Consider the following 56145-nt stretch of genomic DNA (forward strand, 5'->3'; position numbering starts at 1 on the left):
GGCCTGGGCGTCGGCACAGATCGACCCGAATTCCGGCATCCGGTTCGGTTTCAGCCAACCGCTGCCTTCGCGGGTCGAGGCGATCGCGGCGCGCGTGCACCGCTGGCAGCGGCTGCAGCGCAAAGCCAACGAAGACAAGCGCGTCGCCATCATCTACTACAACCACCCACCGGGCCGGCACAATATCGGCGCCGACAACCTCGACGTACCGCAGTCGCTATTCGCCATTCTGAATCGCCTCAAGGCCGAGGGCTACCAGACGGGCGAGCTGCCAGACTCGCCCCAGGCGTTGCTCGCCATGCTGCAGGCGCGCGGCGTGAACCTGCCAGAACAGGGCGACGCCCTCGCAGAGATGGCTGGCAAGGTAGAGGGCCTGGAACGTGACGCCTACCTGCGCTGGTTCCGAGGTCTGCCGGCGGCGCTCCAGGCGGAAATGGTGCAAGGACCGCTGGGTTACTGGAACGCGCAGATGCGGCGCGCACTGCAGGCTTCGCAGTTGGATATCGCCAGTCAGACGCTGCGCAGCGGGTCGAGCGAGCTGCACCATGTGCTCGACGGTATCGATCATCCCAACCGGGCGCGCGCACTGGACCTCTTGTCGCAGCTTGAAGGGTTTTACGAGCGCGCCATGGCTCAACCCGGGCTAGCCAATTGGACCGAGGCCGAGGAGCTGATCGAGGCCTTGGCGGCGACTGGTATCGAAGGGCTGCGCGGATGGGGCGACGCACCGGGCCAGGTCATGGTGCAGGGCGACCGGATGATCTTCCCCGGCTTGCGTCTGGGCAACATCTTCATCGGTCCGCAGCCGCCGAGGGGGTGGGAGGTCGACGAAGAGTTGCTGCACGCCAATCTGGTCTTTCCTCCGCCTCATCAGTACCTGGGTTTCTACCACTGGCTACGCGACGAGTTTCGTGCCGACGCGCTGGTGCATCTGGGCCGGCACTCGACCTACGAGTTCCTGCCGCGCCGCCGGGCGGGACTGAGCGCGGAGGATTATCCGATGCAAATTGTCGGTGACCTGCCGAGCATTTACCCCTACATCGTCGATGGCGTGGGCGAGGGGATCCAGGCCAAGCGCCGGGGGCTGGCGGTGATGGTCGACCATCTGACGCCGCCGCTGGTCGCGACGCCGCTGTATGACGACCTGCTCAAGCTGCGCCAGCTCATCGAGAGTTTCGAGGCCGGCACCGGCAGCAGCGAGGGGCCGGCCCGGCGCGCGACCATTGCCGAGATCAAGGCGTTGGTGAGCCGATCGGGCCTGGAGCCTGAGCTGCGTGAGTCGATGGCCGATCCGCTGGCGGCGCGCGGTATAGATTTCGAACAGGTCGACGACGAGTTGCTGGTCCATGAGGTTGGCCATTACCTGACGAACATCCAGGAGCGCTTCATGCCGCTCGGGCTGCATGTCTTTGGCAAACCGTGGTCCGAGGAAGCGGTGGATACCCTGATGGCGTCGATGGGCACCGGCAACGCACATCACCGCCAAGCGCTGATCGATTCGCCTGCGGCCGAAATGCAGGCACTGGTGCAGGCGCTCGAAGGGGGCTTCGTCGCGCCGGGCAAGGGCAACGACCCCATTCGCACCCCCGAGGCGCTGCCGACGGGGCGCAATTTCCATGCGCTGGACAGCAGCCTGCTGCCGAGCCGAATCGGCTGGGGCATCGGTCGGGAAATGGCCGATCAGGCCCGTGAGCGGCCGATGCAGGAGGGCGGCCGCGAAGCCGTCATCCTATGGGCGTCTGACACGGTGCGGGACGAGGGGGCGATGGTCGCCTTTGGCCTTTCGCTGCTGGGTGTCGAGCCGGTCTGGAACAGCCGCGGCATCGTCGAGGGAATCCAGCGAGTGCCGCTGGCAGCGGATGAGCAGCGGCGCGACCTGATGTTCACCACGTCAGGATTGTTTCGCGATCTGTACGCCGATCAACTCGCATTGCTGGAGCAGGGCGTGCTCCTCGCGCTCGATGGTGCCAGCGAGACCATTCGCAAGGATTACCCGGCGTTACGCACGGCGCTCGACGCTGCGCTGCAGCCGCTTGGTGAGCGTGCCAACGGCGGAGACGAGCCGCTCGAGCGAAACCTGGTTGCCGCGCACTGGGTCGTCGATGCGGCGCGGCGGCTCGACGCTGGCGCCGATGCGACAGAGGCGGGGCGGAATTCGGCCCTGCGTCTTTTCGGTGTGGCGCCCGGCACCTATGGCGCGGGCGTCAATACCCTGGTCGAACGCTCCGGCAGCTGGGAGGCGCGTAGCGAACTGGTGCAGAGCTATGTGAGCCGCATGGGCCATGCTTACGGTATGCAGTATGCCGGCGAGCCCGTGCAGGACGTGTTCGCGGACAGCCTCAAGCAGGTCACCCGAACCTACCTCGGGCGCTCGAGCAACCTCTACGGACTCATGGATAACAACGACGCCTTCGACTATCTGGGCGGGCTGAGCATGGCCGTGGAGCAGCTGGCCGGCAAAGCGCCGGAGAACATCGTCAGCTGGCACAACGACCCGACCAGGGTTCGGCTCGAGCCCCTGCAGCAGGCACTGCTGGCCGAGCTGCGGGGTCGCTTCCTCAATCCGGCCTGGATCAAGGCACTGATGCAGCACGACTATGCCGGTGCGCGCACCATGGGCAGCGAGTTTCTCGAGTACCTGTGGGGCTGGCAGGTGACCAATCCCGAGATCATCCAGGACAGTGCCTGGGAGGAGGTCAAGGCCGTATACCTAGACGACCGCCATGGCCTCGGTCTCGACACCTTTCTCGAAGAAGGCGCCAACGTGCACGTGAAAACCAACATGCTGGCGATCATGCTGGTGGCGATCCACAAGGGGTTCTGGGAGGCTGACGAGCCGACGCGCCGGGCACTGGGCGACGCGTTCGCCAGACTGGTCGGCGAGCACGGGTTACCCGGAGGTGGCCACACCCGTCCCGATCACCCGATGCTCGACTGGCTGTTGCCGCAGCTTGACCCGGCGCTGCGTGAGCCCTTGCAGGTGCGTCTGGAGGCGGCTCGACGGCAACAGGAAACGAGCGCGGCACCGCGCAGCATCGCCGAGATCCAGCCCGAGTCCAGCGAGCGACCTTCGGAGGCTGAACAGGCGGCGGAGGGGGGCGACAGCAGTGCCAGCCAGTACCTATGGATCGTCGCGGCGATCTTCCTGTCCCTGCTGGCCACGGGCGTATGGCGTGGTCGCGGAGCCTCGCTGCGGAGGAACGCCTGATGCTCGATCATCACCTGTTCAGCTGGCTGCATCTGCTGGTCGGCTGGCTGTTGCAGCCGGTGACCTGGGCGCTGTTCGGTCTGTTGGCACTGGCCATTTGCGACGCCGGTGTGGCTGGCGGCGAGCGGCTGGGCGGGCTGCGTCGCTGGCGGCGGTTGGCCTCCGCCGAGATAGTCCGTCGCGCCCGTCGTCGCCTCGATCGTGCGGACCTGATCGCCCGCGTCGGTCCCATGCTCGGCCTCATGGGCACGCTCATACCGCTGGGCCCGGGTCTTGCCGCGCTGGGCGATGGCAATGTTCAGATTCTCAGCGTGGCGATGCGCGTCGCGTTCGACACGACAGTGCTGGGCTTGTTGATCGGCATGTTCGGGTTCGCGCTGGGCCGTTTGCGCCGGCGCTGGTACGACGAACTGCTCGATGAGGTCGAAGCGGCCGAGGTCCGTGCGGATGAGTAGACGTTGGCGCTCCAGCCGGTTCGCAGCCGGTGATGATGACCCTCTCGGCCCATTGGCCAATATGGTCGACGTGGTGCTGGTCTTCGCCTGCGGCTTGATCGCAGCGCTGGTCGCGCAGACCGATCTGCTCGAACAGCTTCGCGCCGCTCGGCAGCCTGTGGCGGTCGAGCGGGGCCGCGAATTGCCACGGCTGCCGGACAGCCTGGACGGCGAGGCCGGGCAGGGACTGGAGAGCGTCGGGCAGGTCTATCGCGACCCGGCGACCGGCAAACTGATCCTGATCGGAGAATGACGCGCCGAACTAGCGTCCGCCCTTGAACCAGTCCCATAGCCCCAGCGAGTAGTTCGGCAGCAGATTGATGCCGAGTGCGGACTTGATCAGATAAAGCGCCACCAGCCCCACCAGCATCGAAAAGAACAGGAACAGCGTGATCATTCCCGCCTTGGCGGCGAGTGAAAGATTGCGTTGTGCCCGGGACAGGTTGCGTTTGTTGCGACCGCCGACCAGTACGAAGTAGTACTGGTTGCTCCAGAGGCTGAACGTGCCGCGCAGATCAATCTTGTGGCGGCCCCAGGAGCGCGTCGCAAAGGCACTGCGCAGGCCTTCGAGCTGGTCATCGGAGAAGCTTTCCCGCAGATGTTCGGGCAGTCGCTGCTTGAGGCCCATGATGAACGGGTCTCGCGTCAGTGCGCCGTCGTCCGGTGCGGTGTAGGGCGTGCTCGGAGGGGTGTCGGAATGGGACATGGTGTCAGGAAGCCGTCGGAACCGTGGAAGTCGGTCCCTGCATGCAACTACCTGGCCGCTTTGCTGTTCGGGTCATGCAATTGCCTCGATTGACCGGTGCAGCTCGGCGAAATCAGGTCGATCGGCGGGGCGCGCGAGCAGGCATCGGGCCTTCAGTTCGGCCAGGCAGCGCAGGCGTGGGTCCTGGTCGGCCGCGTCGCAGCGTTCGAGCAGCTCCTCCAGCAGACAGCCGAAGGCTCGCGCCTCGATCCGCTGCAAGGCTGAGCCTTGTCGACTGTGGGGGTCATGGAAGGACGCCGCGCCAAAATCGCTGAGAAGGGTCTGCCCGCCTGGGGCGACCAGCAGGTTATGCGCATAGAGATCGCCGTGCAGGATGCCGAGGCTGTGCAGATGGCGCACCACATCAGCCACGCTGGTGGCGATGCGCAGGACCTCGTCGAGGCTGAAACGACGCTCAGGCGCATAGCAATCGCGCGTGCAGCTGGCCAGCGAAGGCGGTCCGGCGAGCACGGCGAAGGCGGGGTCGATGAGCGCCATCAGCAACCCGGGCCTTTCATCGGCGCTCACGGCCAGCGGACCGGCGATCGGGATCAGGTTCGGATGCGCGCCGGCTGCGATGCTGGCCGCCATCTCGCTGTGCGGCAGGCCGTCGCTTGTCACGCTGCCCTTGAACAGCTTGACTGCCATCGCGCGCGGCCCGGCGGATTGCGCCCAGCGGGCGCGATGCACCACGCCCGAAGCACCCTGGCCGAGCACCTCGCCCAGCTCGACTTGGCTTCGGTCGATCGGCGGCAGGGGATGCTGCGCCAGGATGGCGTCTTCCATCGCGTCGCTGAAGGCGTTGCCGGCGAACGCCAGCCAGGCCAGCCTCGGCATCGCGAGCAGCCAGTCCGGCAATTCGTTGAGGCGGTTCGCCGCGATCCGCAGCAGTTCCAGGTGTTCGCACCGGGAGAGCGTCTCGGGTAGCGCACTCAGGCGGTTGCCGGCCAGCATCAGTTTCTGCAGGCGGCTGCATTGGCCAATCTCGGCTGGCAGGGCTTCGAGCTCGTTGTCGGTAAGGATCAACCAGCGCAGCGACAGCGGCAGCGCTTCGGCCGGCAGGACGCGAATCCGGTTGGCCTTGAACCCGATCATTTCCAGCCGGGGGCACTGGCCAAGCACCGACGGCACTTCGGTAAAGGCATTGTTCGAGCAGAACAGGATGCGCAACCGGTGCAGGCGAGGCAGGTCGTCGGGCAGGCGGCTGAGGCGGTTGCCGGACAGGTTGAGCACCTCCAGCGTGTCGGCGAGGTCGAACACTTCCCGCGGCAGGCTTTCCAGATCTTCGGACAGGTCCAGTCGGGTGATGCCGGCCAGTTCGCCGCGCTTGAGTTGGGCCAAGGTATGCATGCTGTTCTCACGCCCGAAACGGGCAAGGGGCGGGCACCGGGAGCGGCGCCGTGCGATGAAAGACCGATGCGCTAGGACAGCGAAGAACGGCAGGTGTTCAGCGCAGCGGCTCGGGGTTGGGCGCTTGCATGCGTTGTCGACGTGCCTGAACGATGCCCTCGGCACGGGCGCGCAACTGGCCGCAGCCGCCATCGATGTCCTGGCCGGCGGAGTTGCGCACCTTGGTCAGCACGCCGTTGGCATGCAGGTAGCGCATGATCTGGTGAATGCGCTCGGTGTCGGGACGCTGGTAATCGTCGTGTTCATGACTGTTGTAGGGGATCACATTCATGATCGCGAACTTGCCGCGCAGTAAACGAATGATGCCGTCCATTTCTTCGGGGCTGTCGTTGATGCCTTTGAGCAGCGTCCACTGGTACTGGATCGGGTAGTCCACCTGGCGTGCATAGCGCTCGCCCAGTTCGACGAGTTCGGCGGGCTCGAACACCGGTGCGCGGGGTAGCAGGGCCTGGCGCAACCGGGTATCGGTGCTATGCAGCGACAGGGCCAGCGCCGGCTTGACGGCCTGCCGTGGCAAGCGCTCGAAGACACGCCGGTCGCCTACCGTCGAAAACACAAGGTTTTTGTGGCCGATGCCCCCATCGGTGCCCAGAACGTCTATCGCCTCGAGCACGTTGTCCAGGTTGTGCGCCGGCTCGCCCATCCCCATGAAGACCACTTTCTTCACTGTCCGGACGCGCCGCGCCAGTGCGACCTGGGCGACGATTTCCGCACTGCCGAGTTGGCGCAGCAGCCCGCTCTTGCCGGTCATGCAAAAGACACAGCCAACCGCACATCCAACCTGGCTCGAAACGCACAGTCCATCGCGCGGCAGCAGGACGCTCTCCACCATCTGCCCGTCGGCCAGGGTGACGAGCAGCCGCGCCGAGCCATCCGCGGCGGGGTGCTCCGAACTCACCCGCGCGAGGCGATCCAGCGCCTCCTTGACCCCAGGCAGGCCATTACGGACCGACAGCGGCAGGAAATCTTCACTGCGTTGATGGCGTGTGCCGGCATCCAGCGCCTGCCCGTTGAGCCAGGCACGGGTCAACCGTCCGATATGGACAGGCTTGGCGCCGAGTTCGGCAAGTTGTTGGTGGATATCGTGGATGCGCATAGGGCGCGCATTCTAGCCAAACGACCCGGCCGGGTCTGTAGCATGCTGGCGGTTAATCGGTGAAACGGCGACAGCCCAGACACAGGCCGAGCAGTAGGGCGGCGAGCAGGGCGAAAGCGAGCGTCAGCGAGGCATGGTGCGCAATCACTCCAATGACCGCCGGACCGGCCAGGACACCGGCGAATCCGATGGTGGTCGCCGCGGTGATCGCTTGATTGACCGGCATTGCCTGCTGGCGGCTGAGTGAAGAAATGAGCACCGGCGAAACGTTCGCGCATCCCAGGCCGCAGAGACCGTATCCGAGCAGCGCCAAGCCCCACTGATCGGTAACCAGCGTCAGGACGATACCGGCGGCGGCAAGCACTCCACCGAACCCGATCACACGCGCCGTGCCCAGGCTGCTGACGACCGGCGCACCGAGAAAGCGCCCAAGCGTGACCATCAGAGCGAAGCTGGCGTAGCCGAGCCCGCCTTTCGCCACCTCGAGTGCCTTGGTCTCGGTAAGGTACAGCGCGCTCCAGTCCAGTACCGCGCCTTCCGCCAGGTAGACGATGAAGCACAGGCTGCCCACCAGAAGCACCGGGCCAGAGGGGCGCCTGAAAGCCACGCCGCCGGCCGGGGCTCGTTCGCGCAGCAGGCCGGGGGATACGGCGAGGTTGGCCAGTACGATCAGGCCGATCATGAGCAGCGTCCCGGTAGCCGGGGCCAAGCCGAGTGTGAGGGCGCTGGTCAGGGACAGCGCGCCACAGATCGAGCCGAGACTGAACATGCCGTGGAAATTGGACATGTAGCGCTTGCCCGTATCACGCTCGACCATCACGCCCTGGATGTTGAACGCTACGTCGATCACGCCAAGGCTGCCGCCAAAGCAGAACAGCGCCACGGCGAGAATGGCAATCGAGTGAGTCAGTGCCATTGCAGCCAGTGCGAGCGCAAGCAGGGCGACGCTACCCAGGATCACCGGACGGATGCCCTGGCGGGCGACGAGCATGCCGGAGAGCGGCATCCAGGTCAGCGACCCGATACCGACGCACAGGAGCAACATGCCAAACAGCGCATCGCTCATCTCGATGCGGGCGCGGACGAAGGGGACCAACGGCGCCCAGACGGAGAGTCCGAAGCCAGCCATGAAGAAGCCGACGCGGGTCGCGCGCCGGACCGATGGCGAGGCGGCGGGTGCCTGATTCGCCGGGACCATAAGCCGTACTCTCCTGGAAAAAAAATTCCGCCAGCGATCGTGGCGCGCGGCATTGTGTCAGAAGATCATCGACCCGCCGAGCCGTACCGGCCTGCCGGAGTGGCTATGGTAATCTGCGCGCTTTGCCAGATTGCGGCCCGGAGCGGTACATGAAGTTCATCCACCAGCGCGAACACCTCAATGAAGACGATTTCGTGATCATCGAATGCTCGCAGCCTTGCAACATCCGCCTGATGAACGACAAGAACTTCCGAAGCTTCCGCAACGGCGGGCGCCACACCTACCACGGCGGCGCGTTCGACAAGTTTCCCGCACGCATCAAGGTGCCGAGCACCGGCTTCTGGAACATCACCCTCGACACCGTCTCGCGGCGAGCCATCAGCGTCACGCGCAAGCCGACGCTGACCCACAAGATCAGGATCGTGCGCAACTCGCCCTCCGAGCTCAGGTAGTGGCCGGTCCCGTCGACCTGCAAGCCATCGGCGCGGTCCTGTGTGGAGCCGGTCGATGATCGATCGCCGTCGTACTGTTTCGCTGGCTCACCTGGGCATGCTGCTCTGGGCACTGCTGGTGGGGTTGTCGTTTCCCGCCGTCGGCTTGATGAGCGAGGGTCTGCCGCCGCTCTTGCTCACCTCGATTCGCTTCTTCATCGCCGCGCTCGCGCTGTCCCCCTTGCTCTGGCGCCACGCTGGCGGCTGGCCGGAACGCTGCGCGCTAGGGCTCTATGCGCTCATGGGGCTGAGCCTGGCCTGCTTCTTCGGCGCCATGTTCTGGGCCGCGCATCGAGTCAGTGCGTTGTCCATGGCGACACTGTTCGTCAGCGTGCCGTTGCTCGCTTACTGCATCGGACGTGGGCTACGGGTCGAGCAACCGGCCGGGCGGCTGTTGGCGATCCTGGCGTTGGGTGCCGTTGGCGCGCTCGGTCTGGCCTGGGCCGAGAACGGGGGGGACTTCGCGGGGCTGAGTCTGGGTGTGGGCGAGCTGGTGTTCTTTGGCGGCTGCGTCGCCTCGGCGTTGTATCCCGTGTTGAGCAAGTGGGGGCTTCAGCGCGGTTGGCTTGCCAGGCAGGCCGGGCTTAGAACCTTCTGGAGTCTGCTGATCGGTGCGTTGTTGATCGGTACCTTCGGCCTGTTCGTCGAGGAGCGAGGGGGACTCCTGCGGATGACCCTGAGCGACGCCGCGCTGGTGGCGTATCTCGGCGTGTTCTCCAGCGGCGTGACCTTCTTTTTGCAGCAACGCGCCACAGCCGTGCTCACGCCAGGCGCGGTGACCGCGTACAGCTATCTGGTGCCTTTCGTATCGATGCTGCTGCTGTTTTTTGCTCAGCCCCAGCGGATTGGATGGCATTGGCTGCCGGGCAGCATGCTGGTTCTGGTGGCGATCGGATTGCTGCTGCGCCAGGGTGCCGGGACGCCTGAGTCGCTGCATGACTGAACGACCCGGCGCGACGCCTGTCAGCAGACACAAGGTGTCGAACGGAGGCGACCGCAGGTGAAGGCTTAGGAGCCAGGAGGGCGTCCGCAGCCATCCGAGGTCCACCGGAGGTAGATTCGTCATCCATGTCTGAGCCAGACAATCAGCAGGGCAAGAATCGCAACATCCAGTTTTTGAGAGGGCTGGCCATTATCCTGGTGCTGTTCGCGCATGGCTCGGTGATGCTGGTGGGTGAGGAAGCGGTCTACTGGGATTCGGTGCTTCAGCACATCCTTCCCGGCGTTGGCGTCGACCTGTTCTTCCTCATCTCCGGCTACCTCATGGGCGTTACCTTTCTGCGCAAGCAGAGGCAATTCGACCTGATTGCAGTCTACGGCTTCTACAAGAAACGCATTCGTCGAGTGCTGATACCAACCTGGTTCTGGGCGGCTGCAGTGGTGCTCCTGGGGCTGCTGGACCTGATCGACGGCTCACCCGCGTACGGCATGCAGGCCATTGTCGGTATCGCCAGCAGCGCGGCGTTCTTTCTGGCGAACGTCTACAACGCCCTGCACGAAACCGACTTCGGCTACTTCTGGTCGATCGCGCTGGAGGTCCAGTTCTACCTGTTCTTTCCGCTGCTGCTGTTGGTTGGGCGCTATTTCTGGTGGGCGGTGATCGCAATCCTGCTCTGGTTGAGCTTCGCCAGCCCGTTCAGCCCGGAATGGCTGTTCCGGGCCAATGCGCTGTTTGCAGGCTTGCTGATCTGGAAGCTTTCCACGCTGGAACCCTTCCGGCTGGCGGAGCAGGAGATCAACCAGCTGAGCGTACCGAGCAGGGCGTTCATCTCAGTCGCTGCAGTGCTATGTGCGGCGGTCGTTGCCAGTACCCTGGCGGACCTGGCGTCGTTTCGCTGGACGGCCGCCACGCTCATCCTGGCGGTGTGCTTCGTCCTCAACGCCTTTTCCAATGACGTGGTGTTCGGTGCGCTGTCGCGTCCGGTCGAGGCGATTGGCAACCTGTCTTTCTCGCTGTACCTGTGCCACATCCCAGCGTGGCTCTTTACGATGCACTGGCTGGCGGACATCCCGCTGGTACCCCGCGTTCTGACCTGTGTGACGGTGTCGCTGATCGTCGCCTTTCTCAGCTATCGGTATCTCGAGCAAGCGCTGACATCCGCACCCAAGGGGCGCGGGGAACAGGCAGCACAGCCCGTACCGGTTCGTGAGCGGTGACGCAACGTGCGCTCAGTCAGGCTCGCCAACGGCGAGCGCGCCGAGGCAGCGCAACCGGTGCTTGCCATCGCCGAGCGACCAGCTGTCATCCTCCGCACGGTATTCGGCTTCCATGACCTGGTTGTAGCTGAAGCGCCACGCCCGCCGCTCGCGCCCGTCGATGCATTCGATCGTCAGCACGACATCCTCACTGGCGAAAGGCTGGTCCGCCTCGGCCGCCATGTCGGCATCGTCGAGCAATGGCTCGTTAAGGACAAACGAGCCGGCGTGTAGCCCGTCGATTTCCAGCATGTCGGCTGCTTCAAGCTGATCGAGCAGGTAGGGCGCATCGGTTGGCATGGTGCGTCTTCCAGAAGGGCGCCGGGCGCTGGCCCGGCGCGGGGGTTAGGCGTCGTAGCCCAGGTTGGGCATCAGCCAGCGTTCAGTGATGCTCAGGTCCTGGCCTTTACGTTCGCTGTAGCGCTCGGCCTGGTCCTTGTCGATCTTGCCAACCGCAAAGTACTGCGCCTGCGGGTGGGCGAAGTACCAACCGCTAACCGCCGCGGTCGGGAACATCGCGTAATGCTCGGTCAGCGTTACCTGACTTACGCCGTCAGCATCGAGCAGACGGAACAGAGTGCCTTTTTCGGTATGGTCCGGGCAGGCCGGGTAACCGGGGGCAGGGCGGATGCCCTTGTACTGTTCGCGGATCAGCTCGTCGTTGCTCAGTTGCTCGTCCGGCGCATAGCCCCAGTACTGTTTGCGGACCTGCTCGTGCAGCCATTCGGCGCAGGCCTCGGCGAGGCGGTCGGCAAGCGCCTTGACCATGATCGAGTTGTAGTCGTCGCCGGCGTTCTGGTACGCCTTGGCGACTTCTTCGGCACCGATGCCGGCTGTGGTGATGAAGCCACCAACGTAGTCGGTCAGGCCCGTGTCGCGAGGCGCGACGAAGTCGGCCAGGGAAAAGTTCGGCTTGCCGTCGGTCTTCACCGTCTGCTGGCGCAGGTGGTGCAGGGTGGCGAGGGGTTCGCCGTTATCGCCGTAAACCTGGATGTCATCTTCGTCGACCTGATTGGCCGGCCAGAAGCCGAACACCGCACGGGCCTTGATCAGCTTGCCGTCGATGAGCTTGTTCAGCATCGCCTGGGCATCGCTGAACAGCGCCGTAGCGGCCTCCCCGACGACCTCGTCCTCCAGGATGCGCGGGTACTTGCCGGCCAGGTCCCAGGAAATGAAGAAAGGCGTCCAGTCGATGTAGTCGACGAGCGTGCGCAGGTCGATATCCTCCAGCACCCTGCGCCCGGTGAAGGTCGGCTTGACTGGCGAGTATCCGGCCCAGTCGAACTTGGGCTTGACGGCGATGGCTTCGGCGTAGGTCAGGCGTTCCGTCCTTGCGCTGCGGTTTGCGGTGCGCTCACGGATCACGGCGTACTCGTCGCGCGTCTTGTCGACGAAGGCCGGTTTGAGCTCCTTGGACAGCAGGGTGGTCGCTACGCCCACGGCGCGCGAGGCATCGGTCACGTAGACCACTGCGTCATTGTTGTAGTGCGGATCGATCTTGACCGCCGTATGCGCCTTGGAGGTCGTGGCGCCGCCGATCATCAGCGGCAAGCGGAAGCCCTGGCGCTGCATCTCGCGCGCGACGTGGACCATCTCATCGAGTGACGGGGTGATCAGCCCGGACAGGCCGATGATGTCGCATTTCTCGTCCCTGGCGGTCTGCAGGATCTTTTCCGCCGGTACCATCACGCCCAGGTCGACCACGTCGTAACCATTGCAGCCAAGCACCACGCCAACGATGTTCTTGCCGATGTCATGGACGTCGCCCTTGACGGTCGCCATGAGAATCTTGCCCTTGGCTTCCGGCTTGTCACCTTTTTCCGCTTCGATGAACGGAATCAGGTGGGCCACGGCCTGCTTCATCACGCGGGCCGATTTCACCACCTGGGGCAGGAACATCTTGCCCGAACCGAACAGGTCGCCGACCACGTTCATTCCGCTCATCAGCGGGCCTTCGATCACCTCGATGGGACGCGCACATTGTTGGCGGCATTCCTCGGTGTCCTCGACGATGAAGGCGGTGATGCCCTTGACCAGCGCGTGCTCGAGACGCTTGTCGACCGGCAGGCTGCGCCACTCCTCGGACTCCGCTTCCTTGACCGAACCATCCCCCTTGTACTTGTCCGCGATGGCCAACAGCGCTTCGGTGGCGCCATCGTTACGGTTGAGCACCACGTCCTCGACCGCGTCGCGCAGCTCTTTCGGGATCTCGTCGTAGATTTCCAGCTGACCGGCATTGACGATGCCCATGGTCAGGCCGTTCTGGATGGCGTAGTAGAGGAACACCGAATGAATCGCTTCGCGTACCGGGTTGTTGCCGCGGAACGAGAACGACACGTTGGACACCCCGCCGGAGCTGAGCGCATAGGGCAGCTCGTCGCGGATATAGGCGCAAGCCTCGATGAAATCCACCGCGTAGTTGTTGTGTTCTTCGATCCCCGTCGCCACCGCGAAGATGTTCGGGTCGAAGATGATGTCTTCCGGCGGGAAGCCCACCTCGTTGACCAGGATGTCGTAGCTGCGTTTGCAGATTTCCTGCTTGCGCGCGGCGGTGTCGGCCTGGCCGACCTCATCGAAGGCCATCACCACTACAGCGGCGCCGTAGCGCTTGCACAAGCGGGCGTGGTGCTTGAACTGCTCGACGCCTTCCTTCATCGAAATGGAGTTGACGATGCCCTTGCCCTGGATGCATTTCAGGCCCGCTTCGATCACTTCCCACTTGGAGGAGTCGATCATGATCGGCACGCGGGAGATGTCCGGCTCGCCGGCGATCAGGTTTAGGAACCTGACCATGGCCGCCTTGGAGTCGAGCATCCCTTCGTCCATGTTGATGTCGATGATCTGGGCGCCGGCTTCCACCTGCTGCAGGGCCACTTCCAGCGCCTCGGTGTAGTTCTCCTCGCGGATCAGACGGGCGAACTTGGCCGAACCGGTGATGTTGGTGCGCTCACCGACGTTCACGAAAAGTGAGCTGCGGTCGATGGTGAAGGGCTCCAGGCCCGACAGGCGGCAGGCCTTTGGAATGTCCGGGATCACGCGCGGCGGGTACTTGGCCACCGCCTCGGCAATCGCCTGGATATGCGCCGGCGTGGTGCCGCAGCAGCCGCCGATGATGTTGAGGAAACCGCTGGCGGCGAACTCCTCGACCACCGCGGCCATTTCCGCCGGCGTTTCGTCGTACTCGCCGAAGGCATTGGGCAGGCCGGCGTTGGGGTGGGCGGACACGTGGGTGTCGGCCTTGTTGGCCAGCTCTTCCAGATAAGGGCGCAGGTCCTTGGCGCCCAGGGCGCAGTTCAGGCCCACGGAGATCGGCTTGGCATGGCGCACCGAGTTCCAGAACGCCTCGGTGGTCTGGCCGGACAGGGTGCGGCCGGAGGCGTCGGTGATGGTGCCGGAAATCATGATCGGCAATTCGACGCCGTCTTCCTCGAACACCTGCTGCACGGCGAAGATCGCCGCCTTGGCGTTGAGCGTATCGAAGATGGTCTCGATCAGGATCAGGTCGGCGCCGCCCTCGATCAGGCCGCGGGTGGCCTCGGTGTAGTTCTCCACCAGCTCGTCGAAGGTGACGTTACGGTAGCCGGGATCGTTGACGTCCGGGGAGATCGAGCAGGTACGGCTGGTCGGGCCCAGAACCCCTGCGACGAAGCGCGGGCGATCCGGGGTTTCCAGGGTCTTGGCGTCGGCCACTTCACGGGCGACGCGGGCGCCAGCCACGTTCAGCTCGTAGACCAGCTCTTCCATGTCGTAGTCGGCCTGCGACACACGGGTGGCGTTGAAGGTGTTGGTTTCCAGAATGTCAGCGCCAGCGTCCAGGTAAGCCTTCTCGATGTCCGCGATGATTCGCGGCTGGGTCAGCAGGAGCAGGTCGTTGTTGCCTTTCACGTCGCTCGGCCAGTCGGCGAAGCGCTCAGCGCGATAGTCGGCCTCTTCCAGACGGTAGCTCTGGATCATGGTGCCCATGCCGCCATCGAGGATCAGAATGCGCTCCTGGAGAGCCTGCTGGAGAGCCTTGAGGCGGGCGTTGCGGTCGAGCATGGGGACTACCTGAAGCTGGTTTCGAGAACCGCGCATCATAGCAAGGCTGCATGCTTTTTGATCGCTGCCTCGCTTCGCATGAAGATTGCTCATGTTGGCGGATCGTTAATCTTGACTAAAACGCTAGGACTTTAATCAGCTTCGTCCATGGCGTACACTTTCGCGCATATCTCAGAGGAGTTCCCATGAGCGCCATTACCATCACCGAAGCCGCCCACGACTACCTGGCCGATTTGCTCGAGAAGCAGAACACCACGGGCATCGGCATCCGTGTATTCATCACCCAGCCGGGGACGCCCTACGCGGAGACCTGCATTGCGTATTGCAAGCCGGGCGAAGAGAAGCCGGACGACGTCGCGATCGCCCTGAAGCGCTTCACTGCCTGGATCGACGGCGTCAGCGAGCCGTTCCTCGAGGACGCCGTCGTGGATTACGCGACCGACCGTATGGGTGGCCAGCTGACCATCAAGGCACCCAACGCCAAGGTACCGATGGTCAACGAGGACAGCCCGCTCAACGAGCGCATCAATTATTACCTGCAGACCGAGATCAACCCCGGGCTGGCCAGCCACGGCGGCTTGGTCACGCTTATCGACGTCGTCGAGGAAGGGGTCGCGGTTTTGCAGTTTGGTGGCGGCTGCCAAGGGTGCGGACAAGCTGACGTGACCTTGAAGGAAGGGATCGAGAAGACCTTGCTCGAGCGGATCCCCGAACTCAAGGGCGTGCGCGATGTGACGGACCATACCAACCGCGAGAACGCCTATTACTGATGCCCTGGCAAGGGGTTCGCACGTCCCGCGTGCCCGCCAATCGGTAAATCAAGGCAAAATGCCACTATTTCTTCGGTGGCAGCCCCACAGCGCTCGTTTGCTGAGATAAGCTGTCCGAGTTTCGGTAGCTGGTTAAAGAGAGCGAGCGCTGCATGTCTGCCGTTTCCCTGCTGATCTGTGATGATTCGAGCCTGGCGCGCAAGCAATTGCTGCGCTCGCTGCCGGCTGCCTGGCAGTTGGACATCCATCAGGCCGCTGGCGGGGTCGAGGCGCTTGAACGCATCCGGAAAGGGGGAGTGGACCTGCTCCTGCTGGACCTCACCATGCCCGACATGGACGGCTACCAGGTTCTTGCTCAGCTGCGTGACGAAGGGCTCGACTGCAAGGTGATCGTCGTCTCGGCGGACATCCAGGAAGAAGCGGTCCGTCGGGTGCTGGAACTTGGCGCCCTGGCATTCATTCGCAAGCCTGCCGATCCGGTCCATCTCAGGCAAACACTCGCCAGCCTCGGCATGATCGGCACCGAACTGCCAATGCTTGGCCAGCGCGACGCGGGCGACATGGTCGGTTTTCGCGATGCGGTGCGCGAGGTTGTCAACGTCGCGATGGGGCGCGCCGCTGCGTTGTTGGCAAGGGTTTTGGGTGTGTTCGTCCAGCTGCCGATCCCGAATGTGAACATGCTCGAAGTGGGTGAGTTGCACATGGCCTTGGCCGATGCGGCACAAGGCGACAAGCTCACCGCGGTATGCCAGGGGTATATCGGGGGTGGGATTGCCGGCGAGGCGTTGCTGATCTTCCATGACTCGGAAGTCGCCGACATGGCCAGGCTCATGCGCGCCGACGACTACCGCGAGCTGGAAATGCTGCTGGATCTGTCAAGCCTGCTGATCAGTGCGTGCCTGAGTGGGATTGCCGATCAGATCGACGTGGTCTTTTCCCAGGGCCACCCACAGGTGCTTGGCCAGCATGCGTCGATCGAGGAGCTGATCCGCCTGAACCGAGAACGCTGGAAAAGCACGCTCGCAGTAGAGATCAGCTACAGCCTCGAAGGGCACGACATTCATTTCGACCTTTTGCTGTTGTTCACCGAAGACTCGGTGGAACTGTTGTCACGCAAACTCGCCTACCTGATGGACTGAGCATGTCTGACTCGATCGAACTCAGCGAAATGCACTGGTTGTTGGCCATCGTCCAGAACATTGACGTTGGCGTGGTCGTGCTCGACCGTGAATATCGCGTCGACGTCTGGAATACCTTCATGGAGAACCGCTCCGGGCGACTCCCCGAGGAAGCGCGCAAGAAATCCTTTTTCGAGCTGTTTCCTGAAGTGGACGAGAAGTGGTTCCGGCGCAAGGTCGAAAACGTGGCGACGCTCGGCACGCCGTCGTTCACCATCTGGGAACAGCGGCCGTATCTGCTGCGTTTCAAGAACTACCAGCCAATCACCGGGCTGGAAGATTTCATGTACCAGAACACCACGCTGTTTCCGCTCAAGGGCTTGGATGGTCGAATCCAGCAGATCTGCCTGATCATCTACGATGTCACCGACGTGGCGACCAACCGCCGGCAACTGCAGGCCGCCAACCGAGAGTTGCAGCGGCTATCGAGCACCGACCGGCTCACAGGCCTGTTCAACCGTGGGCATTGGGAAGAAATGCTGCGCCAGGACTACGCCCGGCATCGGCGCTATGGCACCAATACGGCGCTGATCATGTTCGATATCGATCACTTCAAAAAGATCAACGACACCTACGGGCACCAGGCCGGCGATAGTGTGATTCAGCAGACCGCCGACATCATTCGTCAGGCCATGCGCGACTCCGATATCGCGGGGCGCTACGGTGGCGAAGAGTTCGTCGTGCTGCTGCCGGACACGGACCAGCAGGGCGCCATGACATTGGCCGAGCGGCTTCGCCAGACGGTCGAGGCACATGAGGTCCGGCACGAAGCTCACAGCATCCGCTTCACGATCAGCCTGGGGGTGGCGGACCTGAGCCTACCCACCAATGGCTATGCGCAACTGATCGAATGGGCGGACAGCGCCCTCTATGCATCCAAGTCCGGTGGACGAAACCAGGTGACCTTGTACCGTCACTGACCGGCTGCTGCCTCCTGGCTACGGCTGCCAAGCAGCTTGAGCAGACCCGCTTCTTCCGCGCTCAGCCATTTGCGCTTGCGTGCTCTGCGCAGGTTCGCCAGCTCGCCGTTCAAAAAGGCCTCAATGACGGCCGGATGGATGTAGCACTGCCGACACACTGCCGGTGTGTTGCCCAACTGCCGCGACACCTGTTTGACCGTCTCGGCGAGATTCCGTCGCGCCACGGTTTCGGGGTCATGGGGAACCCCGCGTAGGTAATCCAGGGCCAACGTGCTGCCGGCCCAGGTCCGATAATCCTTGGCGGTGAAATCCGCACCGGTCAGTTCGCGCAGGTAGAGGTTGATATCGCTGGAACTGATGGCGTGGCGTTGTCCATCGTCGTCCAGATACTGGAACAAGTGCTGGCCCGGAAGCTCCAGGCAGCGGCGCATGATGCGAGCCAGTCGCTGATTCTTCAGCGTCACGCGGTGTTCGACACCGCTTTTGCCGCGGAAATGGAAGCGAATCGCCGAGCCTCGAACGTCGACATGACGGTTGCGCAGCGTGGTGAGGCCATAAGAACGGTTCTCGCGGGCATAGCGGGAGTTGCCGATTCGGATCAGGGTCGTTTCCAACAGCTGAATGACAAGCGCCATGACTTTTTCACGTGGCATGCCACGCAGCTTCAGATGATCTTCCAATCGTGCGCGCAGTTTGGGTAGCGCGGCGCCGAAAGCCAGGATGTGTTCATACTTGTCGCTGTCTCGGATTTCCCGCCAGCGAGGGTGGTACCGGTATTGTTTGCGCCCTCGGGCGTCACGCCCGGTTGCTTGCATATGGCCACACGGATCTGGGCAGATCCAGACCTGGGTATAGGCCGGCGGGATAGCCAGCTTGTTGATACGGTCGATTTCGTCCTGGTCACGAATGCGTTCGCCGGACGGAAGAAAATAGGCAAATTTGCCGCGCAACACGCGTCGGGTGATGCCAGGGCCCGTATCGTCGACGTAGTGGAGGTCGTCGGGCAGGTCGGGACAGAGGGCGGTACCGATATCAACGCGTTCATCGTCCGGGATGGGCGGTGTGCCCTCGGCAAGCGTCAGGGATGAATTATCGATAAGCATGTGGGCCAGGTCCGACCAGGGCTGAAATGGCGTGACGAACGGCAGGCCTGCCGACTGCCACGTCGGCAGGCCTGGCCATTGAGTTGTCGGTTCAGATCAGTTCTCGCGCTCGCTGCTGTTGCGCATCAGGATGCGGATCGCGGCAACGAGTTCGTCTATCGCTTCGCGGTAGATGGCCGGGTCCGCTTTGGTTTCGGCCTGATCGGCCATTTCTCGGGCGGCTACGAGATGATCATTGATCGAAGAAAAGTCGCCTATCATGTGCATGCTCCTGGGTAGGTCAGCGGAAAGCACGGCACCAAGCGCCGTGCATCGTCTCTATCAGTGACAGGCACGAGCCATACGGGTTCGTACCAGCCATCTGACGCATGCATAGAGAGGCGCCGCCTCAGCTCGCCGCGGCGATGTCGAAGACCAGCTCGATCCCGTCACCGCTTCCGTCGCCAACGACTGAACCCACCACCGGTTTATGCGTGACCTGTCTATCGCCATAAGCTTCGTGCAGCTTTTGCTGCGCAACGTCGCGAATGTGCGTGATCAACCCGGTGGTCTGCGCATCGCGCGGGACGATGAACGTCAGGGTGACCGAATGGGGCTCGGGGCGTTTCGGAAGATCGGCCAGGCCACTGCTGTGCCATTGATCGTTTACGTAGGCTTCGGCGCCTTTCATGGAGGTGCTCCTGTTTTAACGGCTCAGTGCATGGGACCGTAAAACAGGCGAATGGATCGCAACCACCAGCACCTGACGCCAAGCCCGGCGCCTTTTTGAGGCCGGGCTCTGCATTTGAGGCAGGCGTTCAGACGGGCATGTGCCAAGGGGCGAAGTGAATCCCTTGGCGAGCCAGGTCGGCACGGGTCTGTTCGAGCTTCTGGCCCAGCTTGACCGGATCGGAATACACGCTGCTGGGCAGCTTGCAATGACCGACCGGGCGGGATTCGCTGCCGTCCACGACGGTGATGCTGAGCTCACCGTTACCTTCCATCAGGGTCCAGGCGACGCACTGGAAGGGCTTGAACGCGCGGTCGGTGATCAGGAGGGCGTCGTTGAAGCGAAGGGGGCTGGTCATGGGGCATGTCTCTCTGTGTGTATACAAAAAATACGAAATGGCCATGCCGTCGGGTGTTCGGCGTCGGCCTTACATTCCATTGATGTACACAGGGGACCGATAAGTCACACGATGAGTTCTTGATTTGTTCGCAAGTTGGCAATTAGCCGAAAGTTGTAGGTGATGCCTGTTTGCTTCCTGCGCGCTTTGATTGCTCGAGAACCCGCGCCACGACTGGGTTTCTGCCGGACGAGCCAGTCTCCAACACAATGAGTGGCTGCTCACGTTGGCATCGATACGTGACGAAAAGCCGCACGGGCGAATAAAAAAAACCGGCCTGGCGTTCGACGCCTGGCCGGTTTTCGATGCGCAGCTGGAAAGGTTCGGCGTTATTACACCTTGAACTGCTTGAGCGTCCTGTTCAGTTGTTCGGCGAGATCGCCGAGTTGCTTACCGGCAGCGTTCGATTGCTCGGCCGCTTGCGTGCTGTGCATGGCCAGACCAGCCGCCTGGGTAACGTTCTGATTGATATCCTCGACCACATGAGTCTGCTGCAGGGTCGCGCTGGCGATCGAAGCGTTCAGGCCCGACAGGTTGCGCAGCGCCTGTGCGATTTGCGCCAGGCTTTCACCGGCTTGGCTGGCCTGTTCCACCGTTGCCTGCGAAGCTCGGTTGCTTTCGGTGATCACTGCGACCGCCGCGCTGGAATTCTTCTGCAGTCGTTCGATCATCGTCTGGATCTCCGCGGTCGAAGTCTGGGTGCGCTGGGCCAGCAGGCGGACTTCGTCGGCTACCACTGCGAAGCCGCGGCCTTGCTCACCGGCGCGGGCGGCTTCGATCGCCGCGTTCAATGCCAGCAGGTTCGTCTGGTCGGCGATCGAACCGATCACCTCGAGTACCGAGCCGATCTTGGTGGTTTCGTCTGCGAGGGATTGAATGACACCGACGGCTTCGCCAATGGTGGTAGACAATTGATCGATCTGTTTCAGGCTGGCCTCGATGTTGTGCTGACCCTGGCCAGCCTGTCTTTCGGCCTCGCCAACTTCGCTGGCGGCGTGCTCGGCGTTCTTGGCAACCTCCTGGACGGCGTAGGTCACTTCGTTGACGGCGGTGGCGACCAGTTCCATTTGCTGAGACTGTTGCTGGCTGTGCGAGTGCGCCTGATTGGCCAGCCCGCCCAGGGCATTGGAGGACTGTTCAAGCGAGTCCGCCGTCTCCAGCAGCCTACCAATGACGCTGCGCAGTTTTTGCGTGAACGCGTTGAAATCACGACTTAGCATGGTCAGTTCGTCGTTACCGGATACATCCAGGCTGCGGGTGAGATCCGCTTCGCCACTGGCGATATTGGCCATGGCTTGCATCGAACGACGCAGCGGCACGGTAATGCTGCGGATCAGCACGGCGACCATGAGCGCCATGAGCGCTGCGATTGCAAGCCCGATCAGCGAGAAGTGCACCAGATAGTTCTGGAACTCGGCCTCCACGTCGTCCACGTAGATGCCTGAACCAATGATCCAACCCCAAGGCTTGAATAGCTCGACATAGGAGATCTTCGGTACGGGCTGTTCTTCGCCGGGTTTGGCCCACTGGTAATCAACCAGACCGGCGCCGTCCTGCTTGGCGACCTTGACCATCTCGTTGAATAGCGCTTTGCCGTTCGGGTCCTTGGTCTGTGACAGGTCCTTGCCTTCAAGTTCCGGCTTCATGGGATGCATGACCATGACCGGCTGAAGATCATTGATCCAGAAGTAGTCGTCGTGTCCGTAGCGCAGGATGCGGATCTGATCCATGGCGGCCTTCTGGGCTTCGGCCTTGGTCAGGCGGCCATTCGTTTCGAGCTGATGGTAATGATCCAGTACGCCGCGTGCCGTCTCGACGATGTTCTGCGTCATCACCTGTTTGCCCTGGTAGAGGTCGTTTCTGACCTGCTGGATCATCAACAAGCCCAATACGAACAGCATTGCGATGGCTACCAGGGGTATCAGCCAGAGGCGTTTGCTGATCGGGATATTTCTGAGCATATTCATGGGCTTGTAGGCTCCTGTTAAGGCGGGATGTTACTTATTATTGGAATAGTGTCGGGGACGCTTGTCCGGGCCTGGCGCGCGGTCGGTTCAGGTGACGCGAGCAGCTTCGATGCCCATTGCATAGCGTGTCGGCTCGGTCGGTAAAAAGATGAGGGCTGCCTCGCGTACCTCACTGAATTTACTGACCATAAGCGAGTCAGAACAGCGCTCAGATGGCGATCTGATATATACCTTCGTTGGACATAAGCCGCGGTGATGACACCGCCAATGGGGACTAGATGGAGCTTTGGATTGCGTTTCAGGCGTTGCTGTTGGGCATCGTGGAGGGCTTGACGGAATTTCTGCCGATTTCCAGTACCGGGCACCAGATCATCGTTGCCGACCTGATTGGCTTCGGTGGCGAGCGCGCGCTGGCCTTCAACATCATCATCCAGCTGGGCGCGATCCTCGCGGTGGTCTGGGAATACCGCCGCAAGATACTTGACGTCGTTATCGGGCTGCCGCGCGAGCGGCAGGCGCAGCGTTTCACGGTGAACTTGATGGTCGCGTTCTTTCCGGCGGTCGTCCTGGGTGTCGCGTTCGCTGATCTGATCCACACCTATCTGTTCAACCCCATCACGGTCGCTACCGCGCTGGTCATCGGCGGTGTGGTGATGCTCTGGGCGGAAAAACGGCCGCATGCGGTTCAGGCAGAAACCGTCGACGACATGCGCTGGTCGCACGCGCTCAAGGTCGGTTGCGCACAATGCCTGGCGCTGATCCCGGGTACGTCGCGCTCGGGTGCGACGATCATCGGCGGGTTGCTGTTCGGCTTGTCACGCAAGGCCGCTACGGAGTTTTCCTTTTTCCTGGCCATGCCGACGATGGTGGGGGCAGCGGTCTATTCGGGTTACAAGTACCGCGAGCTGTTCCAGCCGGGGGACCTGCCGGTATTCGCGATCGGCTTCGTTACGTCCTTCATATTCGCCATGCTAGCGGTCCGCGCATTGCTGAAGTTCATTGGCAACCATAGCTATGCCGCGTTCGCCTGGTATCGAATCATCTTTGGTCTGGTCATTCTCGCGACCTGGCAGTTCAGCCTGATCGACTGGCACACAGCGGCCGGTTGAGCTTCAGCGCGGCGTGAATCAGTACGTCGCTCCGGCTTCGGCGGATCGCGAGCGTTGCCTTTAACGCAGCTGGATGCCAGTCGCCATGGCCGGCGTTAGACTCGCCGCTTTCCGTCATCAGGTGCCGACATGGAGCTGCGAGGTCAGCTACGAAACTGGAACGACCAGAAAGGTTTCGGTTTCATCCGCCCGGAGCGGGGTGGCGCTGAGGTGTTCGCCCATATTTCGGTGATGCGGGGTGATCGTCGTCCGAAGCAGGGCGATACCGTCTTCTATCTCTCCCAAGCCGATCAGGCTGGGCGGTTGCGGGCAACTCACATTCGCCTCGATGCACCTCTGGCCCTCGACGATCCAGCGATCCGCCGCAAACCAGCCGGCGCGGCGAAGGGGCACATGACCCCACCTCGAAGACACGAGGCGCCCCGGAGGCGATTACTCGAGCTGACCGGCTTGATCCTGCTCTGTCTGCTGCCAGGTTTGGGGTTGTTGAAGATGAGCGAGAGGGGGCATGACTGGCCGCTCCTGGCTTACGCCCTGGCGAGTCTGGTGACCTTCGGCTTCTACCTGCATGACAAGCGTAGCGCGCAGCGTGGCCGATGGCGCACCCCGGAGATGCGCCTGCATCTGCTGGAACTGCTCGGTGGGTGGCCCGGTGCCTTTATCGCGCAGCAATTGCTGCGCCACAAGACCCGCAAGCTGCCATTCCAATTTGTGTTCTGGATGATCGTTCTGGCCCATCAGGTGGCCTGGCTGGATTACCTGTACCTGCATCGATTGGCCGGCTGGCTGGCAGGCTGAGCTCTCGCGTGAGGCGTGACCGGCCGGGCGGGCGGTCACGCGCGCGTGAGTCGGACGCGAATTACGGACCCTGGGTAACCGTCGCCGAGTTACCGGTACCGTTCTGGATGATGGTTGCATCGAAGCCGTTCAGCGAGCCAAGCCCGCCGGTCTGCAGCAGGGAGGCGACATTCTGCGAGCCGACTTGCTGGATATCGGCCGTGTTGGCATAGTCCTCCTGGACGACGTCGATCTCGTTCTGGTTCCCGTCCTGGCTGACGGTCACGCTGTTGAGGTCATAGTCCTGCTGGATGTCGACTCGATTGCCGTCGCCTCTTGTCGCTCCGGAGATGCTGTTGCCCCGGCCGGTTTGCACCGTTGTCAGCTCGTTGTCGATGCCGTCCTGTGTATAGGCCATGGAGCCGCCGCCGGTGGCCGCCGTGACAGTGGCGACGTTGTCCGTGCCAATCTGCTCGAGATCCACCGATCCGACGGGATAGCGCGAATCTTCCGGCTGATCGACCGTTGCGGTGTTGTTGGTGCCATCCTGGCGGATGAACGCGGTGGCACCATAGGGGAAGCCTGCCTGGGTCAGCGTGATCAGGTTCCCGGTGCCGCTCTGTTCCGTGGTAGCGGTGGCGAACCAGTCTTGCTCGATGCGGGCAATATTGCCGTTGCCGGTCTGGGTCCCCTCGTAATAGTTGGCGTTGCCTACCTGGAAGACTTCGATGGCGTTGCCCTGGCCATCCTGATAAATAATCGCATCGTTGCTGACGCCATCGAGCTGCTCGACGTAGGAGAGGTTGTTGCTTCCGACCTGGGTGATCACGGCGACATGGCCCCCTTCCTGAGAGACCTGAGCGACCGTAGCGAGATTGAACTCGCCGTCCTGGTTGATCTCGACTTCGCCTTCGTTGCCGGCCTGATCGATGAAGGCCAGGTTCGCTGCCCCTGTCTGGCTGCTGGTCGCGCTCATCGCATACCCGCTCTGCGCGGTATTGACGATGTTGCCCGTTCCGTTCTGGGTCTGGCTGATGAAACCGCCATCGCCACTTTGTGTCGCGTCGGCGACGTTGTCGGTGCCGGTCTGGTCCTGAATGGTTTCGCTGATGGCCAGGGCGTGGTTGGCGATCAGCATGGCGACTGCAACTGCGAGGATTGTTTTTGTTGTGCGCATTTTTGTAGCGTCCGTCCGATGACAAGAATGCTGACTTTTAGACCTGACCAGGCGAAGCGGAAATAACCCGTTTGGCCGATATGGGATGGTCGGCGGATTAATACCTGCCGACTGCGCGATACCGACAGGTGGAAGCCTCGCCTGGTCGTTGGCGATTACCGACCGGGTTAGTCCGGTACTGGCACATCGTCGGGCAACAGCTGCCGCGTTTTCAGCTCTTGCCAGAAGTCGCTTGGAATGGGTGCTTCGCTCTGCTGGACATATTGCGCCGGACGCTTGGGGTTGCTTGTGCCGGGGATGGTGGACAGGACCGCCGGGTGGGCCAGGCAAAATTGCAGCGCCGCTGCGCGCAGATCGACGTCGAAGGCCTTGCACACTGCCTCCAACTGCTCGGTCTTGCGACGGATTTCATCAGGTGCTTGCGCGTAGTCGTAGTGAGCGCCGCCCGCCAATACGCCGGAGTTGAACGGGCCACCTACAACGATGCCCACACCGCGTTCCACGCACTGTGGGAAGAGGGTATCCAGCGCTTCGCGGTGATCGAGCAGCGAATAGCGACCGGCCAGCAGGAACACGTCCGGATCCGCTTGTTCCAGCGCCATACGGCAGGGTTCGACCAGATTGACGCCCAGACCCCAACCTCGAATGGTGCCTTCCTCGCGCATCTGGGTGAGTGCTTTGGCAGCGCCCTGCATGGCTTGCTGGAAGTACGCTTTCCATTGCGGGCCCCATTGATCTTCGGACACGTCATGAATGAAGGCGATATCGATGCGGTCCACCCCCATGCGTTCAAGACTGTCCTCGATGGAGCGCCGCGCGCCGTCGGCCGAGTAGTCGGCGATGCGCTTGTTGGGTAGCTCGTCGACGAAGGGTTGGGCATTTTCCGGTGCGCTGGCCGGCTGCAGCAGGCGGCCCACCTTGGTACTCAGCACGAAGGCATCCCGCGGTTTACGACTGAGCAGGCGGCCAAACCGTTGTTCGGCAAGGCCGGCGCCATAATGCGGTGATGTGTCGTAATACCGGATGCCGGCATCCCACGCTGCCTGGAGCGTGGCATCGGCAGTGGCTTCGTCCAGCGGCGTGAACATGTTGCCCAGCGGCGCGCCGCCGAAACCCAGGCGTGGAAGAGTGATGCGCATGGAGCCTCCTCATAGCAGAGTGAACCGAACTGTCTCTGCATGGGAGGGCGTCTGGAGCAGGTTGTTCCGACCGCGCCGCGATTGGCTGACGCGTATCCCGACGGCAAGAGGAGACTTGCACTTCTTGCCTCGAATCAACTCATCCCTGAGCCGCAGCTTCCTGGCGTAAGCAGTACAGCAAGCGAGATGCCAACTGCCCAGGATCTTGCGAAAAGGGGCGCCCGACGCGGGTGAAAGCCTGTTCTGCGGGGGCTGATGAGGCCGAGCTGAGGGGACCGCAAGAGAATGTGAATGACGGTAGCTGGTCGCGGTGCTTGCTGATGGTGCGCTGTGTGCGGCGACGCCTTTTCAGTGTGCAGTGGAGCGGGGCGGGAGGGGAGCAGGCGCTGCGTCCGAAAGGACGTCAGCGGCCCGTTATCCGGCGGTTTTTAGTTCACCGCGTCCTTCAGCGACTTGCCCGGCTTGAAGCCTGGCAGCTTCGCCGCGGAGATCTTGATCGTCGCGCCAGTCTGGGGATTGCGACCGTCGCGTGCGGCGCGTTCCTTGACGGCGAATGTACCGAAGCCAACCAGCGTCACGCTGTCGCCGTTCTGAAGGCTGTTCGTCACGCTTTCGGTGAAGGCATCCAGCACACGGGTGGCAGTGCTTTTCGGAACATCGGCAGAGGCTGCGATCGCTTCAATCAACTCGGCTTTATTCACAGGTGTAGCTCCTGGTTGGGATTGGGGGGTCAGTATAAGCAGCGTCTCGGTCCGTCGCCTGCGGCAAATTTCCTCTTTTCGCAAAAAAATTGCGTCGAGGCCCGAGCCCCTGAAGGCGGTTGGTTCGGACGCCACAGCTCTGGACAGTCCCTCGTGCGCAACAGTTCAGTAACGGGGCGACCATCGGCAGCCGCCTGCCGGGCGGGACTTGCGCTGGCATGTTGGTATTCAATTTACAAATATATATATTGTTTTAAGTTTAAATGAATTCGAGTTTTCCATGACCAACGAAGCGACAGCACCGGACATCGAACGGCTCAAAGCCAGCGCTGGGCAAGCAAGCCTTCTGCTCAAAGCCCTTGCCAACGCAGATCGCCTCCTGCTGCTTTGCCAGCTGTCGCAGGGTGAGCGCAACGTCAGCGAACTCGAGGCGCTGTTGGGTATCCAGCAGCCGACCTTGTCCCAGCAACTCGCGGTGTTGCGGCGCGAGGGAATGGTCGAAACCCGCCGGGCTGGCAAGCAGATTCATTACCGGATCGCCAGCAGGGAGGCGCTGGTGCTAATCGGCACGCTCTATGAGCTATTTTGTGAGGACGAGAAAAAATGATGATCGATTGGTTGCAGTTCTCTCCATGGAGTGCGCTGGCGGGCGGCCTGTTGATCGGGCTGTCTGCGGGCGCATTCATCGTCCTGAACGGGCGTGTAGCCGGGGTCAGTGGGCTGATCGGCGGTCTGCTGGATGGCTCGGAGGGGCGTGCCGAACGCGGCCTGTTTTTGCTGGGGCTTGTGCTTGCTCCGCTCCTGTGGCGCATGTTCGCGGTACTGCCAAGTGTCCACTTCGAGGTGGACTGGCCGATGCTGACGCTTGCTGGATTGCTGGTGGGCTTCGGTGCGCGCTATGGCTCGGGCTGTACGAGCGGTCATGGCGTATGTGGCATCGCACGCCTGTCTCTCCGATCGTCCGTGGCGACGCTGGTCTTCATGGCCGCTGGCTTCGTGACCGTTTACGTCGTACGCCATCTTCTGGGGGGATCATGAGAGCGTTGTCCGCTTTGCTGGCCGGTGTGGTGTTCGGCCTAGGCATCCTGTTGTCGGGCATGGCGAATCCGGCGAAGGTACTCGGGTTTCTCGATCTGGCTGGCGTCTGGGATCCCTCGTTGGGATTGGTCATGGTGGGTGCGATCGGTGCGGCACGCCTGCCTTTCCGTTGGGCCAGGCGTCGCTCGCTCAGCTTGCTGCGCGCACCGATGCGCGTGCCCCAGGTGCGTGCAATCGACCGGCCTCTCGTCATTGGCAGTCTGCTGTTCGGTATCGGCTGGGGTCTCGCTGGCATCTGCCCGGCGCCAGCGCTCACGCTGGCTGTCGGGCATTGGCAAGCGGTCCTGTTCGTGGTGGCGATGCTGGCCGGGATGCGCCTGTTCGCGCTGATGGAAGCCTGGCGCACTCGCTGACAGGGCGACGGGGTTACGGTCTGCCTAGTAGCGGATATCGATGTCGATTTCGGTCGGTTGGTCACCACTGACCTCGAAGCGACTGTCCTCGAAGCTGGGAGGGCCCATCACCTTGGGGTTGTTCGACAGCCCATAGCCCTCGGTGGGAAACATGCCCAGTCGACGGTTCAGCTCTCCATTACCGTCTTCATCGTGGAAGGCCATGATGGCGTATTCGCCCGCCGGGAGGTCTTCGAAGACAAAGCTGAGTGTGCCGGCGCGGGCCGCTGTCTCTCGCGTCGCGAAGGCCTGATCGGCCTTGCGAAAGGTTTTGGGGTCGGAAAACAGCGCGACCTTCATACCGCCGCGATCATGCCCGATGCCGTTGAGCCGGACCGTCAACGGTTGTCCGTCCGCCCATGCAGTACCCGCTACCATCGCCGCTGCAATCGCCAATACCGCGCGTACTTTCATCGTTTCGCTCCGTGCTTCGCCGTCGGTTGGAAGAACCTGGCGGCGTTTCGCGACCAGGTGCGGCTGGCAGGGTAATGCAAAGGAAGCGGGCGGTCAGCAGCGGGGGGAGAACCGCACCGGTTCACTGCAGCGCCTCGAGCGCGCGTGACAGGCTGGCACGGGACAATTCGCCGAGATGGCTGCCAACCTGACGACCCTCGGCGTCGTAGAACAAAGTGGTGGGAAGTGCCCCAGAGCCCACCTGCTGACCCAGCCGACCGCCGCCGTCGATCAACACATTGCCAGGCGACAGGGCTTGCGACTCCAGATAGCGCTGGACTTCGCCCGCGCCCTCGCCCTGATTGACGAAGAGGAACACGAATTCGTCATGCTCGGCCTGGGCGTCGGCCAGCACCGGCATCTCGCGGCGGCAGGGTGGACACCAGGTCGCCCAGAGATTGATCACCATTGGTTTGCCCTGATAGTCCGCAAGTGACACCGGCTCGCCCCGACTGTCGCGTAGGACCAGGTCCGGCAGCCGGGTGCCCTGTTCCAGCGAATACCAGACAAAGCTCGCCACCAGCCAACAGAGCAGCCCCACAGCCAGCCCTGCCGCCAATGGCGCTCGCACGGGCGGGTCGCGCCACATCATCAACGCGCCACCTAAAAGTGCCGCGACAATGCCCGGCCAGGCGATGAAGCCTCCGTCGCGAATGTCCAACAGCTGCCAGGGGCTGGAAAAGGTCTCGAAGTAGACGGCGGCGAAGGCGAGCCTCGCCACGATCAGCGCCAGGATGAACAGCCTGAACAGTTGCCCCTCGGGATTGCGCCCTCGGCGTCGGCCGACCCACCAGCCGCCGAGAGTAGCCAGCAGCAGGCTGGCAAGCGCTACCAGATGCGGCACGCCGAAGGTCAGTGGTCCGAGGGTCAAGGTCAGCATGGATCAGGCGCTCGCGTCGCGATGGGTGTCGGCACAACTGTAACCCGGCCGTTCTGGCGTGTTCGTAAAGACGCATTGCCGATGGTGTCGCCCACCTGAGCAATTCAGCCCTTGGCGGGTTCGGGAACGTCCGACTCGTCGGCGGGGCGGCGTTGGATCGTGTCGCTGGCCAGCCGTTCGTCATCGCGATCCGCCTGCAACCCAGCCTGATCCTGCGTCGGTTCGTATTGCAGCTCGATCAGCACGGGAAAGTGGTCGGAGCCAAATGCCGGCAGTCGCTGGATCCGCACCAGACGAAAATGATGGCTGTGAAAAAAGTGATCCAGCGGCCAGCGCAGGAACCAGTGCTGCGCATGAAAGCTGTTGACCATGCAGCGCCCGACGCGCGGATCGAGCAGGCCGCTGATCTTGCGGAACAGCCGGGTATTGGCGGACCAGGCGACATCGTTGAGGTCCCCGGCAACGATGATCGGCACGTTCTGCTGGTCATCGCGAATGCTTTTGGCAACCACCAGCAGCTCCACGTCCCGCTCGGTGGACTCGTCGTTCTCCGTTGGGCTCGGGGGCGCGGGATGGAGGAAATGTATGCGGATCGCCAAGTCGTCATTCACGCGCACGCAGGCGTGCATCGAAGGGACATCCGGCTCGACGAGAAAGGCGGTTTCGGCGTTTTCCAGCGGCCATCGGGAGAAGACGTGCATGCCGTAGAGGTTGTCCAGCGGGCAGCGGAGGCTGTACGGATAGTCCGAGACCAGTTCGTCGAGCTTCGCTTCCCACCAGCGGTCCGATTCCAGGGTGACCAGTACGTCGGGCCTGTGCTCGTGTACCAGAGCCAAGAGGCGGTCGGCCTGTCGGTTGGGTGTCAGTACATTGGCCGACATGACTCGAATGCGCGGGCTGGCGGAGTTCCGGCTCGCTGATCTGACCTCACGTCGCCATAGGCGGGTGTAGGGGAAAATCCACCAGGCGTGGTAGAGCAGGCATGCGATCGAGGCGGCTGAAATGATCAGCTGCAGGGGCTTGGAATAGGAGAGAAGCAGTGCTTGCGCCAGTAGCAGGGCGAAGGCCAGCACGCAAAGTTGCAGGCGGGGAAAGTCGAGTCCGCGCACCCACCAGGCGGGGTGCTTCCATAGCGGCAGCACTGTCAGCACGACCAGACCACAGGTCAGCGCCAACAGAATTTCCTCTTTCATGTCCATCTCCGGGATCGAGCGGCCGACGTCATGCTGGCCGAGAGGTGCCTTCGGCACCGCGTAGGGATTTCGTCCCGGTTGTGGAGCTTTGGTTCCGTTTCGCTGTGCTGGTCAAAAGAAAAGGCCTGTCACTCGCAGTGACAGGCCTTTTGCGTGACGCGTCGTGACGCCTTACAACGGCTCGCCGATAGCAGCACAGCTGTTCGCCGTATTGGCGTGCTTGACCAGTACCGGCAACTGAGGCTGCGGTGCGCCTCCCGTGACATCGAGCGAGAGAATATAGCTGCCCCACCAGGGCCCGGCGGCCCAATAGGTCATCGGCACGCAGTTTTCCCGGAGGTAGCCGAGCAGGTTGTCCATTGCCAGGATGGCGTCCGGAGCATAGTTCGGCACGCCGATCTCACCGATGTAGCCGCGCAGGTTGTTCGCCCGCAGCCAGTCCACGAACGGCTTGGCGCGCGTGATCCCGAGGTCCGGCGCGAAGGTCTCGGTCTTGTCTGCATACGAGCCCGAGGTGTCGCGGTCGAGGTACATGTGCGCTTCGAAGATCAGCTTGTTGTTGGCGTCGCGCATCCAGGGGTCAGCGATCAGCTGGGCGTTGGACTGCGGCCAGTGCCAGGCGCTGGAGTAGCGGTCCCCGGCGACATAGATCCAGTTGGTCTTGTCCACCTGGCGGATTGCCTTGGCGGCTACCAGGGCGGTGGCCGGCCAGAGCCCGTTGGTGTTGGGCTCGTTCATCAGACCGTAGCCACTGAGCGCTGGATGCGTACCGAGTTTCTGGGCAATCCGCTTCCAGGTGTTGGCGAACGACTGGACCGGTACCGTTTCCGAGCCGATGGGCTGCTTGTAGTAGCGGTAGTAGTTGTGCATGTCGAGCACGACCTTGACGCCGTACTTCTGTGCGTAGTCGAGCGACTGGGTCAGCAGCGCGAGTTGGGCAGCATCGAGTTCGGTGTCCAACTGCGGCTGGATGCGTTCCCACAGAAAAGGCAGGCGGACCAGCGTGAGGCCCTGCTCGGCGTATTTCTTGTAGTAGGACTCGGCAGGGTAGATGTAGTTGGTCCCATGTGTACCCGGGAGCGCGGACGATCCGAAGGCTGCACCAGACAGGGAGACGCCTACCAGTTGCACTGGTGCACTCGGGGTCGTCGACTGCGCGGCCAGCAGCGGGGCGGCGGCGGTCGTCTTGGCAGCGCTGTTCTGCGAAGTGGTTGCGGTTGCACTGGACGTGCTCATGGTCTTTGCCGCCGTGGTGGCGGTGGTGCTCTTGGTCGCGGTGCTCGGGGCCGCCTTGGCTTGGGCCGAAGCACTGACCGCCTTGGTCGCGGTAGCCGTAGCGGCCTTGGTTGCGGTGCTTTTCGTCGCGGCAGCCGTGGCGACCGGCACGACGCTGAGCTTGTTCGGGTAACCCAGGCGTGCACCGTTGAGCACGGCACCGCTCATCAATACCGTCAGGGCGCCACTGGTCGTCTTGGCCGACTTGATCGTGCGGACCTGACCGTCGGCCAGACGGACGCGGGTACCGGCTTTGAAGGCCTTGATATTTGCAGGTGTAGCCGCCACCGAGACGCCGGCGGAGGCACGCCAGGAACCGTTGTTCCAATACTTGTCGGTGATCTTCCTGATCTGCGCCGAGTAGGCGATGCTCGCAACGCTGGCGCTGCTCACGGTCGCCGCATGGGCAGTGCCGACGAGCGGCAGCGTACCGAGCAGGCTGAAGAGCGCGACGGCAGGGGCCAGGCCCTTCCAGCCGCTGGTGAATAATGTTAGGGACATGCAGTTCTCCGAAATCACGAATCCGCCCGCGCGCTGGCGATGCGGATGAACGAACGTGGTGGCTGCTGGCAGAGGACGCCTACGGGCGGGATCACGCATGCCACCGGCGCAACGGGTAGGCCCAACCGGCCCCCGGTAATCGCGGCGACTTTATAATTTGTTCTCTCAATCATTTAAACCTTGAGCGACATGTTAAAGGCGCCAATAAACCGCCTAATTGTCAGCTTTCAGTTATTTGATATCGAGTGGCCAGTACTTATTTCAGTAATCGTGGCCTGGAGCCCAGGCGTGGCAAGGGCTGCACTGATGCTGCCGTCATTTTTTTGAATTAACCGTTAATCGGCTCACCCTTTTGGGCTGGGCTGTTTCAGATAAACGGCAAAGGGAGCGCATTGATCGCTCGGTGCGACCGTGCCGGCAATCAAAAGATGAAGCGAAATGATCGCGACGCCCCCGGCCCTGAATGAGCTTGTCAAGCGCATGGGCTTCGGGCAGGGTCGACGCCAGGTTTCCTGCCTCCGGAGTCAGCCATGTCCGAGCTATACCCCAGCATCGATCCCGACGGTCTGGTCGAATATTCGGTCGTGTTCACCGACCGCTCGCTCAACCACATGTCCCGGTCGTTCCAGACCGTCATGAACGACATATCCACCACGCTGAAACAGGTCTACAACGCGGACGCCGTTGCCATCGTGCCCGGCAGTGGCACCTTTGGGATGGAGGCAGTGGCTCGGCAGCTCGCCACCCATGCCAACTGCCTGGTCATCCGCAATGGCTGGTTCAGCTACCGCTGGACCCAGATCTTCGATATGGGGCGGATTCCAGCGCGTGCCGATGTGCTCAAAGCGCATGCGACCAGCGCCAACGTACGCGCTCCTTTCGCTCCGCCGCCCATCGATCAGGTTGTGGCGAACATCCGGCAGCGCAAGCCTGACCTGGTGTTTGCACCGCACGTCGAGACGTCATCCGGCATGCTGCTACCGGATGCCTATCTCCAGGCGGTCGGGCAGGCCGTGCATGAGGTCGGTGGCCTGTTCGTGCTTGACTGCATCGCATCCGGTGCGCTTTGGGTGGATATGCAGGCCATTGGCGTCGATGTGCTGATCAGCGCGCCACAGAAAGGCTGGAGCGCCTCGCCCTGTTGCGCGCTGGTCATGTTGAGCGCGGCGGCACGGGCCCGTGTCGAGGCGACGCAGAGCAGCAGTTTCGCCTGCGACCTGAAGAAATGGCTGCAGATCATGCAGGCGTACGAGCAGGGCGGGCACGCCTATCACGCGACCATGCCCACTGACGCGCTGGTCCGCTTTCGCGATGTGATGCTCGAAACCCGTGACTACGGCTTCGAAAGGCTCCGCACTCAACAGCTCCGGATCGGCCGCGACGTGCGGGCGTTGCTTGACGCGCGCGGTTTCGAAAGCGTTGCGGCGCCGGGGTTCGAGGCGCCGGGGGTGGTGGTCTGCTACACAGACGATGCCGAGATCAAGAACGGCCGCCGTTTTGCCGAGCAGGGGTTGCAGATTGCTGCTGGAGTACCGCTGCAATGTGACGAGCCGGCCGACTTCCAGACATTCCGCATCGGCCTGTTCGGGCTCGAGAAGCTGATGCATCCGGAGCGTACGGTGGACCTTCTCAAGCAGGCGCTGGACGCCATCCGGCCTGCGGGAGGCGACTCGAACGCCTGAGAATCAGACCGTTCGTCTGCGATGGGCGCGTCGATACTCGCGTGTTCCGGCGGTGATGGCTTCAGCCCAATCGGCCCCTCCCATTGCGCGCAATCGGGTAAAGGTGCTGGAACCAGCGCGCTAGACACATTCCTGAAACAAAAATGTGCTTGCGCGCCCGTTCTGCCGGACTACGCTCAAGGTGTACGACGCTATTACAACAAGAAAGAGGGGATGACTATGACGAACCAGAAATCTCAGGTCGTTGCACTCGAACTGTGGCGCTTCTGCGCTCACTGCATTGCTGCCATCGTTGTAGTAGGAGCGGTACTGATTGGGTTCCTCGGATCGTGGGAACTGGCCCTGGAGGTTGGCGTGTTGCCGTTGCTCGCGCTGATCACTGCGGACGTCCTGGCCAGACGACAGGAGCATGCGATTCACGTAAGGAATTCCTGACCCTCACGATCCTGCGTGGGCCATGGTTGGCTTGCGCAGGCTGACACCCTCGCCACCTCGTTTTCAGCCTCCAACCGATAGCGCCTCAGCGCGGATTCAGTTCGTAATGGGCTGCCCACTCGGCCACTTGATCGGCCGGCATCGGTGCAGCAATCCCGTAGCCCTGCGCCAGGTAGCATCCCAACCCCAACAGCATGCTTTCCTGCAGATCGGTCTCCACCCCCTCGGCCACGACTTCACGCTCGAAAGTGCGGGACAGCTTGATGATCGCCTCCGACAGTGCCAGGTCGTCCTTGTCATGGAGAATGTCGCGAACAAAGGACTTGTCGATTTTCACCGTCTCCGCCGGCAATCGCTTGAGATAGCTGAGCGATGAAAAGCCGGTGCCGAAATCGTCCAGGGAAAAGGTTACGCCCATCTTCTGGCAATCGGTCAGGCACTGGCTGACGTGTTCCAGGTTGTCGATGGCGGTGGATTCGACGATCTCCAGGTCCAGCGATTGCGGATCGACGTCGGGATGTCGCCTCAGCAATCGCTGCAGGCGCTCGACGAAATCGGGCAGCTGGAAATGCCGCGCCGCGATATTCACACTCACCGGCCAGTGTTTGCCTAGCGCGGCCCAGGCGTCGATCTGGCGCAACGCCCGGTCGATCACCCATTCGCCGACATCGATGATCACATCGGTTCGCTCGATGGCCGGAAGGAACGCGTCGGGCGGAATCAGGCCCAGCTTGGGGTGCCGCCAGCGCAGCAGCGCCTCGAACCCCATGACCTTGCCGCTGCGCAGGTTCACCTTCGGTTGGTAAAGCAACTCCAGCTCGTCGCGCGTGAGGGCCCGCCGTATGCACTCGATCGTACGGAACGCTTCCCTGGCTTCCTTGCTGATCGAGACATCGAAGAAGCGAAAGCGGTTACGCCCGCTCTGCTTGGCTTCGTACATGGCCTGGTCGGCGTGGCGTAGGAGCGTGTCGGGGCCTTCGTTGTCTTTCGGGTAGAGGGTCACGCCCAGGGAACCGGAGATGTTCAGCAGCACGCCATCGATATGAAAGGGGACGGCGAGTACCTCCAGCACCCTTTGCAGTGCTGCGGGAAGTTGCACCTCGTCGACCTGGTCGAGCAGCAGGACGAATTCGTCGCCACCCAGGCGGGCCAGCAGGTCTTCGGTACGCAGTTCACGCCTCAGACGGTTGGCGACCTCGACGAGCAGCAGATCGCCGATCGCATGCCCGTGACGGTCGTTGATCGCCTTGAAACCGTCCAGATCCAGCATGCATACCGCCACCGCGTGCCCGTGGCGCTGGGCCGCGGCGATGCTTTGATGCAGGCGGTCGTGCAGGTAGACGCGGTTGGGCAGGGCCGTCAGCACGTCATGCGAGGCGCGCCATTGCATGGCTTCAAGCAGCTCCTGCTTCTCGGTGACGTCGAAGCGGATGGAAATGTACTTCTCGACATACTGACCGGCGTCGTCCTTGATCGGCACGATGGTGCTGCTGACCCAGTACAGCGAGCCGTCCTTGCGTCGGTTGCAGATCTCGCCTTTCCAGATCTGGCCGCTGGAGATCGTGCGCCAGAGGTTGCGAAAGAATTCCGGCGGATGGAGCCCGGAATTGAGCAGGCGGTGGTTCGCACCGATCAATTCATCATGGCTATAGCCGGAAATGGCACAGAACTGGTCGTTGATGTGCGTGATGGTCCCGTGCAGGTCGGTTTCCGAATAGATCGCCGCGGCATCTACCGCGGTTCGGTACTTATCGTCAGTCATTGGCTAACCACGCAAAGGCGACCGCTGGCTCGCGCCAGGACTGGCGCTTCAAGTAACTGACTCGGCAACGGAGGGAAAGTGCGCCTTCCGGTCAGGCGGGGTCGAGGTAGTCCCGGTAGTAGCCCAGCGTGGCGAGGTTCTTGTCCTTGGCTTCGAACATGATGTCGAAGCGGTCCAGGAATTCTCGGGCGTAGAGGTTCGTCCAGTGGTTCCACATGCGCTTGCTGTGACTGTAGAGGTCGCGTTTGCCGACTTTCTCGAGCAGGGCGGGCATCTGGAGCTTTTCCTGCGCGGTGAAGCCCAGCTCCATCAGGGTTTCCGGCGGCTGCGAGTAGTGCATCGTCGGCCTGACGCCCCTCCAGCTTTCGATGATCCGTGCGACGCGGGGATCATGCGGGTCGATGTAGTCGTCCTCGTTGATCCAGCAATGATGGATATCCAGCACCACGGGCGCGAGATCGGCGAGCTGCAGGCAGTCGTCGACGCCGTAGGTCTTTTCCTCGTTCTCGAAGGTGATGCTGTTGCGCGCCTCCTGCGACAGGCGCGGCCAGATCGCCCGAGTGCCGGCCACACCCAGCCGGCCGGCGATGTGCACGTTGCACTTGAAGTCCTGAAAGCGCTGACCGAAGCCCATCATGCGGATCATGTCCGCGTGGTACTCGAACTCGGCGAGGCTGTTCTCGACCACCTCGGGTTTGTCCGAGCCGAGCACGCAGTACTGCCCCGGATGCAGCGACAGGCGAACGCCGAGCCCCCGCGCGCGCTCGCCGATGCGGGCGAATTCGCGCTCGAGCATCTGCCGGACATCTGCCTGGCGGTAGAACTCGGCAGCTTCCGGGTGACTGTAGAAGGGCAACAGGTCGCTGCTCAGGCGCAGCATGCGCAGCGGTTCCGGCAGGGTCCCGACGTACTCGAGCAGACGCAGCTGCGCGGCGAGGTTGTGCTCGATGATGTCATTGAGCTTCTGCCGGGCGACCTCCTGCTCGACGCTCTTGAGCCAGCGCAGGGTGGTCGAGCGGGGATTGAAGGCGCGCTCGATGGCCTCCAGCTCCTTCAATGATTCGCTGTGTCCGGGATGGCGATACATGCAGGCGAAACCGATTCTGTACATAACGTCCTGTGCGGTGGCTGTGGTGAGGGCTGTTCAATCTTAGTGTCCGCCACGGGGTGGCCGTGCGGCGTATCAATGAAAAAACCGGCGGGTGGCCGGCCATCATCCACCCATCATCGGTGCCCAGCCGTGCGATGAAAAGCCGTACCATAGCGCCCCACCTGCGTCGTTCCGGTTGTTGTTCATGCTGTCTGCCGTCAAGCGCTACAAGCGGCTGGTCTCCAGTGCGCTGGCCCGTTGTTTCCCCCGTACTTCGGCTTACGTTCGTTCCGAAGATGACCTCATCCTCCGTCGCTGGCCGGAAGCCCGTAAGCAGCCGGCCGCTACCGCGAAAAAGCCCCGCGCCAAGGCCGCTGCCAAACCAGCCCGCGCCGGCAAGGCCGCACCGCGCTCTCCAGACAAGCCCCGCGTGCGCCCGGCCAAGGCCACCAGCGATGGAATCTATGGCCCGGCCCGTCTGAGCATCGGCGAGCAGCAGATCCAGGCCATGCGCCTGCGGGTCGGGCGCGCCGTGGAGGCAGGCGTGATTCGCGCGCCGTCTAACGAGCAATGGGCGATGATCCTCGAAGCCAGCCCCGTGACGCGCATCTTTGCGGGCGCCGGTTCCGGCAAGTCGACGACCCTGGTGCTGCGGGTCGTGTTCATGCTCTGCCACCTCGAGATCCCGCCCGAGCGGCTGACAGTCATCTCCTTCACCAATGCCTCCTGCGCCGAGCTGCGTGAGCAACTGGTGCGCGTGCTCGGCTTCTGGAACCTGGACGTCGATACCGAGCGGGTACGCCAGTGCGTGCGAACCTTCCATGCCGCGATGGCCGTGCTGGCTCGCGAAGTGTTGGGCAAGCCGCAGTGGTTCGAGCAGCTGGAGCAGAAGGGCGCCTCACCAACCGAACTGGACAACCCGCTGACCGCATCGCGGCTGCGGCCAGCGCAACAGCGCCTGCTGAAACAGGCCTATCAGCAGTGCTACGCCGAGCAACCACGTTTCCGCGAACGGGTGCATCAGCTCCTGGGCCTGCCGGCACCGGACGAGACCGGTACGCGTCGCACGGCTCCGAAGGCCCCGCTGGATGCCTTCAAGCTGGCGGGCGAGCGCACACCGGCGCCACTGTTCGAAGCCTTTCATGCCCAGGCCGGTTTCATCGAGAGCATCGGCATTCGTATCGACCAGATACAGCCTGCGCGCCTGGCCTGCCAAGAGACCGAGCGGGCGTTCGTCGAGGCGCTGCAATTGTTCTGGCGCTGCTTCAGCGAACTGCTCGACAGCCAGGGACTGATGACCTTCAACGGCGCTTTTCAGCGGCTGACACAGTGGCTCAATAGCCCCGAGGCAGCCGCTTCGCCGGCCCTGCCCGAGCCCTTCAGCCATCTGTTGATCGACGAATTCCAGGACATCTCCCCGCAGATCGTCCAGTGGCTGCAAGCCTTGCACGGTGCCCTCGCGCACCAGGGCGCACCGGTCAGCCTGATGGCCATCGGTGACGACTGGCAGTCGATCTACGGCTGGCGCGGCAGCTCGCCTGAGCTGTTCATGGATTTCGACAAGTACTTCCCCGCCAAGGGCACGAAAAAGCTCAGCCGCGTGCTGATGCTGACCACCAACTACCGCTCCATCGAACCGGTGATACGCGACGGGGAGTCGGTACTGGCCGGCGTCTGCGTCAAGCAGGAAAAGACCAGCCAGGCAAGCCGTGCCACCCAGCCCGGCGACCATGGCGTCAAGCTGGTTACCCGCTTCGACCTCAAGGCACGCCTGCCGGACCTGATCAGTGAGATCCAGGCGCAGTGCGAGCACGTTGCCGCCCGCGAGGGCGCCGACCGCAATGCCGTGCTGGTGCTCAGCAGGCGCAATGACCCGCTGCGCCTGATCGAGGCGCAGCTTGACCGCAAATGGCCGGTCAAGACGTACAGCATCCACCGCGCCAAGGGCCTGCAGGCGGAGGTCGCGATCATCGTCGACGACTGCCTGCCGAGCGAACCCCACCCCCTGCGCAACGCGCTGTACGCCTACTGCGGTTTCTTCCGCAACAGCTACGATCAGGCGATGGCCGACGAAAGCCTGCGCCTGGCCTACGTCGCCATCACCCGCGGGGTGAGCCGGGTGCTCTGGTACACGCAGAAGGCCCAGGGAGCGACGCGGCTGCTGACCGAGCGGGCCAAGGCGAAGCATCGTTGAGAATCGACTGGCTGTCCTTGTCGGTTCAAGGCTAGGGTGAACGCCAGTGAACAAACGGACAGGAGCATATCGGCATGCTGAAACTCTGGGGTCGGGCCAATTCGACCAATGTGAAGAAAGCACTCTGGTGCATCGAAGAGCTTGGCATCCCCTACACGCGAATCGATGCGGGGGGTAGTTTCGGTGTCGTCGGGGATGCGGATTACCTTGCCAAGAATCCGAATCGACTGGTGCCTTGTCTGGAAGATGGCGAGCTGGTGCTGTGGGAATCCAACGCCATTGTCCGGTACCTGGCCGCCCGCTATGGCGACGGCTCGCTGTGGAACGCCGATCCGATAGCCCGTGCGCAGGCAGACAAGTGGATGGATTGGGTAACCTCGTCCCTGGCGGCCCCTTTTCGCACCGTGTTCTGGAACATGGTCCGTACGCCTGCGGACCAGCGCGACATGGCAGTGGTCGAGGCGGCGCTGAATGAATGCGCCGGCTTGCTGAAGATCGCCGACAAGGCCTTGGCATCAAAGCCGTACCTGTCGGGCGACACCTTCGGTATGGGCGACATCCCGCTGGGTTGTTTCGCCTACGCCTGGTTCGAAATGCCCATCGAGCGGCCGGACTTGCCTCATCTGCACCATTGGTACAGGCAGCTGCGGCAGCGACCCGCCTATCAGACAGCAGTGGTCACGCCGTTGACCTGAGCGGGCAGGGGGCACCCGTTTGGCGTGGTTCCTTCATCCCGCGAAGCGGATGCCGGTGCGCGCCGCCGCCGCGCGAATGTGCTCCTGCATGGCCTTCAATGCGGCCGCCGGCGCATGGCGTGAGAGGGCGCGCAGGATACGGCGGTGCTCCTGCCAGGTTTCCATGGCCCTGTCCGGGCGGATGAAGGGCAGCTTCTGGCTCTCCAGATAGATGTCCGAGCGACTGGTCAGGATGCTGAGAATGGCCTGATTTCCGGCGGCGCGCAGGATGAGCCGGTGGAAGTCGAAATCCAGCTGCGCCGCTGCTTCGAACGCTTGGGCACGTAACTCCAGACGCATCGCCTCGAGGTTGTCGCTGAGCACGTCCAGCTCATCGCTACTCAGCGCCAAAGCCGCAAGGTTGGCGGCAAAACCTTCGAGCGCGAAGCGCAACTGGAAGGTGTCCTCCGCCGAGACCTGCTTGGCGAACGGCCATCCCTGGGCTTGCTCGTTGGCCGCCGGGGCAGGCTGCGCCTGGATGAACACGCCCTTGCCGGGCTGGATGCGCACCAACCCGAGCGCGCTCAACGAGGAAAGCGCCTCACGCAGCGAGGCGCGGCTCACGCCCAGACGCTCGGCCAGCTCCCGTTGCGAGGGCAGGGCGTCGCCAGGTTGGTAGGCATCTTCTTCGATCAGCTGGCGGATCGAGGCGAGGGCCTGCTGGGGTACGGCTTTTTGAATCGAATGCATGGGCGGCTCTGTGTCTGTCTGGAGAAGGGGACGGGTGCCCGGGGGCGCATCGACTACGCACCATCTTCAGGCGACACCGCACCTCATGGGGGCAACAAACTGGCCGGACGGGCCTGAACTGTTCAGACCAGTCCGACCAGCCGGCGCGCGCGGCCGCATGGTTCGGGCCTCGCTGCGCCACTGGCATGCCGCGTGCAAAGCCGATGCCGTCTTTCACCCCTCGGAGCTCCATCATGCGCAACGCGACCCGTTCACTGATCACCGCCCTCTGCCTGGGCTTCACTCTGGCCAGTACAGCTGCCGTGGCCGACGGCCTGGAAGACATCACTCAGCGCGGCGTGCTCAAGGTTGCCGTGCCGCAGGATTTCCCGCCGTTCGGCTCGGTCGGCCCGGATCTGCAACCGCGTGGCCTGGATATCGATACGGCGCAACTGCTCGCGGACAAGCTGGCCGTCAAGCTGGAATTGACGCCGGTAAACAGCACCAACCGGATTCCTTTCCTTACCACTGGCAAGGTCGATCTGGTGGTGTCGAGTCTTGGCAAGAATGCCGAGCGCGAACAGGTGATCGATTTCTCCGACGCCTATGCGCCGTTCTACCTGGGTGTGTTCGGTCCGGAAGAGATGGAGGTTTCCGGCCTCGATGACCTGGACGGCAAGACCATCAGCGTCACCCGCGGCTCGGTGGAAGACATCGAACTCAGCGCCGTGGCACCCAAGGGCGCCACGCTCAAGCGGTTCGAGGACAACAACTCGACCATCTCGGCCTATCTCTCCGGGCAGGTCGACCTGATCGCCAGTGGCAACGTCGTCATGTCGGCCATCGCCGAGCGCAACCCCAAGCGTGTGCCGGCCATGAAGCTCAACCTGAAAAACTCACCGACCTACGTCGGCGTGAACAAGAACGAGCCCGCGCTGCTGGAAAAGGTCAACGCCATCATCGCGACCGCCAAGCAGGACGGCAGCCTCGACGCGATCAGCGAGAAGTGGTTGAAGCAACCGCTGCCGGACGACCTGTAAGGCTTGACGGAGCGGGAGATCGACCATGGCTTACCAGATGGACTTCGGCCCTGTACTGGCGAACCTCGATGTGCTGCTGGAAGGTGCGATGTTCACCCTGGGCCTGACCGCTATCGGCACGCTGCTGGGCGTGGGGCTGGGGATCGTCAGCGCGCTGGTGCGTGCATGGCGGATCCGGCCGTTCAACTACCTGTTCGGCGGCTATGTCGAGCTGATCCGCAACACGCCCTTCATCGTGCAACTCTTCTTCATTTTCTTCGGCCTGCCCGCCCTGGGGTTTCGGTTGAACGAATGGGAGGCCGCGGTGCTGGCGATGGTCATCAACCTGGGTGCGTATTCGACCGAGATCGTCCGCGCCGGCATCCAGGCGATTCCGGCAGGCCAGATCGAAGCGGCGTCGGCCCTGGCGATGACGCGCATGGAAACCTTTCGCCATGTGGTGCTGCGCCCGGCATTGGCGAAGGTTTGGCCGGCGCTGTCGAGCCAGATCATCATCGTCATGCTCGGCTCGGCGGTCTGCTCGCAGATATCTACCCAAGAGTTGACCTTTGCGGCGAACTTCATCCAGTCGCGCAACTTCCGCGCGTTCGAAACCTATCTGGTCACCACCTTGTTGTACCTGGCGATGGCAATACTGATCCGGCAGCTGCTGGGCTGGTTCGGCCGCCGCTATGTGGAGGGCTCTCGCTGATGGAGTTCACCTTCTGGGATATCACTCGCAACCTGCTGACCGGGTTGCAATGGACGCTGGTGTTGTCACTGGTGGCTTTCGTCTGCGGAGGCGTGGTCGGGTTGTTGGTGATGCTTGCGCGGATCGCCCCGGTCAGCTGGTTGCGCATCCTGGCTCAGGCTTACATCGAGCTGTTCCAGGGCACGCCGTTGCTGATGCAGTTGTTCATTGCCTTCTTCGGTGTTGCCCTGCTGGGTGTCGAGGTCTCGGCCTGGTTCGCCGCGGCAGTGGCGCTGACGCTCTTTACCAGCGCCTTTCTCGCCGAAATCTGGCGTGGCTGCGTGCAGTCCATCGCGCGCGGTCAGTGGGAAGCCGCCGAGAGCCTGGCACTGACCCGCCTCGAGACGCTGCGCCACGTGGTCCTGCCGCAGGCGCTGCGCATCGCAGTAGCGCCCACGGTTGGCTTCTCGGTTCAGGTCGTGAAGGGCACGGCCGTGACCTCGATCATCGGGTTCACCGAACTCACCAAGACCGGCAGCATGCTGGCCAACGCCACCTTCGAACCCTTCCTCGTCTACGGCCTGGTCGCGCTGGGCTACTTCGCCATCTGCTATCCGTTGTCACTCGCGGCGCATCGTCTGGAAAGGAGGCTCAATGTCACTGCTTAATATTTCCGCCCTGCACAAGCACTACGGCGACAACCACGTGCTCAAGGGCATCGACTTGCGCGTCGAGGAAGGCGAAGTGGTCGCGATCATTGGCCGCAGCGGCTCGGGGAAGAGCACCTTGCTACGCACCTTGAACGGTTTGGAAGCCATTGATGACGGCGTCATCGAGGTGGACGGCGACTATCTGGACGCTGCTCGCGCCGACCTGCGCAGCCTGCGGCAAAAGGTCGGCATGGTCTTCCAGCAGTTCAATCTGTTCCCGCATCTCACCGCGGGCGAGAACGTGATGCTGGCCGTCAAGGTCGTGAAGAAGATGCCACATGCCGAGGCCGAACCGCTGGCTCGGCAGATGCTGGCGAAGGTCGGCCTGGCGGAGAAGTTCGATGCCTACCCGGAGCGGCTCTCGGGAGGGCAGCAGCAGCGGGTCGCAATTGCGCGGGCCTTGGCGATGTCGCCGAAAGTGCTGCTGTGCGACGAAATCACCTCGGCGCTCGATCCCGAGCTGGTCAACGAGGTGCTGGCCGTCGTGAAACAACTGGCCAGCGAAGGCATGACACTGGTGATGGTTACCCACGAGATGCGCTTCGCCCGCGAGGTCGGCAGCAAGCTCGTATTCATGCATCAAGGCAAGGTGCATGAAATCGGCGACCCGCAGACGCTGTTCGCCAACCCGCGCACGCCGGAACTCAGGCAGTTCATTGGCTCGGTAGACGTCTAGCCCCTGTCCGAAAAGGGGCGTCGGCGGCTGTCCGTGAAACACCGCCGACCGCGCCCTCAACCTTCGCCGAAGGCCGCTTCGAGCAGCCTGGGCAGTTGCTCGCCGGCGGCGCCCGTGAGGGCGAATTCGCGTTCCGGGTGCTCCACGTGCGGCTGAGGATTGACATGCACCACCACCGCGCCGGCACGCCAGGCGATGCCAGGCACCTCGGCAGCGGGATAAACCACGCCGGACGTGCCGACGGAGAGCAGCAGGTCGCATTGCTGTGCGGCCTGGAAGGCAGCCTCGAGCGCATCGCCCGGCAGGCTCTCGCCGAACCAGACGACGCCAGGCCGCAGCTGCCCGCCACATCGGGCGCAACCAGGTGGCGACAGGCGGCGGCCGCCTTCGGGCTCGTCCGGCATGGCCAGCGGGACATCCGGTTGCGCGCCACAGGTGAAGCAGCGCGGTTGGTGCAGGCTGCCGTGCAGGTGGATCACCTCCGTACTGCCGGCGCGCTCGTGCAGATCGTCGACGTTCTGGGTGATCAGCGTCAGCCGCGGCACCCTTCTGGCGAGGGCCGCAATGGCGCGATGGGCAGGGTTCGGTTGCGCCTGTAGCACCTTCATGCGACGCCACTCGTACCAGCCCCAGACCAAGGCTGGATCGGCCTGGTAGGCTTCCGGGGTCGCCAGTGAAGTCGCGTCGAAGCGCTCCCACAGGCCGGTCAATGAGTCGCGAAAGGTTGAAATGCCGCTTTCGGCCGAGACGCCGGCGCCGGTGAATATCACGGCATGCTGCGCGTTGCGGAGGGCTTCGACGAGAGGCATCGGGATCATGGCGTCGTCCTGGCTATAGGGGACGATCAGCAATACCATCCGCGCGCCGCAGGTGCCAGGGCAGGGTGCGTAGAACGACCATGTTGTCGGCCATCCACCAGACGACAGAGGCCGAGCCAGAGCCTTGGCAGCCTTTCAGTCCTTACCTTCGATCGGTTGGGCACTCTGGCAGCCCAACCGCGTCGAAAGCCCGTTGCCTATGGCCGGCGGCTGCACTACATTCCTCCGCCGCGCCCCATCGCTCATGCGAACCCTTACATGCCCAACCCCCATGCTTCGCCGGAAGCCTATCAACGCGAAATCAGGCGCCTGCAGGAAATCATCGCGCACAACAGCGACTGGTTGTGGGAGGTCGATGCGCAGGGCCGTTACACCTTCTGCTCGGCGCACAGCGAGCAGATGCTCGGATACGCGCCGAGCGCCGTGCTCGGACGGACGCCATTCGATTTCATGCCGCCGGCTGAGGCCGAGCGGGTAGGCGCTGAGTTCGCCGCGATCGTGGCGCAGCAGCGGCCATTCGCCGGGCTGATCAACCGCAACCTGCATGCCGATGGCCGTTTGGTCGTGCTGGAGACCAGTGGGATCCCGTTGTTCGGCGAAGACGGGCGTTTCGTGGGCTACCGAGGAATCGACCGCGACATCACCCCGGCAATCGGCTCGTTGAGCCCGCGAATGGTGCAGCTCGAAGCGCTCTATGCCGCGGCGCCGGTCGCCCTCGGCCTGGTCGACCGAGAGGGTCGGTTCGTCAATGCCAACCGGGCTCTGATTCGCCTGCTGGGGCTTGAGGGCATGCCCCTGGCCGGACAGCCCGTGGCGCGCTATTTCGCCGTGCAGCAGCTGGATGTGCCAGGCATGTTCACTCGCCTGGCGGCAGGTGAATCCATTGCCGACCAGGCACTGCCCCTCAATGGGCGCTATTACCAGGTCACCATCCAGGCGGTGCGGGACGACGGACTGGACCAGCTCATCGGCATGACCTTGGCGATCACCGACGTCACCGAGCAGCACCGGTTGCGGCAGGAGCTGGCTGAGGCGAACCAGCGAATGGCGCTGGCCAACGCCCGGCTGAGCGAGTTGGCCGACAACGATTACCTCACTGGCCTGCCCAACCGTCGGCGTTTCGATGAAACCTTGCAGGCGGAGGTGGCGCGCTGCCGGCGAGACGGCAGAGCCCTGTCACTGATGCTGCTCGATATCGATTTCTTCAAACGCTACAACGACCACTACGGGCATCAGGCCGGCGACGAGTGCCTGCGCCGGCTGGCGCAACTGCTGCGTAACGGGCTGTTTCGCACAAGTGACCTGGCCTGCCGGTATGGCGGCGAGGAGTTCGCCGTGATCCTGCCCGGGCTCGATAGCCCGGGGGCCGAGGACGTCGCCGAGCGTCTGCGCGAGCGCCTGCTAGCCGCCGCCGTGCCGCACGAGACGGCACCGACCTGCATCACGGCGAGTATCGGAATTGCGACGCTGAATGGCTCCGATCTATCGCAGCCGGGGCTGGCGCCGGCGGGATCAGCCACGCAGCTGCTCGCTGCAGCCGACCGCCGGTTGTACATGGCCAAGCGCGGCGGGCGTAATCAGGTGAGTGTGGCCACCCTCTGATCAACGTGACATGGCGCCCGGGCCGGGCGCGCTGCGGGGCGGGGTGATCCGTGTCAAGACGCTTCGCCCAAGGCCCGGAAAGCGTTGAGGGCGCGTTCTCGGCTCATCGGCAGGTCGACGATCGCGCGCGGGTAGGCGACCTGATCGAACAGGCCGTTCAAACGGCCGGGATCGTGGATCGCGCGCGGGTCGAGTTCAACGAGCTCAGGTAGCCATTGCCGCAGGAAACGGCCGTTCGGGTCGAACTTCTCCGATTGGCTGATCGGGTTGAACAGGCGGAAGTAGGGGACCGAATCGGTACCGGTTGAGGCACTCCACTGCCAGCCGCCGTTGTTGGCGGCCAGGTCGCCGTCGATGAGGTTGCGCATGAACCAGCGCTCACCATGCCGCCAGTCGATGAGCAGGTTCTTGCTGAGGAACATGGCGGTGATCATCCGCAGGCGATTGTGCATCCAGCCGGTCGCCAGCAGTTGGCGCATGGCGGCATCCACGATCGGAAAGCCGGTTCGCCCCTGCTGCCAGGCCTCGAGGTCATCGGGGGCGTGACGCCAGGGCAGGGCTTCGGTTTCACGACGGAAGGCGCGGCCCATGGATACGCGCGGAAAACCCACCAGGATGTGCTTGTAGAACTCGCGCCAGAGCAACTCGTTGATCCAGGTCACGGCGCCGGGATTGCCCCCGTCGAGCTCGCCGCGGTTGTTGATCAAGGCGGCGTGCAGGCATTGCCGGGGCGAGATGACGCCTGCCGCCAGGTAGGGCGACAGTTGGCTGGTGCCGGCCTCGGCGGGAACGTCCCGGCGCTGCTCGTAGTCGGCCAGGTCGTCCTCGGCGAAAATTTGCAGCCGTCGGAGTGCGAATTCCTCGCCAGCCGGCCACAGGGATCGCAAGTACTCGCTGGGGCTGGGGAAACCCGAAACGGTGTCGGGTATCGGGTCGCTCGGGATCGGTATCGCAGCTTGCGGAGCGGGGACGGGCCGGCAGGCTGGCAAGGACTGGTTCAGGCGCGCGTGGCAAACCTTGCGAAACTGACTGAAGACCTTGAAGCAGCCGCCCGACAGTGTTCGAACGCTTCCGGGGGCGAAGAGCAGCTGGTCAAGGTGGCGCCGAAATCCGATGCCGGCCAGGCTCAGCGCCGTTTCGACGGCATCGTCACGGCGTTGTTCGTTGACGCCGTACTCTTCGTTGACATGCACGGTCCCGAGTTGGTGTTCGCGGCACAGGGTGCCGAGTGCATCAGGTACAGCTCGCCAGTCGTCGACGTGCCGTACCAGCAGCGGCACGTTGAGTTCGGCCAGCCGCTCCGACAGCACCTGAAGGTTGCGCAGCCAGAAGTCGACCTTGCAGGGTGCGTCGTCGTGGATCCGCCATTGGCCAGGCGTGAGCAGGTAGACGGCGACGGTCGGCCCGGCGGCCATCGCAGCGGCCAGCGCCGTGTTGTCGGTGACGCGCAGGTCGCTGCGCAGCCAGAGCAGTTGATTCATTCGAGATATCCCTTGGCACCGTCCACCAGCAGGCTGGCCTGCATCAGCTCGAGCGCGGCGAGTGGATCAATGGCGAGGCTCAGCCCCGCGAGGTCACGAAGTTCGGCCTGATGAATGCTGGCGGCTGGCCCAGCCAGCACCAGAGGGACGCCGGTCGGCTCGCGCAGGCGTGGCAATTGTCGCTTGAGGTAGCCGCTGTCGAGTGGCTGGCTGGCATACAACAGGATGCCCCGTGGCGCGAGGCGTTCGATTGCCAGGGGGAGTTCGTTCAGCGGCACCGGCCATTCCAGCAGATCCACCGGGCAGCCGGCGCTGGAAACGAGCCAGGCGCACAGCCACAGACCGGGCTCGAAGCGGTGCTCGCAAAGGTTGAGCAATAACAGCGGCGCACCATGATGCTGGCGATTGGCGTGATACAGCCGAGTGCCCAGCTTGGTACGCAACCAGGATTGAAAAAGTGCCCGCTCCAGGTCCGCACCAAACGGTGAATGCCAACGTTGTTCGAGGCTCAGCAGCAGCGGCAGCAGCAGATGTCGGCACAGGGTTCGCGGAGGATAAAGGGCGAGCGCGCGGTTGAAGGCGTCGTCGAGCTGGCGTTCGTTCAGGCCACCGACGGCCCGCATCATTTCGTCATGCAAACCGCCCCACTGGTTGTGCTCGGCGAGGTTGATGGACTGGCGTGCGTCGAGCAGCTGCTTGACCTGGCTGACTGCCACGCCACGGTTGAGCCAGCTGACGATGCTCTGGATTCGCTGAACGTGGCTGTCGTCGTAAAGGCGATGACCCTTGGCGGTGCGCCTGGGCACGATCAGCCCGTACCGGCGCTCCCAGGCACGCAGGGTGACGGGATTGACCCCCGTGATACGTGCTACTTCGCGGATCGGCACCCAGCCGTCCGCAGCCCCCAGTTCAGGGTCGTCGAAATATTGAGTCATGGGTCAGATGCCGTTGCGCAGGCTGAGGTCTTCAGGGTGCGGTTGCAGGTAAGCCTGGTTCGCCACGTAGCGATCCGGGTGGTGGCGGAAGTGATGCTTGAGCAGCGTCAGCGGCACGACAAGGGGCACGATTCCTTCGCGGTACTGGCTGATCACCCGCTGCAACTCCTGTTTGTCCTCGCCGCAGATATCATTCTTCAAGTAACCGCTCAGGTGCTGCAGCACGTTGCTGTGGGTTCCGCGCGAGGCCGTTTTCTTAAGCGCCCTCATCAGTTGGCTGAAATAGGCTGGCGCGAAGCTTTCCAGGGGGGCTTGCCCGACAGTCGCGACCAGCCGCCCCAGGTGCTTGTACTGCACCGGATCGGTCGCCATCAGCTGGTACTTGTAGCGCGCGTGGAACTCGACCAAGGCCTTGCGCGTCAGGCCCGCGTCGAGCAGCCGGTGCCACTCGGCATAGGCAAAGATGCGGGTCAGGAAGTTCTCACGCAGCACGGGGTCGTTGAGGCGGCCATCTTCCTCGACCGGCAGGTCGGGGCGCGCTTGCATCAGCGCACGGGCGAATACGCCCGTACCGCCGCCTTTTACGGGGTGGCCGTCGTCCTTGTAGACCTTCACCCGCTCCATGCCGCAGGACGGGGACTTCTGCATGAGGATATAGCCGCTGATGTCCTGCAGTTCCTCGGCGACTCGCTCTCCATAGGCGTGCAGCGCATCGGTGACGTCCAGGTCAGGGCGCACGCTGCCGACGGCACGGGGCTGCGTCGGGTCACCCACGAGTCGAATGGGTTCGCGTGGCGTGCCCAGGCCGATCGCCACTTCCGGACAAACCGGCACGAATTCGAAATGTCGCGCCAACGTTTCGCTGCACAGCCTCGATTCCTTGTGACCCCCGTTGAAACGCACCGGGCTGCCGAGCAGGCAGGCGCTGATACCGACTTTTATGGGTGCGCGAACGGGATGGGGCATGAGCAACCTCGTGTCTTGTACAAGAGATAAGTTTCTGTACAACCTGTGGCAATCATAGGTTGCTGCTTGTACAAGTCAATAGCAGTTGTATAAGTGAGGCGACTGGCGGTCCTGAGGCTGGCACTCAGCGCCAGCCCATGCTCCAAGTGGTCGAATCGCGCAGCCGACGCCAGTCGATCCATTCGCTACGGCGGCTGTGTATCGCCTGGAGTTCGACCTCCAACAGCTCACCCGCTTCGTCATGCAGGAGATCGACGACCAGAAAGTGCTTTTCCTTGCGTTGAGGGTGAGTCGCGGTCCATTTGGAAAGCTTGAGCTTGGCCGGGTTAAAACGATTCATGGGAGCACCTGCAACACGGAACGACTTAGGCTACGCTTGCGACTAAAGCTGTACAACTGTTTATGGTTGTATAGATGTATCATCCGCGCCACGGGTGCACTGCACCAGGGGAGAGGGCCATGAACATACTGCTGACGGGCGGAACCGGGCTGATTGGCCGAGCACTGTGCCGCTATTGGTTGGGCCAGGGGCATCGCCTCTGGGTCTGGAGCCGCTCGCCGGAGCAGGTCGCGTTGCGCTGCGGTGCGCTGGTGCAGGGCATCGGCGCTCTGAGCGAGTTGGACAGCGTTCCCCTGGATGCCGTGATCAATCTCGCCGGCGCGCCGATCGCTGACAGGCCCTGGACGGCCTCGCGGCGCGAGGTGCTGTGGAACAGCCGAGTGACCCTGACCGAGCAACTCGTGGACTGGTTGGGCAAGCGGAGCCAGAAGCCAGGGCTGCTTATCTCCGGTTCGGCGGTGGGGTGGTACGGCAACGGTGGTGATCGTCCCTTGACCGAGGATGACGAACCGGTGACCGAGGATTTCGCGGTGCGGTTGTGCAGCGCCTGGGAAGCCAGTGCACTGCGCGCGCAGTCCATGGGTATCCGTGTCGTCCTGGTTCGCACGGGCCTGGTGCTGGCGCGCAAGGGGGGCTTTCTGCAGCGGCTCAAGCCGCTCTTTGCCCTTGGCCTGGGTGGACGCCAGGGCAACGGACGCCAATGGATGCCCTGGATTCACATCGATGATCAGATCGGGCTCATAGATTTTCTGTTGCAGCTTCCTGGCGCGAGCGGCCCCTACAATGCCTGCGCGCCGCAACCGGTTCGCAACGCCGATTTCGCCAAGGCGTACGCGCGCAGCCTGGGGCGACCGGCCGTGCTGGTGGCTCCGGCGCCGGTGCTCAGGCTGGCGCTGGGCGAGCTCGCCGGGCTGATTCTCGGTGGCCAGAACGTGGCTCCGTTGCGATTGCAGACGGCCGGATTCGCGTTTCGCTTCGAGACGCTGGATGCGGCATTGGCGGACCTGCGCAAGCCGCAGTCGCCTGTGTGAAAATACCGCGCCGGCCGCGGGAGCGGCCGGGCCTCTTAAACCCGTAGTCAGGAAAGTCGTATGGCTGAGCAGGCGTTGTTGTTGGTCAATCTGGGTTCGCCCGCCTCCACGGAAGTCGCCGATGTCCGCCGGTATCTCAACCAGTTTCTGATGGACCCCTATGTCGTGGACCTGCCTTGGCCGCTGCGCCGCTTGCTGGTCTCGATGATCCTTATCAAGCGACCCGCGCAGTCGGCCCATGCATACGCCTCGATCTGGTGGCCGGAGGGCTCGCCGCTGGTGGTGCTGAGCAAGCAGCTGACCGACGCCGTTCGGCCTTACTGGAAGGAAGGCCCGGTGGAATTGGCGATGCGCTACGGCGAACCCTCGATCGAGGGCGCGCTGGTCCGGCTGGCCGGGCAGGGCATTCGGCAGGTCACGCTCGCGCCGTTGTATCCGCAGTTCGCCGAGAGCACCACGACGACGGCGATCGAGGAAGCGCGACGGGTGATCCGCGAAAAGCGCCTCGATATCAAGTTGTCGATCCTGCAGCCATTCTTCGACCAGCCCGAATACATCGATGCGCTCGTCGACAGTGCCAGACCCTACCTAGCGCAGGGATTCGATCATCTGCTGCTGAGTTTCCATGGTCTACCCGAGCGCCATCTGCACAAGACCGATCCCACCGGTGCGCATTGTCTCAAGGGTGAGGATTGCTGCCAGCGGGCGGAAGGGGCAGTACTCGCCAGCTGCTATAGGGCGCAATGCATTCAGAGCGCGGCGGCGTTCGCGGAGCGCGCCGGCCTGCGCGACGACCAATGGTCGGTGTCTTTTCAGTCGCGTCTGGGTCGGGCGAAGTGGATCGAACCCTATACCGAGACCCGCCTCGACGAGCTGGCGGCGAGTGGCGTGAAGAAGCTGATGGTCATGTGCCCGGCCTTCGTCTCCGATTGCATCGAGACGCTGGAGGAGATTGGCGATCGCGGTCGCGAGCAATTCATCGAAGCCGGCGGTGCCGAACTGCAGCTGATCCCATGCCTCAACACGCACGAGCGTTGGGTGCAGGCGCTGGTCGCCCTGTGCCGTCGCGCCCCGCTGTCGCTCTGAGCGTTAGCCACGGCGCGGCGGGTCCGCTCAGGCTCGCAGCGCCAGTTGCAGTTGTTCGAACTGAGCCAAGGGCACCGGGCGACCGAACAGATAGCCCTGGAACAAGCCGCAGCCGTTGAGCTCCAGGAGCTGACGTTGAGCGTCGGTTTCCACGCCCTCGGCGATTACCTCGAGGTTCAGTCCGGTGGCGAGCGCGCAGGTCGCGCGTACGATCGTCTGGCTGCTGGTGTCCTCGACGAGCTGGCGCACGAAGGACTGATCAATCTTCAACTGGTCCAGTGGCAGATGCTGCAAGTAGGCCATCGATGAATAGCCGGTGCCAAAGTCGTCGATGGAGAAGCGGATGCCGTGCGCCTTGAGCATTTTCATTCGCAGGATCGCTTCGTCCATGTCATCGAGCAGCAGCGATTCGGTCAGCTCGAGCTTGAGCAGGTGCGGATCGGCGCCGGTCTGCTCCAGCAGATCGAGCAGACGCTCGACGAAGTCGGCCTGATACAGCAGGTGCGCGCTGAGGTTGACGGCCAGGGTCAGCCGAGAACGCGGCGGCTGAGCAGCCCAGGCGGCGAGTTGCTCACAGGCCTGGCGCAGGACGACGAAATCCAGCGCCTGGATCAGCCCGGCACGTTCGGCCGGGCCGATGAAGTGGATCGGCGCCAGCAGACCACGTTGCGGGTGTTCCCAGCGTACCAGCACTTCCGCGCCGACCAGCGCGCCGTCGCGCCCGACCTGCGGCTGGAAATGGATGACGAATTCGCCATGGCTGAGGCCGTGCCGGATCTCATCCTCGAGCTTGAGGCGTTCCTGCACCGCCTGCTGCATGCGTGGGTCGAAGAAGCGCAGGGCGTCGCGCCCGGCCTGTTTGGCTTCGTACATCGACATGTCGGCACGCTTCATCAGCTCTTCGGCGTCGCTGTCGTGCTCGCTGAACAGCACCACGCCGATGCTCGCGCTGCTGTGCAGAGTCAGCTCGCCCAGTCGGTACGGGTGCTTGAGCGATGACAGCAGCTTCTCGCTGACCTGCTCGGCCTGCGCCGCGGCGTATTCGGGGTTGGTTTCCAGGCCTTCCAGCATCACTACGAATTCGTCGCCGCCCAGCCGCGCCACGGTATCGCTGCCGCGAACCTCGCGACCCAGGCGTTCGGCGACAAGGCACAGCAATTGATCTCCAGCCTGGTGCCCGTGCAGGTCGTTGACGTTCTTGAAGTTGTCCAGATCGATGAACATCAAGGCGCCATTGCGGCGGCTGCGACTGCATCCGACCAAGGCCTGTTGCAGGCGGTCGATGAGCAGGCGACGGTTAGGCAGGCCGCTCAGCGGATCGTAAAAGGCCAGATTGTGGATGCGCTCTTCGGCGGCCTTGCGCTCGGTAATGTCGGTAAAGGCCGCAACGTAGTGAGTGACCTGGCCCTGAGCGTCGAGGACGGTACTGATGGTGAGCCATTCGGGGTAGATTTCCCCGCTCTTGCGGCGGTTCCAGATCTCGCCTTGCCAGGCACCGGTCTGTTCGAGACTGCCCCACATCTCCTGATAGAACTCACGCGAGTGCCGCCCCGAGGCGAGCAGACGGGTGTCCTGACCGATGGCCTCGTCCGCACTGTAGCCGCTGATCTCGGTGAAGGCCTGGTTGACGCGCAGGATGCGGTTCTGCGCATCGGTGATGATCATGCCCTGTTGGCATTCGAAGGCGATGGCGGCGATGCGGCGTTCCTGCTCGGCATGGGCCCGCTCGGTGATGTCCCGGCTCAGGCAGACGACAGCCCGCTTGCTCGACTCGGCATGGGCGAGGCGCTGGGCTCGGGCCTCGAAGACCCGTATGCCTGTCGCGGTCTGCAGCGGGTACTCGTGCACGCCGCTACCGTGTCCGTCCAGGGTGTCGCGAATGAATGCGAGAAATCGCTGCGCCTGTGGCTCCGGCAGCAGGTCAGAGAGACAGCGGCCGACCAGCGTTTCGTTGGAAATGGGCAGCACCGCGGGATCGCCGGCGATCACTTCAAGGTAGCGGCCATCCTCATCGAGCACCGCGAGCGAATCGGGAATGGCTTGGGTGACGGCCCGCAGCCGTGCCTGGCTGAGTTTCATGGCACGCTCGATCTGGTCGCGCCTGAGGATGTCGCCCAGCAGCAGGCCAAGCACCACGACCGAGGGGGGCAGCACCAGGAGCATCGGAACGCCCACCAGACTCAGCGTCGGCGGTGCCAGCCCGGTCGGCAGGAGCCAGAGCGAAGCGACCACGCCGACGTGCAGGAGCAAGCCGAACAACAAGAGCTGCCAGACGCCGACGCCAATCGAACCACGGCGGTGCAGGTGTCGGTAGAGCAGCCCCAGGGCGATCGGCAGCACCACGTTGATCAAGCCGACCCAGACACCCGCACCGCCCAGCCAGGCCCGGTAACCGCCAGCGAGCACGCCGGCGATCGCCGCCACCAGCGGCCCACCGAACAACGCCGCCATACTCAGCACCACGGTGCGCGCGTCGAAGATCACCCCGGCCTGCGCGACGATGGGCATCAGCATGCCCACGATGCAGGCGCTGCCGAACCACACACCCGCCAGACATTGGCCGCGGGTCGGGTGGCTCTGGCCCCAGTGGCGCGCACTGAACGACAGCAGCCAGCAGAGGGCAAGCAACACCGCGGCGTTTTCCACAAAGGCGTAGGTGGTCAAGGAAAGGGTTCCGGTCCAGGCGCCGTCCGGTGGCGGGTCAGTAGTAGCGGTTCGCTATTATTCGCGTTTATGCCCGGATTCGGCAAATGCGCAGGCGAAACGGCCGGTGACGGGCACCGGGCCGTGACATCAGCGTATCGGCGGGAGGTTGGATCGCTTAAGCGCGGCGTTCGAAAAGGGCAGCGTGTCAGCCCTTCAGGGCAGCGAGCTCGGCTTTCAGTTGCGCGACTTCGGCTTCGAGCTCTCGGACACGCTGCCGGGCCTCGACCTCGGGTGAGACATCCTTCTGGATGCCGATGAAATAGGTCAGCTGGTCGCCTTCATTGAAAACCGGCGTGATGGACAGCTCATTCCAGAAGGCGCTGCCATCCTTGCGGTAGTTACGGATGATCTGGCGACACGGCTTGTTGCTGCGCACGGCCTCGCGGATGGCGGCCAGGCCCGGCTGCTGGCGGTCGTCGGCCTGCAGGAAGCGGCAGTCCTGATAAAGGATGTCGTCCACTTCGTATCCCGTCAGGCGCTGAAAAGCCGGGTTGGCGTAAATGAGGATGTTGTCCTCGCCCTCCTGCTCGGCGACCACGATTCCGTCGTTGGATGCTTCGATTACCAGTTGCAGCAGCTTGGCATTGATCATCGGGGCGTCTCTTGGGCGTTTCGCGGCATTCTAGAACAACTTTGCCGGGCCAGGCACGGCGCGTTCATCGTCGCGGTGCGACAGGGCGAGGAGGGGGCGGCGGAGGGCTCAGCGGCCGGCGGCAAGCGTGATCGACACCGAGTCGGCGAATCGCAGCGCATGCGGCTTGTCGACCTCGACCTGTGCGTGACACACGCTCGGCTCGCGCATCACCAGGTCGAGCAGCTCCTGAGTCATGCGTTCGAGCAGGCTGAACCGGTTGTTCTCGACATGGGCGATCACGGCCTTGGTCAAGGTGCGATAGTTCAGGG

General features: G+C 63.2%; 54 protein-coding genes (2 of these 54 only partly in view). 25 read left to right on the forward strand and 29 right to left on the reverse strand.

Features of this window, described 5'->3' with window-relative positions; genetic code table 11:
* The 3 genes in view from MST27_RS08815 to MST27_RS08825 are tightly spaced (each overlapping or abutting the next) and all read left to right on the forward strand, a layout consistent with a single transcriptional unit that may run on beyond the window.
* Positions 1-3208: the 3' portion of a cobaltochelatase subunit CobN gene (locus tag MST27_RS08815; protein ID WP_243605591.1), read on the forward strand. 1064 nt of this gene lie to the left of the window's left edge; only the last 3208 of its 4272 coding nucleotides appear in the window; the start codon falls outside the window, past its left edge; it ends in the stop codon at positions 3206-3208.
* On the forward strand, positions 3208-3663 hold the full coding sequence (locus MST27_RS08820) for a MotA/TolQ/ExbB proton channel family protein (protein ID WP_243605592.1): 456 nt from the start codon (positions 3208-3210) through the stop codon (positions 3661-3663). The genes MST27_RS08815 and MST27_RS08820 overlap by 1 nt, the downstream gene beginning before the upstream one ends.
* Positions 3656-3955: a DUF2149 domain-containing protein gene (locus MST27_RS08825; protein ID WP_243605593.1), complete on the forward strand. Its 300-nt coding sequence runs from the start codon at positions 3656-3658 to the stop codon at positions 3953-3955. Before MST27_RS08820 ends, MST27_RS08825 begins: the two co-directional genes overlap by 8 nt.
* Before the next feature lie 9 nt (positions 3956-3964).
* Here the strand turns inward: MST27_RS08825 and MST27_RS08830 are convergent, their stop codons facing one another.
* The 4 genes from MST27_RS08830 to MST27_RS08845 form a co-directional block, all read right to left on the reverse strand.
* Positions 3965-4408 carry a 3-phosphoshikimate 1-carboxyvinyltransferase gene (locus MST27_RS08830; protein ID WP_243605594.1) on the reverse strand — a complete coding sequence of 148 codons (444 nt, stop codon included), beginning with the start codon at positions 4406-4408 and terminating at the stop codon, positions 3965-3967.
* A gap of 72 nt (positions 4409-4480) precedes the next feature.
* The gene (locus MST27_RS08835) at positions 4481-5797 is read right to left on the reverse strand and encodes a leucine-rich repeat-containing protein kinase family protein (RefSeq protein ID WP_243605595.1); all 1317 of its coding nucleotides are present in this window, start codon (positions 5795-5797) and stop codon (positions 4481-4483) included.
* 97 nt (positions 5798-5894) lie between these two features.
* Positions 5895-6953 carry an RNA methyltransferase gene (locus tag MST27_RS08840; RefSeq protein WP_243605596.1) on the reverse strand — a complete coding sequence of 353 codons (1059 nt, stop codon included), beginning with the start codon at positions 6951-6953 and terminating at the stop codon, positions 5895-5897.
* A 52-nt stretch (positions 6954-7005) separates the two neighbouring features.
* Positions 7006-8151: an MFS transporter gene (locus tag MST27_RS08845; protein WP_243605597.1), complete on the reverse strand. Its 1146-nt coding sequence runs from the start codon at positions 8149-8151 to the stop codon at positions 7006-7008.
* Between the two features lie 149 nt (positions 8152-8300).
* Here MST27_RS08845 and MST27_RS08850 point away from each other — a divergent pair, with 149 nt between their 5' ends.
* From MST27_RS08850 to MST27_RS08860, 3 genes are all read left to right on the forward strand, one after another.
* Entirely contained in the window at positions 8301-8603 is a 303-nt protein-coding gene (locus MST27_RS08850; protein WP_243605598.1) for a DUF1883 domain-containing protein, read from the forward strand.
* Positions 8604-8658: 55 nt separating this feature from the next.
* Complete coding sequence (locus MST27_RS08855) at positions 8659-9585, forward strand: DMT family transporter (RefSeq protein ID WP_243605599.1); 927 nt, start codon at positions 8659-8661, stop codon at positions 9583-9585.
* 125 nt (positions 9586-9710) lie between these two features.
* Entirely contained in the window at positions 9711-10799 is a 1089-nt protein-coding gene (locus MST27_RS08860) for an acyltransferase family protein (RefSeq protein ID WP_243605600.1), read from the forward strand.
* 12 nt (positions 10800-10811) lie between these two features.
* Here the strand turns inward: MST27_RS08860 and MST27_RS08865 are convergent, their stop codons facing one another.
* Both MST27_RS08865 and metH read right to left on the reverse strand, forming a co-directional pair.
* On the reverse strand, positions 10812-11138 hold the full coding sequence (locus MST27_RS08865) for a DUF5629 family protein (protein ID WP_243605601.1): 327 nt from the start codon (positions 11136-11138) through the stop codon (positions 10812-10814).
* A gap of 45 nt (positions 11139-11183) precedes the next feature.
* Positions 11184-14876, reverse strand: a complete 3693-nt coding sequence (gene metH, locus MST27_RS08870) for a methionine synthase (protein WP_243605602.1) — start codon at positions 14874-14876, stop codon at positions 11184-11186.
* A gap of 185 nt (positions 14877-15061) precedes the next feature.
* On the opposite strand from metH, the gene nfuA reads away from it, so the two are divergent.
* From nfuA to MST27_RS08885, 3 genes are all read left to right on the forward strand, one after another.
* Entirely contained in the window at positions 15062-15646 is a 585-nt protein-coding gene (gene nfuA / locus MST27_RS08875) for a Fe-S biogenesis protein NfuA (protein WP_243605603.1), read from the forward strand.
* A 152-nt stretch (positions 15647-15798) separates the two neighbouring features.
* Positions 15799-16785: a response regulator gene (locus MST27_RS08880; RefSeq protein WP_243605604.1), complete on the forward strand. Its 987-nt coding sequence runs from the start codon at positions 15799-15801 to the stop codon at positions 16783-16785.
* Between the two features lie 2 nt (positions 16786-16787).
* Positions 16788-17744, forward strand: coding sequence for a sensor domain-containing diguanylate cyclase (locus MST27_RS08885; RefSeq protein WP_243605605.1), 957 nt, complete (start codon positions 16788-16790; stop codon positions 17742-17744).
* Here the strand turns inward: MST27_RS08885 and MST27_RS08890 are convergent.
* The 5 genes from MST27_RS08890 to MST27_RS22760 all read right to left on the reverse strand — a co-directional run bounded on the left by MST27_RS08890 (position 17738) and on the right by MST27_RS22760 (position 21920).
* Positions 17738-18847, reverse strand: a complete 1110-nt coding sequence (locus MST27_RS08890) for a DNA topoisomerase IB (RefSeq protein ID WP_243605606.1) — start codon at positions 18845-18847, stop codon at positions 17738-17740. The genes MST27_RS08885 and MST27_RS08890 overlap by 7 nt on opposite strands.
* A gap of 96 nt (positions 18848-18943) precedes the next feature.
* Complete coding sequence (locus tag MST27_RS08895) at positions 18944-19108, reverse strand: hypothetical protein (protein ID WP_243605607.1); 165 nt, start codon at positions 19106-19108, stop codon at positions 18944-18946.
* 127 nt (positions 19109-19235) lie between these two features.
* A complete protein-coding gene (locus tag MST27_RS08900; protein ID WP_243605608.1) occupies positions 19236-19517 on the reverse strand; it encodes a hypothetical protein in 282 nt (93 codons plus the stop codon).
* Positions 19518-19644: 127 nt separating this feature from the next.
* On the reverse strand, positions 19645-19914 hold the full coding sequence (locus MST27_RS08905) for a hypothetical protein (protein WP_243605609.1): 270 nt from the start codon (positions 19912-19914) through the stop codon (positions 19645-19647).
* A 371-nt stretch (positions 19915-20285) separates the two neighbouring features.
* Positions 20286-21920 (reverse strand): methyl-accepting chemotaxis protein, encoded by a 1635-nt coding sequence (locus tag MST27_RS22760; protein ID WP_243605610.1) that lies wholly within the window; start codon positions 21918-21920, stop codon positions 20286-20288.
* A 278-nt stretch (positions 21921-22198) separates the two neighbouring features.
* Between MST27_RS22760 and MST27_RS08915 the strand changes: the two genes are divergently transcribed.
* Both MST27_RS08915 and MST27_RS08920 read left to right on the forward strand, forming a co-directional pair.
* Positions 22199-23029 (forward strand): undecaprenyl-diphosphate phosphatase, encoded by an 831-nt coding sequence (locus MST27_RS08915; protein WP_243605611.1) that lies wholly within the window; start codon positions 22199-22201, stop codon positions 23027-23029.
* A 129-nt stretch (positions 23030-23158) separates the two neighbouring features.
* Positions 23159-23827: a DUF1294 domain-containing protein gene (locus MST27_RS08920; RefSeq protein ID WP_243605612.1), complete on the forward strand. Its 669-nt coding sequence runs from the start codon at positions 23159-23161 to the stop codon at positions 23825-23827.
* A gap of 61 nt (positions 23828-23888) precedes the next feature.
* Here MST27_RS08920 and MST27_RS08925 read toward each other — a convergent pair whose 3' ends face one another.
* The 3 genes from MST27_RS08925 to MST27_RS08935 all read right to left on the reverse strand — a co-directional run bounded on the left by MST27_RS08925 (position 23889) and on the right by MST27_RS08935 (position 26823).
* Positions 23889-24983, reverse strand: coding sequence for a hypothetical protein (locus MST27_RS08925; protein ID WP_243605613.1), 1095 nt, complete (start codon positions 24981-24983; stop codon positions 23889-23891).
* A 167-nt stretch (positions 24984-25150) separates the two neighbouring features.
* Positions 25151-26122 carry an aldo/keto reductase gene (locus MST27_RS08930; protein ID WP_243605614.1) on the reverse strand — a complete coding sequence of 324 codons (972 nt, stop codon included), beginning with the start codon at positions 26120-26122 and terminating at the stop codon, positions 25151-25153.
* 428 nt (positions 26123-26550) lie between these two features.
* Positions 26551-26823: an HU family DNA-binding protein gene (locus tag MST27_RS08935; protein WP_243605615.1), complete on the reverse strand. Its 273-nt coding sequence runs from the start codon at positions 26821-26823 to the stop codon at positions 26551-26553.
* A 280-nt stretch (positions 26824-27103) separates the two neighbouring features.
* Here MST27_RS08935 and MST27_RS08940 point away from each other — a divergent pair, with 280 nt between their 5' ends.
* Genes MST27_RS08940 through MST27_RS08950 form a run of 3 tightly spaced genes read left to right on the forward strand, consistent with a single transcriptional unit; the run spans position 27104 to position 28274 of the window.
* Positions 27104-27430 (forward strand): ArsR/SmtB family transcription factor, encoded by a 327-nt coding sequence (locus MST27_RS08940; RefSeq protein WP_243605616.1) that lies wholly within the window; start codon positions 27104-27106, stop codon positions 27428-27430.
* A complete protein-coding gene (locus MST27_RS08945) occupies positions 27427-27861 on the forward strand; it encodes a YeeE/YedE family protein (protein WP_243605617.1) in 435 nt (144 codons plus the stop codon). Before MST27_RS08940 ends, MST27_RS08945 begins: the two co-directional genes overlap by 4 nt.
* Positions 27858-28274: a DUF6691 family protein gene (locus MST27_RS08950; RefSeq protein ID WP_243605618.1), complete on the forward strand. Its 417-nt coding sequence runs from the start codon at positions 27858-27860 to the stop codon at positions 28272-28274. The genes MST27_RS08945 and MST27_RS08950 overlap by 4 nt, the downstream gene beginning before the upstream one ends.
* A gap of 24 nt (positions 28275-28298) precedes the next feature.
* Here MST27_RS08950 and MST27_RS08955 read toward each other — a convergent pair whose 3' ends face one another.
* From MST27_RS08955 to MST27_RS08970, 4 genes are all read right to left on the reverse strand, one after another.
* Positions 28299-28727, reverse strand: coding sequence for a DUF2141 domain-containing protein (locus MST27_RS08955; protein WP_243605619.1), 429 nt, complete (start codon positions 28725-28727; stop codon positions 28299-28301).
* Between the two features lie 121 nt (positions 28728-28848).
* Positions 28849-29646 carry a TlpA disulfide reductase family protein gene (locus MST27_RS08960; protein WP_243605620.1) on the reverse strand — a complete coding sequence of 266 codons (798 nt, stop codon included), beginning with the start codon at positions 29644-29646 and terminating at the stop codon, positions 28849-28851.
* 104 nt (positions 29647-29750) lie between these two features.
* Positions 29751-30839: an endonuclease/exonuclease/phosphatase family protein gene (locus tag MST27_RS08965; RefSeq protein ID WP_243605621.1), complete on the reverse strand. Its 1089-nt coding sequence runs from the start codon at positions 30837-30839 to the stop codon at positions 29751-29753.
* A 171-nt stretch (positions 30840-31010) separates the two neighbouring features.
* Positions 31011-32615 (reverse strand): glycoside hydrolase family 5 protein, encoded by a 1605-nt coding sequence (locus tag MST27_RS08970; RefSeq protein WP_243605622.1) that lies wholly within the window; start codon positions 32613-32615, stop codon positions 31011-31013.
* Positions 32616-33145: 530 nt separating this feature from the next.
* Between MST27_RS08970 and MST27_RS08975 the strand changes: the two genes are divergently transcribed.
* Positions 33146-34297, forward strand: a complete 1152-nt coding sequence (locus MST27_RS08975) for an aminotransferase class V-fold PLP-dependent enzyme (protein WP_243605623.1) — start codon at positions 33146-33148, stop codon at positions 34295-34297.
* 213 nt (positions 34298-34510) lie between these two features.
* Positions 34511-34732 (forward strand): hypothetical protein, encoded by a 222-nt coding sequence (locus tag MST27_RS08980; protein ID WP_243605624.1) that lies wholly within the window; start codon positions 34511-34513, stop codon positions 34730-34732.
* A gap of 85 nt (positions 34733-34817) precedes the next feature.
* Here MST27_RS08980 and MST27_RS08985 read toward each other — a convergent pair whose 3' ends face one another.
* Together MST27_RS08985 and uvsE are read right to left on the reverse strand one after the other, a co-directional pair.
* Positions 34818-36494: a putative bifunctional diguanylate cyclase/phosphodiesterase gene (locus MST27_RS08985; RefSeq protein WP_243605625.1), complete on the reverse strand. Its 1677-nt coding sequence runs from the start codon at positions 36492-36494 to the stop codon at positions 34818-34820.
* A gap of 91 nt (positions 36495-36585) precedes the next feature.
* A complete protein-coding gene (uvsE, locus tag MST27_RS08990; protein ID WP_243605626.1) occupies positions 36586-37605 on the reverse strand; it encodes a UV DNA damage repair endonuclease UvsE in 1020 nt (339 codons plus the stop codon).
* 184 nt (positions 37606-37789) lie between these two features.
* Between uvsE and MST27_RS08995 the strand changes: the two genes are divergently transcribed.
* Both MST27_RS08995 and MST27_RS09000 read left to right on the forward strand, forming a co-directional pair.
* On the forward strand, positions 37790-39778 hold the full coding sequence (locus MST27_RS08995; protein ID WP_243605627.1) for an ATP-dependent helicase: 1989 nt from the start codon (positions 37790-37792) through the stop codon (positions 39776-39778).
* Positions 39779-39852: 74 nt separating this feature from the next.
* Positions 39853-40473 (forward strand): glutathione S-transferase family protein, encoded by a 621-nt coding sequence (locus MST27_RS09000; protein ID WP_243605628.1) that lies wholly within the window; start codon positions 39853-39855, stop codon positions 40471-40473.
* A gap of 33 nt (positions 40474-40506) precedes the next feature.
* Here MST27_RS09000 and MST27_RS09005 read toward each other — a convergent pair whose 3' ends face one another.
* The gene (locus MST27_RS09005; protein WP_243605629.1) at positions 40507-41202 is read right to left on the reverse strand and encodes a FadR/GntR family transcriptional regulator; all 696 of its coding nucleotides are present in this window, start codon (positions 41200-41202) and stop codon (positions 40507-40509) included.
* A gap of 233 nt (positions 41203-41435) precedes the next feature.
* Between MST27_RS09005 and MST27_RS09010 the strand changes: the two genes are divergently transcribed.
* Genes MST27_RS09010 through MST27_RS09025 form a run of 4 tightly spaced genes read left to right on the forward strand, consistent with a single transcriptional unit; the run spans position 41436 to position 44277 of the window.
* Positions 41436-42221 carry a transporter substrate-binding domain-containing protein gene (locus MST27_RS09010; RefSeq protein WP_420864227.1) on the forward strand — a complete coding sequence of 262 codons (786 nt, stop codon included), beginning with the start codon at positions 41436-41438 and terminating at the stop codon, positions 42219-42221.
* Between the two features lie 25 nt (positions 42222-42246).
* Positions 42247-42912 carry an amino acid ABC transporter permease gene (locus MST27_RS09015; protein ID WP_243605631.1) on the forward strand — a complete coding sequence of 222 codons (666 nt, stop codon included), beginning with the start codon at positions 42247-42249 and terminating at the stop codon, positions 42910-42912.
* Positions 42909-43559 (forward strand): amino acid ABC transporter permease, encoded by a 651-nt coding sequence (locus MST27_RS09020; protein WP_243605753.1) that lies wholly within the window; start codon positions 42909-42911, stop codon positions 43557-43559. Before MST27_RS09015 ends, MST27_RS09020 begins: the two co-directional genes overlap by 4 nt.
* Entirely contained in the window at positions 43546-44277 is a 732-nt protein-coding gene (locus MST27_RS09025) for an amino acid ABC transporter ATP-binding protein (RefSeq protein ID WP_243605632.1), read from the forward strand. Before MST27_RS09020 ends, MST27_RS09025 begins: the two co-directional genes overlap by 14 nt.
* A 56-nt stretch (positions 44278-44333) precedes the next feature.
* Here MST27_RS09025 and MST27_RS09030 read toward each other — a convergent pair whose 3' ends face one another.
* Entirely contained in the window at positions 44334-45095 is a 762-nt protein-coding gene (locus MST27_RS09030) for an SIR2 family NAD-dependent protein deacylase (RefSeq protein ID WP_243605754.1), read from the reverse strand.
* A 258-nt stretch (positions 45096-45353) separates the two neighbouring features.
* On the opposite strand from MST27_RS09030, the gene MST27_RS09035 reads away from it, so the two are divergent.
* Entirely contained in the window at positions 45354-46697 is a 1344-nt protein-coding gene (locus tag MST27_RS09035; RefSeq protein ID WP_243605633.1) for a sensor domain-containing diguanylate cyclase, read from the forward strand.
* A gap of 53 nt (positions 46698-46750) precedes the next feature.
* Here MST27_RS09035 and phrB read toward each other — a convergent pair whose 3' ends face one another.
* From phrB to MST27_RS09055, 4 genes are all read right to left on the reverse strand, one after another.
* Positions 46751-48178 (reverse strand): deoxyribodipyrimidine photo-lyase, encoded by a 1428-nt coding sequence (gene phrB, locus MST27_RS09040; protein WP_243605634.1) that lies wholly within the window; start codon positions 48176-48178, stop codon positions 46751-46753.
* Positions 48175-49113: a MerR family transcriptional regulator gene (locus tag MST27_RS09045; RefSeq protein ID WP_243605635.1), complete on the reverse strand. Its 939-nt coding sequence runs from the start codon at positions 49111-49113 to the stop codon at positions 48175-48177. Before MST27_RS09045 ends, phrB begins: the two co-directional genes overlap by 4 nt.
* Before the next feature lie 3 nt (positions 49114-49116).
* Complete coding sequence (locus MST27_RS09050) at positions 49117-50079, reverse strand: YbgA family protein (RefSeq protein WP_243605636.1); 963 nt, start codon at positions 50077-50079, stop codon at positions 49117-49119.
* A gap of 124 nt (positions 50080-50203) precedes the next feature.
* Positions 50204-50419 carry a TIGR02450 family Trp-rich protein gene (locus MST27_RS09055; RefSeq protein ID WP_243605637.1) on the reverse strand — a complete coding sequence of 72 codons (216 nt, stop codon included), beginning with the start codon at positions 50417-50419 and terminating at the stop codon, positions 50204-50206.
* Positions 50420-50538: 119 nt separating this feature from the next.
* Here MST27_RS09055 and MST27_RS09060 point away from each other — a divergent pair, with 119 nt between their 5' ends.
* Together MST27_RS09060 and hemH are read left to right on the forward strand one after the other, a co-directional pair.
* Complete coding sequence (locus MST27_RS09060) at positions 50539-51450, forward strand: TIGR01777 family oxidoreductase (protein ID WP_243605638.1); 912 nt, start codon at positions 50539-50541, stop codon at positions 51448-51450.
* Positions 51451-51510: 60 nt separating this feature from the next.
* Positions 51511-52536 (forward strand): ferrochelatase, encoded by a 1026-nt coding sequence (gene hemH / locus MST27_RS09065; protein ID WP_243605639.1) that lies wholly within the window; start codon positions 51511-51513, stop codon positions 52534-52536.
* 27 nt (positions 52537-52563) lie between these two features.
* Here hemH and MST27_RS09070 read toward each other — a convergent pair whose 3' ends face one another.
* The 3 genes from MST27_RS09070 to folX all read right to left on the reverse strand — a co-directional run.
* A complete protein-coding gene (locus MST27_RS09070; RefSeq protein ID WP_243605640.1) occupies positions 52564-55200 on the reverse strand; it encodes an EAL domain-containing protein in 2637 nt (878 codons plus the stop codon).
* A gap of 187 nt (positions 55201-55387) precedes the next feature.
* Entirely contained in the window at positions 55388-55834 is a 447-nt protein-coding gene (locus tag MST27_RS09075; protein ID WP_243605641.1) for a PAS domain-containing protein, read from the reverse strand.
* Positions 55835-55942: 108 nt separating this feature from the next.
* Positions 55943-56145 carry the 3' portion of a dihydroneopterin triphosphate 2'-epimerase gene (folX, locus tag MST27_RS09080; RefSeq protein ID WP_420864228.1) on the reverse strand. Its footprint extends 166 nt past the window's final position, so 203 of the gene's 369 nt are visible here — the last part of the coding sequence; its start codon lies beyond the right edge, outside the window; it ends in the stop codon at positions 55943-55945.

The organism is Stutzerimonas marianensis, from assembly GCF_022810315.1.
In the GTDB taxonomy this organism is placed as follows: Bacteria; Pseudomonadota; Gammaproteobacteria; order Pseudomonadales; family Pseudomonadaceae; genus Stutzerimonas; species Stutzerimonas marianensis.

Coding starts and splice junctions, on each gene's coding strand:
- MST27_RS08980 (WP_243605624.1), top strand. CDS start 34,511: ATGACTATGACGAACCAGAAATCTCAGGTCGTTGCACTCGAACTGTGG.
- MST27_RS08890 (WP_243605606.1), bottom strand. CDS start 18,847: ATGCTTATCGATAATTCATCCCTGACGCTTGCCGAGGGCACACCGCCC.
- MST27_RS22760 (WP_243605610.1), bottom strand. CDS start 21,920: ATGAATATGCTCAGAAATATCCCGATCAGCAAACGCCTCTGGCTGATA.
- MST27_RS08880 (WP_243605604.1), top strand. CDS start 15,799: ATGTCTGCCGTTTCCCTGCTGATCTGTGATGATTCGAGCCTGGCGCGC.
- MST27_RS08925 (WP_243605613.1), bottom strand. CDS start 24,983: ATGCGCACAACAAAAACAATCCTCGCAGTTGCAGTCGCCATGCTGATC.
- MST27_RS08895 (WP_243605607.1), bottom strand. CDS start 19,108: ATGATAGGCGACTTTTCTTCGATCAATGATCATCTCGTAGCCGCCCGA.
- MST27_RS08975 (WP_243605623.1), top strand. CDS start 33,146: ATGTCCGAGCTATACCCCAGCATCGATCCCGACGGTCTGGTCGAATAT.
- MST27_RS08960 (WP_243605620.1), bottom strand. CDS start 29,646: ATGCTGACCTTGACCCTCGGACCACTGACCTTCGGCGTGCCGCATCTG.
- MST27_RS08950 (WP_243605618.1), top strand. CDS start 27,858: ATGAGAGCGTTGTCCGCTTTGCTGGCCGGTGTGGTGTTCGGCCTAGGC.
- MST27_RS08860 (WP_243605600.1), top strand. CDS start 9,711: ATGTCTGAGCCAGACAATCAGCAGGGCAAGAATCGCAACATCCAGTTT.
- MST27_RS08845 (WP_243605597.1), bottom strand. CDS start 8,151: ATGGTCCCGGCGAATCAGGCACCCGCCGCCTCGCCATCGGTCCGGCGC.
- phrB (WP_243605634.1), bottom strand. CDS start 48,178: ATGAATCAACTGCTCTGGCTGCGCAGCGACCTGCGCGTCACCGACAAC.
- MST27_RS08970 (WP_243605622.1), bottom strand. CDS start 32,615: ATGTCCCTAACATTATTCACCAGCGGCTGGAAGGGCCTGGCCCCTGCC.
- metH (WP_243605602.1), bottom strand. CDS start 14,876: ATGCTCGACCGCAACGCCCGCCTCAAGGCTCTCCAGCAGGCTCTCCAG.
- MST27_RS08940 (WP_243605616.1), top strand. CDS start 27,104: ATGACCAACGAAGCGACAGCACCGGACATCGAACGGCTCAAAGCCAGC.
- MST27_RS08835 (WP_243605595.1), bottom strand. CDS start 5,797: ATGCATACCTTGGCCCAACTCAAGCGCGGCGAACTGGCCGGCATCACC.
- MST27_RS09000 (WP_243605628.1), top strand. CDS start 39,853: ATGCTGAAACTCTGGGGTCGGGCCAATTCGACCAATGTGAAGAAAGCA.
- MST27_RS08945 (WP_243605617.1), top strand. CDS start 27,427: ATGATGATCGATTGGTTGCAGTTCTCTCCATGGAGTGCGCTGGCGGGC.
- nfuA (WP_243605603.1), top strand. CDS start 15,062: ATGAGCGCCATTACCATCACCGAAGCCGCCCACGACTACCTGGCCGAT.
- MST27_RS08915 (WP_243605611.1), top strand. CDS start 22,199: ATGGAGCTTTGGATTGCGTTTCAGGCGTTGCTGTTGGGCATCGTGGAG.
- MST27_RS08825 (WP_243605593.1), top strand. CDS start 3,656: ATGAGTAGACGTTGGCGCTCCAGCCGGTTCGCAGCCGGTGATGATGAC.
- MST27_RS09035 (WP_243605633.1), top strand. CDS start 45,354: ATGCCCAACCCCCATGCTTCGCCGGAAGCCTATCAACGCGAAATCAGG.
- MST27_RS09060 (WP_243605638.1), top strand. CDS start 50,539: ATGAACATACTGCTGACGGGCGGAACCGGGCTGATTGGCCGAGCACTG.
- MST27_RS09075 (WP_243605641.1), bottom strand. CDS start 55,834: ATGATCAATGCCAAGCTGCTGCAACTGGTAATCGAAGCATCCAACGAC.
- MST27_RS09005 (WP_243605629.1), bottom strand. CDS start 41,202: ATGCATTCGATTCAAAAAGCCGTACCCCAGCAGGCCCTCGCCTCGATC.
- MST27_RS08985 (WP_243605625.1), bottom strand. CDS start 36,494: ATGACTGACGATAAGTACCGAACCGCGGTAGATGCCGCGGCGATCTAT.
- MST27_RS08855 (WP_243605599.1), top strand. CDS start 8,659: ATGATCGATCGCCGTCGTACTGTTTCGCTGGCTCACCTGGGCATGCTG.
- MST27_RS09010 (WP_420864227.1), top strand. CDS start 41,436: ATGCGCAACGCGACCCGTTCACTGATCACCGCCCTCTGCCTGGGCTTC.
- MST27_RS08830 (WP_243605594.1), bottom strand. CDS start 4,408: ATGTCCCATTCCGACACCCCTCCGAGCACGCCCTACACCGCACCGGAC.
- MST27_RS08920 (WP_243605612.1), top strand. CDS start 23,159: ATGGAGCTGCGAGGTCAGCTACGAAACTGGAACGACCAGAAAGGTTTC.
- MST27_RS09030 (WP_243605754.1), bottom strand. CDS start 45,095: ATGATCCCGATGCCTCTCGTCGAAGCCCTCCGCAACGCGCAGCATGCC.
- MST27_RS08955 (WP_243605619.1), bottom strand. CDS start 28,727: ATGAAAGTACGCGCGGTATTGGCGATTGCAGCGGCGATGGTAGCGGGT.
- MST27_RS08820 (WP_243605592.1), top strand. CDS start 3,208: ATGCTCGATCATCACCTGTTCAGCTGGCTGCATCTGCTGGTCGGCTGG.
- MST27_RS09055 (WP_243605637.1), bottom strand. CDS start 50,419: ATGAATCGTTTTAACCCGGCCAAGCTCAAGCTTTCCAAATGGACCGCG.
- MST27_RS09050 (WP_243605636.1), bottom strand. CDS start 50,079: ATGCCCCATCCCGTTCGCGCACCCATAAAAGTCGGTATCAGCGCCTGC.
- MST27_RS09045 (WP_243605635.1), bottom strand. CDS start 49,113: ATGACTCAATATTTCGACGACCCTGAACTGGGGGCTGCGGACGGCTGG.
- MST27_RS08965 (WP_243605621.1), bottom strand. CDS start 30,839: ATGAAAGAGGAAATTCTGTTGGCGCTGACCTGTGGTCTGGTCGTGCTG.
- MST27_RS08885 (WP_243605605.1), top strand. CDS start 16,788: ATGTCTGACTCGATCGAACTCAGCGAAATGCACTGGTTGTTGGCCATC.
- MST27_RS08840 (WP_243605596.1), bottom strand. CDS start 6,953: ATGCGCATCCACGATATCCACCAACAACTTGCCGAACTCGGCGCCAAG.
- MST27_RS08995 (WP_243605627.1), top strand. CDS start 37,790: ATGCTGTCTGCCGTCAAGCGCTACAAGCGGCTGGTCTCCAGTGCGCTG.
- MST27_RS08905 (WP_243605609.1), bottom strand. CDS start 19,914: ATGACCAGCCCCCTTCGCTTCAACGACGCCCTCCTGATCACCGACCGC.
- MST27_RS09025 (WP_243605632.1), top strand. CDS start 43,546: ATGTCACTGCTTAATATTTCCGCCCTGCACAAGCACTACGGCGACAAC.
- hemH (WP_243605639.1), top strand. CDS start 51,511: ATGGCTGAGCAGGCGTTGTTGTTGGTCAATCTGGGTTCGCCCGCCTCC.
- MST27_RS08900 (WP_243605608.1), bottom strand. CDS start 19,517: ATGAAAGGCGCCGAAGCCTACGTAAACGATCAATGGCACAGCAGTGGC.
- MST27_RS08865 (WP_243605601.1), bottom strand. CDS start 11,138: ATGCCAACCGATGCGCCCTACCTGCTCGATCAGCTTGAAGCAGCCGAC.
- MST27_RS09015 (WP_243605631.1), top strand. CDS start 42,247: ATGGCTTACCAGATGGACTTCGGCCCTGTACTGGCGAACCTCGATGTG.
- MST27_RS08850 (WP_243605598.1), top strand. CDS start 8,301: ATGAAGTTCATCCACCAGCGCGAACACCTCAATGAAGACGATTTCGTG.
- uvsE (WP_243605626.1), bottom strand. CDS start 37,605: ATGTACAGAATCGGTTTCGCCTGCATGTATCGCCATCCCGGACACAGC.
- MST27_RS08930 (WP_243605614.1), bottom strand. CDS start 26,122: ATGCGCATCACTCTTCCACGCCTGGGTTTCGGCGGCGCGCCGCTGGGC.